55 protein-coding genes (1 of these 55 running past the window's edge) are annotated in these 57,671 nt (G+C 45.6%); 28 read left to right on the forward strand and 27 right to left on the reverse strand.

The window, feature by feature from the left end; all coding sequences use genetic code 11:
- Nucleotides 1-297: 297 nt before the first annotated feature.
- On the forward strand, nt 298-2,043 hold the full coding sequence (locus JGK39_RS02145) for a tetratricopeptide repeat protein (RefSeq protein WP_293295600.1): 1,746 nt from the start codon (nt 298-300) through the stop codon (nt 2,041-2,043).
- Nucleotides 2,044-2,063: 20 nt separating this feature from the next.
- On the opposite strand, the gene JGK39_RS02150 is transcribed toward JGK39_RS02145, so the two are convergent.
- From JGK39_RS02150 to JGK39_RS02165, 4 genes are all read right to left on the reverse strand, one after another.
- Entirely contained in the window at nt 2,064-2,204 is a 141-nt protein-coding gene (locus JGK39_RS02150; protein ID WP_293295602.1) for a hypothetical protein, read from the reverse strand.
- Nucleotides 2,182-2,454: a HEPN domain-containing protein gene (locus tag JGK39_RS02155; protein WP_293295604.1), complete on the reverse strand. Its 273-nt coding sequence runs from the start codon at nt 2,452-2,454 to the stop codon at nt 2,182-2,184. The genes JGK39_RS02150 and JGK39_RS02155 overlap by 23 nt, the downstream gene beginning before the upstream one ends.
- A complete protein-coding gene (locus tag JGK39_RS02160) occupies nt 2,451-2,777 on the reverse strand; it encodes a nucleotidyltransferase domain-containing protein (RefSeq protein WP_293295606.1) in 327 nt (108 codons plus the stop codon). Before JGK39_RS02160 ends, JGK39_RS02155 begins: the two co-directional genes overlap by 4 nt.
- A 257-nt stretch (nt 2,778-3,034) precedes the next feature.
- The gene (locus tag JGK39_RS02165; protein ID WP_293295608.1) at nt 3,035-4,249 is read right to left on the reverse strand and encodes an acetate kinase; all 1,215 of its coding nucleotides are present in this window, start codon (nt 4,247-4,249) and stop codon (nt 3,035-3,037) included.
- Between the two features lie 225 nt (nt 4,250-4,474).
- Here JGK39_RS02165 and psaK point away from each other — a divergent pair, with 225 nt between their 5' ends.
- A complete protein-coding gene (gene psaK / locus JGK39_RS02170) occupies nt 4,475-4,735 on the forward strand; it encodes a photosystem I reaction center subunit PsaK (protein ID WP_293245743.1) in 261 nt (86 codons plus the stop codon).
- A gap of 27 nt (nt 4,736-4,762) precedes the next feature.
- On the opposite strand, the gene JGK39_RS02175 is transcribed toward psaK, so the two are convergent.
- From JGK39_RS02175 to JGK39_RS02190, 4 genes are all read right to left on the reverse strand, one after another.
- The gene (locus tag JGK39_RS02175) at nt 4,763-5,401 is read right to left on the reverse strand and encodes a histidine phosphatase family protein (protein WP_293245741.1); all 639 of its coding nucleotides are present in this window, start codon (nt 5,399-5,401) and stop codon (nt 4,763-4,765) included.
- Between the two features lie 105 nt (nt 5,402-5,506).
- On the reverse strand, nt 5,507-6,196 hold the full coding sequence (locus tag JGK39_RS02180) for a DUF3226 domain-containing protein (protein ID WP_293245739.1): 690 nt from the start codon (nt 6,194-6,196) through the stop codon (nt 5,507-5,509).
- Entirely contained in the window at nt 6,189-7,310 is a 1,122-nt protein-coding gene (locus JGK39_RS02185) for an ATP-binding protein (protein ID WP_293245737.1), read from the reverse strand. Before JGK39_RS02185 ends, JGK39_RS02180 begins: the two co-directional genes overlap by 8 nt.
- A 514-nt stretch (nt 7,311-7,824) precedes the next feature.
- Complete coding sequence (locus JGK39_RS02190; RefSeq protein WP_293245735.1) at nt 7,825-10,296, reverse strand: phosphoketolase; 2,472 nt, start codon at nt 10,294-10,296, stop codon at nt 7,825-7,827.
- A 454-nt stretch (nt 10,297-10,750) separates the two neighbouring features.
- Here JGK39_RS02190 and JGK39_RS02195 point away from each other — a divergent pair, with 454 nt between their 5' ends.
- Together JGK39_RS02195 and JGK39_RS02200 are read left to right on the forward strand one after the other, a co-directional pair.
- Nucleotides 10,751-11,095 (forward strand): DUF433 domain-containing protein, encoded by a 345-nt coding sequence (locus JGK39_RS02195; protein ID WP_293245733.1) that lies wholly within the window; start codon nt 10,751-10,753, stop codon nt 11,093-11,095.
- Nucleotides 11,096-11,153: 58 nt separating this feature from the next.
- Nucleotides 11,154-11,525 (forward strand): hypothetical protein, encoded by a 372-nt coding sequence (locus JGK39_RS02200; protein WP_293245731.1) that lies wholly within the window; start codon nt 11,154-11,156, stop codon nt 11,523-11,525.
- Nucleotides 11,526-11,591: 66 nt separating this feature from the next.
- Here the strand turns inward: JGK39_RS02200 and JGK39_RS02205 are convergent, their stop codons facing one another.
- Both JGK39_RS02205 and JGK39_RS02210 read right to left on the reverse strand, forming a co-directional pair.
- A complete protein-coding gene (locus JGK39_RS02205; protein WP_293245729.1) occupies nt 11,592-11,840 on the reverse strand; it encodes a DUF4926 domain-containing protein in 249 nt (82 codons plus the stop codon).
- 1 nt (nt 11,841) lies between these two features.
- Entirely contained in the window at nt 11,842-12,171 is a 330-nt protein-coding gene (locus tag JGK39_RS02210) for a DUF6883 domain-containing protein (protein WP_293245727.1), read from the reverse strand.
- Nucleotides 12,172-12,442: 271 nt separating this feature from the next.
- Here JGK39_RS02210 and JGK39_RS02215 point away from each other — a divergent pair, with 271 nt between their 5' ends.
- Together JGK39_RS02215 and JGK39_RS02220 are read left to right on the forward strand one after the other, a co-directional pair.
- A complete protein-coding gene (locus JGK39_RS02215; RefSeq protein WP_293245725.1) occupies nt 12,443-13,270 on the forward strand; it encodes a site-specific DNA-methyltransferase in 828 nt (275 codons plus the stop codon).
- An 8-nt stretch (nt 13,271-13,278) separates the two neighbouring features.
- Nucleotides 13,279-13,917: an MvaI/BcnI family restriction endonuclease gene (locus JGK39_RS02220; protein WP_293245723.1), complete on the forward strand. Its 639-nt coding sequence runs from the start codon at nt 13,279-13,281 to the stop codon at nt 13,915-13,917.
- Between the two features lie 129 nt (nt 13,918-14,046).
- Here the strand turns inward: JGK39_RS02220 and topA are convergent, their stop codons facing one another.
- On the reverse strand, nt 14,047-16,785 hold the full coding sequence (topA, locus tag JGK39_RS02225; RefSeq protein ID WP_293245721.1) for a type I DNA topoisomerase: 2,739 nt from the start codon (nt 16,783-16,785) through the stop codon (nt 14,047-14,049).
- A gap of 373 nt (nt 16,786-17,158) precedes the next feature.
- Here topA and JGK39_RS02230 point away from each other — a divergent pair, with 373 nt between their 5' ends.
- The 3 genes from JGK39_RS02230 (at nt 17,159) to JGK39_RS02240 (ending at nt 18,541) form a co-directional block, all read left to right on the forward strand.
- On the forward strand, nt 17,159-17,293 hold the full coding sequence (locus tag JGK39_RS02230) for a hypothetical protein (protein WP_293245719.1): 135 nt from the start codon (nt 17,159-17,161) through the stop codon (nt 17,291-17,293).
- A gap of 165 nt (nt 17,294-17,458) precedes the next feature.
- The gene (locus tag JGK39_RS02235) at nt 17,459-17,836 is read left to right on the forward strand and encodes a transcriptional regulator (protein ID WP_293245717.1); all 378 of its coding nucleotides are present in this window, start codon (nt 17,459-17,461) and stop codon (nt 17,834-17,836) included.
- A gap of 33 nt (nt 17,837-17,869) precedes the next feature.
- Nucleotides 17,870-18,541 (forward strand): hypothetical protein, encoded by a 672-nt coding sequence (locus JGK39_RS02240; RefSeq protein WP_293245715.1) that lies wholly within the window; start codon nt 17,870-17,872, stop codon nt 18,539-18,541.
- Nucleotides 18,542-18,586: 45 nt separating this feature from the next.
- Here JGK39_RS02240 and JGK39_RS02245 read toward each other — a convergent pair whose 3' ends face one another.
- Both JGK39_RS02245 and JGK39_RS33530 read right to left on the reverse strand, forming a co-directional pair.
- On the reverse strand, nt 18,587-18,784 hold the full coding sequence (locus tag JGK39_RS02245; RefSeq protein ID WP_293245713.1) for a hypothetical protein: 198 nt from the start codon (nt 18,782-18,784) through the stop codon (nt 18,587-18,589).
- A gap of 43 nt (nt 18,785-18,827) precedes the next feature.
- The gene (locus tag JGK39_RS33530; RefSeq protein ID WP_366048521.1) at nt 18,828-18,941 is read right to left on the reverse strand and encodes a hypothetical protein; all 114 of its coding nucleotides are present in this window, start codon (nt 18,939-18,941) and stop codon (nt 18,828-18,830) included.
- A gap of 267 nt (nt 18,942-19,208) precedes the next feature.
- On the opposite strand from JGK39_RS33530, the gene JGK39_RS02250 reads away from it, so the two are divergent.
- The 7 genes from JGK39_RS02250 (at nt 19,209) to JGK39_RS02280 (ending at nt 24,091) form a co-directional block, all read left to right on the forward strand.
- Complete coding sequence (locus JGK39_RS02250; protein ID WP_293245711.1) at nt 19,209-19,697, forward strand: GNAT family N-acetyltransferase; 489 nt, start codon at nt 19,209-19,211, stop codon at nt 19,695-19,697.
- Nucleotides 19,698-19,856: 159 nt separating this feature from the next.
- Nucleotides 19,857-20,483 (forward strand): GNAT family N-acetyltransferase, encoded by a 627-nt coding sequence (locus JGK39_RS02255; protein ID WP_293245817.1) that lies wholly within the window; start codon nt 19,857-19,859, stop codon nt 20,481-20,483.
- Between the two features lie 42 nt (nt 20,484-20,525).
- Nucleotides 20,526-21,056: a dihydrofolate reductase family protein gene (locus tag JGK39_RS02260; RefSeq protein ID WP_293245709.1), complete on the forward strand. Its 531-nt coding sequence runs from the start codon at nt 20,526-20,528 to the stop codon at nt 21,054-21,056.
- On the forward strand, nt 21,056-21,460 hold the full coding sequence (locus tag JGK39_RS02265) for a GFA family protein (protein WP_293245707.1): 405 nt from the start codon (nt 21,056-21,058) through the stop codon (nt 21,458-21,460). The genes JGK39_RS02260 and JGK39_RS02265 overlap by 1 nt, the downstream gene beginning before the upstream one ends.
- Before the next feature lie 44 nt (nt 21,461-21,504).
- The gene (locus tag JGK39_RS02270; protein ID WP_293245705.1) at nt 21,505-21,942 is read left to right on the forward strand and encodes a hypothetical protein; all 438 of its coding nucleotides are present in this window, start codon (nt 21,505-21,507) and stop codon (nt 21,940-21,942) included.
- A gap of 399 nt (nt 21,943-22,341) precedes the next feature.
- Nucleotides 22,342-23,199, forward strand: a complete 858-nt coding sequence (locus JGK39_RS02275; RefSeq protein ID WP_293245703.1) for a hypothetical protein — start codon at nt 22,342-22,344, stop codon at nt 23,197-23,199.
- A 376-nt stretch (nt 23,200-23,575) separates the two neighbouring features.
- The gene (locus tag JGK39_RS02280) at nt 23,576-24,091 is read left to right on the forward strand and encodes a GNAT family N-acetyltransferase (protein ID WP_293245701.1); all 516 of its coding nucleotides are present in this window, start codon (nt 23,576-23,578) and stop codon (nt 24,089-24,091) included.
- A gap of 235 nt (nt 24,092-24,326) precedes the next feature.
- Here the strand turns inward: JGK39_RS02280 and JGK39_RS02285 are convergent, their stop codons facing one another.
- Both JGK39_RS02285 and JGK39_RS02290 read right to left on the reverse strand, forming a co-directional pair.
- Nucleotides 24,327-25,058, reverse strand: a complete 732-nt coding sequence (locus JGK39_RS02285; protein WP_293245699.1) for a WecB/TagA/CpsF family glycosyltransferase — start codon at nt 25,056-25,058, stop codon at nt 24,327-24,329.
- 171 nt (nt 25,059-25,229) lie between these two features.
- The gene (locus tag JGK39_RS02290; RefSeq protein WP_293245697.1) at nt 25,230-25,367 is read right to left on the reverse strand and encodes a hypothetical protein; all 138 of its coding nucleotides are present in this window, start codon (nt 25,365-25,367) and stop codon (nt 25,230-25,232) included.
- A gap of 112 nt (nt 25,368-25,479) precedes the next feature.
- Between JGK39_RS02290 and JGK39_RS02295 the strand changes: the two genes are divergently transcribed.
- The 4 genes from JGK39_RS02295 to JGK39_RS02310 all read left to right on the forward strand — a co-directional run bounded on the left by JGK39_RS02295 (nt 25,480) and on the right by JGK39_RS02310 (nt 31,893).
- Nucleotides 25,480-28,689 (forward strand): glycoside hydrolase family 15 protein, encoded by a 3,210-nt coding sequence (locus JGK39_RS02295; protein ID WP_293245695.1) that lies wholly within the window; start codon nt 25,480-25,482, stop codon nt 28,687-28,689.
- Between the two features lie 154 nt (nt 28,690-28,843).
- The gene (locus JGK39_RS02300) at nt 28,844-29,683 is read left to right on the forward strand and encodes a TdeIII family type II restriction endonuclease (RefSeq protein WP_293245693.1); all 840 of its coding nucleotides are present in this window, start codon (nt 28,844-28,846) and stop codon (nt 29,681-29,683) included.
- A 34-nt stretch (nt 29,684-29,717) separates the two neighbouring features.
- Nucleotides 29,718-30,908: a DNA cytosine methyltransferase gene (locus tag JGK39_RS02305; RefSeq protein ID WP_293245691.1), complete on the forward strand. Its 1,191-nt coding sequence runs from the start codon at nt 29,718-29,720 to the stop codon at nt 30,906-30,908.
- Between the two features lie 34 nt (nt 30,909-30,942).
- Complete coding sequence (locus JGK39_RS02310; protein WP_293245689.1) at nt 30,943-31,893, forward strand: PmeII family type II restriction endonuclease; 951 nt, start codon at nt 30,943-30,945, stop codon at nt 31,891-31,893.
- A 46-nt stretch (nt 31,894-31,939) separates the two neighbouring features.
- Here JGK39_RS02310 and hisB read toward each other — a convergent pair whose 3' ends face one another.
- Nucleotides 31,940-32,602 (reverse strand): imidazoleglycerol-phosphate dehydratase HisB, encoded by a 663-nt coding sequence (gene hisB / locus JGK39_RS02315; RefSeq protein WP_366048508.1) that lies wholly within the window; start codon nt 32,600-32,602, stop codon nt 31,940-31,942.
- 142 nt (nt 32,603-32,744) lie between these two features.
- Nucleotides 32,745-33,521: an enoyl-ACP reductase FabI gene (gene fabI / locus JGK39_RS02320; RefSeq protein ID WP_293245687.1), complete on the reverse strand. Its 777-nt coding sequence runs from the start codon at nt 33,519-33,521 to the stop codon at nt 32,745-32,747.
- Nucleotides 33,522-33,646: 125 nt separating this feature from the next.
- Between fabI and JGK39_RS02325 the strand changes: the two genes are divergently transcribed.
- The 4 genes from JGK39_RS02325 to JGK39_RS02340 all read left to right on the forward strand — a co-directional run bounded on the left by JGK39_RS02325 (nt 33,647) and on the right by JGK39_RS02340 (nt 38,713).
- Nucleotides 33,647-34,819: an RNA-guided endonuclease TnpB family protein gene (locus JGK39_RS02325; RefSeq protein WP_293245685.1), complete on the forward strand. Its 1,173-nt coding sequence runs from the start codon at nt 33,647-33,649 to the stop codon at nt 34,817-34,819.
- A 173-nt stretch (nt 34,820-34,992) separates the two neighbouring features.
- Nucleotides 34,993-35,658: a global nitrogen regulator NtcA gene (gene ntcA, locus JGK39_RS02330; protein ID WP_293245683.1), complete on the forward strand. Its 666-nt coding sequence runs from the start codon at nt 34,993-34,995 to the stop codon at nt 35,656-35,658.
- Between the two features lie 77 nt (nt 35,659-35,735).
- Nucleotides 35,736-37,424, forward strand: coding sequence for a DUF3084 domain-containing protein (locus JGK39_RS02335; protein ID WP_293245681.1), 1,689 nt, complete (start codon nt 35,736-35,738; stop codon nt 37,422-37,424).
- Between the two features lie 893 nt (nt 37,425-38,317).
- Complete coding sequence (locus JGK39_RS02340) at nt 38,318-38,713, forward strand: pre-16S rRNA-processing nuclease YqgF (protein ID WP_293245679.1); 396 nt, start codon at nt 38,318-38,320, stop codon at nt 38,711-38,713.
- Between the two features lie 12 nt (nt 38,714-38,725).
- Here JGK39_RS02340 and JGK39_RS02345 read toward each other — a convergent pair whose 3' ends face one another.
- The 3 genes from JGK39_RS02345 to JGK39_RS02355 all read right to left on the reverse strand — a co-directional run bounded on the left by JGK39_RS02345 (nt 38,726) and on the right by JGK39_RS02355 (nt 42,066).
- Nucleotides 38,726-39,325: a hypothetical protein gene (locus tag JGK39_RS02345; RefSeq protein ID WP_293245677.1), complete on the reverse strand. Its 600-nt coding sequence runs from the start codon at nt 39,323-39,325 to the stop codon at nt 38,726-38,728.
- Nucleotides 39,326-39,393: 68 nt separating this feature from the next.
- On the reverse strand, nt 39,394-40,383 hold the full coding sequence (locus tag JGK39_RS02350) for an Rpn family recombination-promoting nuclease/putative transposase (RefSeq protein ID WP_293245675.1): 990 nt from the start codon (nt 40,381-40,383) through the stop codon (nt 39,394-39,396).
- A gap of 102 nt (nt 40,384-40,485) precedes the next feature.
- Nucleotides 40,486-42,066, reverse strand: a complete 1,581-nt coding sequence (locus JGK39_RS02355; protein WP_293245673.1) for a photosystem II high light acclimation radical SAM protein — start codon at nt 42,064-42,066, stop codon at nt 40,486-40,488.
- A 374-nt stretch (nt 42,067-42,440) separates the two neighbouring features.
- Here JGK39_RS02355 and JGK39_RS02360 point away from each other — a divergent pair, with 374 nt between their 5' ends.
- Both JGK39_RS02360 and JGK39_RS02365 read left to right on the forward strand, forming a co-directional pair.
- Entirely contained in the window at nt 42,441-42,830 is a 390-nt protein-coding gene (locus JGK39_RS02360; RefSeq protein ID WP_293245671.1) for a DUF1830 domain-containing protein, read from the forward strand.
- Between the two features lie 278 nt (nt 42,831-43,108).
- Nucleotides 43,109-43,693, forward strand: a complete 585-nt coding sequence (locus tag JGK39_RS02365; RefSeq protein ID WP_293245669.1) for a hypothetical protein — start codon at nt 43,109-43,111, stop codon at nt 43,691-43,693.
- 172 nt (nt 43,694-43,865) lie between these two features.
- Here JGK39_RS02365 and JGK39_RS02370 read toward each other — a convergent pair whose 3' ends face one another.
- The gene (locus JGK39_RS02370) at nt 43,866-44,513 is read right to left on the reverse strand and encodes a calcium-binding protein (protein WP_293245667.1); all 648 of its coding nucleotides are present in this window, start codon (nt 44,511-44,513) and stop codon (nt 43,866-43,868) included.
- Nucleotides 44,514-45,144: 631 nt separating this feature from the next.
- On the opposite strand from JGK39_RS02370, the gene JGK39_RS02375 reads away from it, so the two are divergent.
- A complete protein-coding gene (locus tag JGK39_RS02375; protein ID WP_293245665.1) occupies nt 45,145-46,071 on the forward strand; it encodes a BTAD domain-containing putative transcriptional regulator in 927 nt (308 codons plus the stop codon).
- Between the two features lie 91 nt (nt 46,072-46,162).
- On the opposite strand, the gene JGK39_RS02380 is transcribed toward JGK39_RS02375, so the two are convergent.
- From JGK39_RS02380 to JGK39_RS02390, 3 genes are all read right to left on the reverse strand, one after another.
- The gene (locus JGK39_RS02380) at nt 46,163-46,915 is read right to left on the reverse strand and encodes a hypothetical protein (RefSeq protein ID WP_293245663.1); all 753 of its coding nucleotides are present in this window, start codon (nt 46,913-46,915) and stop codon (nt 46,163-46,165) included.
- Between the two features lie 494 nt (nt 46,916-47,409).
- Nucleotides 47,410-51,039, reverse strand: coding sequence for an NB-ARC domain-containing protein (locus tag JGK39_RS02385; RefSeq protein WP_293245661.1), 3,630 nt, complete (start codon nt 51,037-51,039; stop codon nt 47,410-47,412).
- 310 nt (nt 51,040-51,349) lie between these two features.
- On the reverse strand, nt 51,350-52,450 hold the full coding sequence (locus tag JGK39_RS02390; RefSeq protein ID WP_293245659.1) for a transposase: 1,101 nt from the start codon (nt 52,448-52,450) through the stop codon (nt 51,350-51,352).
- A gap of 34 nt (nt 52,451-52,484) precedes the next feature.
- Here JGK39_RS02390 and JGK39_RS02395 point away from each other — a divergent pair, with 34 nt between their 5' ends.
- Complete coding sequence (locus JGK39_RS02395) at nt 52,485-52,670, forward strand: hypothetical protein (RefSeq protein WP_293245657.1); 186 nt, start codon at nt 52,485-52,487, stop codon at nt 52,668-52,670.
- Nucleotides 52,671-52,762: 92 nt separating this feature from the next.
- Here the strand turns inward: JGK39_RS02395 and JGK39_RS02400 are convergent, their stop codons facing one another.
- The 3 genes from JGK39_RS02400 to purL all read right to left on the reverse strand — a co-directional run.
- Nucleotides 52,763-53,839, reverse strand: a complete 1,077-nt coding sequence (locus JGK39_RS02400; RefSeq protein ID WP_293245655.1) for a DUF3474 domain-containing protein — start codon at nt 53,837-53,839, stop codon at nt 52,763-52,765.
- A gap of 881 nt (nt 53,840-54,720) precedes the next feature.
- Nucleotides 54,721-56,187 (reverse strand): amidophosphoribosyltransferase, encoded by a 1,467-nt coding sequence (gene purF / locus JGK39_RS02405; RefSeq protein WP_293245653.1) that lies wholly within the window; start codon nt 56,185-56,187, stop codon nt 54,721-54,723.
- A gap of 139 nt (nt 56,188-56,326) precedes the next feature.
- Nucleotides 56,327-57,671 carry the 3' portion of a phosphoribosylformylglycinamidine synthase subunit PurL gene (purL, locus tag JGK39_RS02410; protein ID WP_293245651.1) on the reverse strand. It continues 1,148 nt past the right edge of the window, so only the last 1,345 of its 2,493 coding nucleotides appear in the window; the start codon falls outside the window, past its right edge; the stop codon is at nt 56,327-56,329.

Below are 57,671 nucleotides of genomic sequence, written 5' to 3' on the forward strand. Positions count from 1 at the left end.
CAAGCCTATGGATTTGTTAATTTCGACAATTTTCGAGATCGACTATTAGCTTGCTTTTCTAATTAGCTTTTCTTATCACCGCAAACCCAGAAGACCCGGTATTTTGCTGATGACTGCTCTGAATATAAGTGGTTATTCAAGCAGCTAGTGGAGACGGAACATCAGAGTAAAGTAATTTTTACCAGTCGAGAAAGTTTGGCAGATTTGTCAAATATCGCACTCCGCGAACTGCCTCTTAAAGGACTAGAAAGAGAAGCTGCTGTCAACTTGCTAGAATCTTATCAGCGATGTTTAAACTTGACGGCTTCCTCAGAAGAATTAGCACAATTGGCGGAACGCTATCAAGGACATCCTAAAGCGTTGGAAATAGTGGCAACTTTGATTAAGGATGATAGAAAATTTAACGGAAATGTCTGTAAATTCTTAGGCGATCGCCAGTGGCTATTGATTAATACCCTCGATCGGCTTATTGATGAAGTTTTTATTCGTGTCAGTGCCTTAGAAAGAACTTGCCTGACTCGGATTTCTGTATATCAAACATCGGAATATCCACTCAATACAGCAGGAATTGCAGCGCAGATGCCAGAAGTAAGCGACTATGAGTTAGAAGAGAGCATTATTCAGGGACTCAGACGCAGGCAATTGTTAGATTATGACGATAATATGGAATCTTATCAGATGCACCCGTTAATTCAAGAAAAGGCTTATCGCCTCCTACGCCCTCACCCAAAAAATGTGACTCCAGAATCTAGACTCGCAAATCGGCAAGCCTATGGCTATTTCCTTAGCATTCCCCTAAAACCTCACACTGAATGGCAAGAAACTGAGGATATTAAGCCACTTTTTAGAGCGCATTATCACGCCTGTTGTGCAGAAGATTGGGATGAAGGAGCAGGGGCAATTTTCGGATGCTATAACTTTTTGCGTTTAGGATTTTATTTTCAATTTTTGAAAGCTTTGTATATCAAATTGATACCGACTGACTGGAAAAATGGGAAGCAATTAGTCACCTCTTCAGAAATTCATGCAGATATTCTCCTATGTTTGGGAGTAGCCTGCATTTATCTAGGTGAGTATCAAATTGCTAATGAATATTTATCTCATAGTTTGTCTGTTTCTCGTCAGATTGGATATTGCAAAGGTGAAGCATCATCACTATGCTCTCTTGGCGACCTTTACCTAGAAACAACTAACTGTCAAGTATCTCTGGAATATCTTAAACAAAGCTTACTGGTTGCCCGAAAGATTGAAAATAGATTCATAGAATGTCAAGTAATGATCTATGAAGGAGCTAACCAATATTATTTAGGAAACATTTATCTAGCGATCGAGATTTATCAAAAAGCATTACAAATAGCACGTCAAATCAACTGCCGAGAAAAGCAAGTAAGTTGCCTCAAAGACTTAGGGCTTTTTTATAACGATTTAGGTGATTATACATCAGCATTTAACTATATAAATGAATATTTGTCTATTCCTGATTGCTACAAAGGAACTCGCAGTCAAGAGGAATTACAAATATATTTAGCCAATATATATTTCAATAAAGGTGAGGAATCGACAGCTAAAACAATTGCTAAAAAAGCTCTAGAAATCGAGGCAAAATTGGGAAAAAAATCTGGTACTGATGCTTTTATATCTTTGGGAATTAACTACAATTTTTTTGAAACATATCAAGAAAGTATTAAATACTTTCATAAAAGATTAGAAAGAAGTCAGAAAATTGGCACTAGATTTGATGAGGCATGGGCTTTATATCAATTAGGAATAATTCATCAAAAATTAGGAAATCCCAATTCATCTTTAGAGTATTTTTACAAAAGCTTTAGTATATTTCAGGAAATTGGTACCCGTGCTTATGAAGCTAAGGCATTATTAGCCTTAGCACAAATTAGCCATATTATCAATACTATACCTCAAGAAACTATTCAAGATTACTGCGATCGCGCAGAGCAAATTTGTATCGAGCTCAACCTTCCCTTACTAGCAGAAGTACAGAAATTTAAAACCAATCCTGCATCAATCGACAATGAACATAGTTAAGTTTATTGATACCATCTTATTTAAGGTGGCGGTACAGGGTCAATCAGATTTTGAGCTAATTCGACAAATTGTTCGGCACAGTTAATTTGTTCCGCAGCTTGTTCGACAGTAACAGTATCAATTCCCCCGTAATCTCCACTATGAGAGCAAATCTTGAGCATCAATCAAAAATCTGTGAAACTCAGCAGGGACTCTTCCTGTGCGGGCAAATTCTCTACCGAAAGCTCCAATTACTGCGGAGTGCTTAGAAAAAGATATTCCTTCACCATCCAAGAATGCTTCAGCAATATAAAACATAGCATAATAAGCGCGAGCAGCGGCATAGCCGGGAAAGCCATTATCTAGCAATAATTTTGCCGCACAGATGCTTTCGCGAGATTTCGGGATTAATTCTAATTGTTCGGGTTTCATAAAGCTATTCCCTCTTTACGAATGTTCCTCAATAAAGGCCCGTTGTAGTTCGCAAACCGATGCTCGTCCATAAACAAACAACTAAGCACTTCATCATTTTGGAGAGACAAGTCAGCCCGAATATAGCTGGTTCTTTTGATTTCTTCGCCGGAATTGACTTGTCCTTTGAGCACTACCAAAATATCAATATCAGAGTCGGGTTCTGCGTCGCCCCGCGCTTGGGAAACGTAGAGTACCATTTGGGTTAGCCGATCGCCATACAGGAGCTCAAATTGATCTCGCAACTGAGTTAAAATAGTCTGGAGCTTATTATTGACGTTCATATTGGTTGTCGTGGATGCTGGAATGGCGATGGGGCTTGTCAATCTACGTACATAGTATCGTTTAAATGCACAAAGATGGATCCCCCCTAACCCCCCTTAAGAAGGGGGGGACAGGAGCGTTATCAAAGTCCTGCTGTTTAAGGATGGATAGGAGCGTTATCAAAGTCCTGCTATTTAAGGAGAGAAAGGAGTGTTCTCAAAGTCCCCCTTCTTAAGGGGGATTTAGGGGGATCTAGACTGAACTTTAAGCGATATTTCTAGCGGTGAGAAACATCCCAACATTCCCGCGCAATCTCCCAATCTTCCTGAGTATGAATCACCAAAACCCGCACTGTAGAATCAACCGCCGCAATATCAGCATCAACCGGCCAATTCAAATTCTTCTCCCCATCCAACCTTAACCCAATAAATCCAAAAGCTTCGCAAGCAGCAGCCCTGACAACAGCCGAATTTTCCCCAACACCCGCCGTAAAAATCAAAGCATCCAACCCGCCCAAACTCGCCAACATCGCCCCGATACCGGCCCGCAAACGGTGCACGTAAATATCGAAAGCAAGTTGAGCCCGAGAATTGCCATTTACGATCGCCTCCGCAACCAGCCGCATATCGCTAGAAACCCCAGAAATCCCCTTCAAACCAGAATTCCGATTCAGAATATTATCGAGTTCCTCAGCAGTAAAGTGCGCTCGCCTTAACAGATGAATTATGATACCAGGATCGATCGCACCCGATCGACTCCCCATCATCAAACCATCCAAAGGAGTAAAACCCATAGTAGTGTCAACACTCCGGCCACCGCGAACCGCCGCCAGAGAGCATCCGTTGCCCAAATGACAGCTAATCAGGCGCAAATCTGCCAAATCGCGGTTCAGAATTTGAGCCGCCCTGCGAGCGCAATATTGATGGCTAATGCCGTGGAAACCGTAGCGGCGAATCCCCTCTTGCACCCATTCGTAGGGGCCCGGATAGACAAACGCAGCGGGCGGCAAATTCGAGTGAAAAGCTGTATCAAAAACTGCGACTTGCGGCACATTTCCCAGTATTTTTTCAATGGCTTCGATACCTTCCAAGTTAACCGGATTGTGGACGGGAGCAAACTCAGATAAACGGGCAATTTCCTGTTTGACTTCCGGCGAAATCAGCGTGCTTTGCTGATAGTTTTCCCCGCCGTGAACCACGCGATGACCGACAATATCAATCTCGTTTAAACTGTTAATAACTTGAGTTTCACCCTGCCACAGAGTCTCTAGCATTCGAGCGATCGCCCCAGCGCGATAATCCGAGGCAATTTCTTGCTCAAACCTATGACCAGCAGCAGTTGTGACTTGCAACTCCCCCGCACCTTCGCGGTGAGTCCAGTCTATTTTTGCTTCCCAGAGAGGTTCTGGCGGGCGATCGGGAAGCGTGTCATTTAGTTCGTAAAAGCAGCTTTTTTGACTGCTAGAACCTGCATTTAAAACTAAGATTTTCATGATAATCGGTAATAGATAAAAATGTAGGGTGTGCACTGCACACATTCCTAATCGGTTGTGCTGATAGACGCTTCGGGTGCGCAGTGCACACCTTACCCGAAATCTAAGATTAAGAAACTTATCAAAATGTTAAGTATTAATGCAATATGTAGCCAAGCGTTGCAGTAGTTTGATATACCTTCATCATCAGATTTTCATTCATTAAAGTTTAAGGAGCCGATCGCCATGTTGACAACTATTTTATTAACCGTTGCGCCCAGAACCGTAGAATGGAGCCCCACCATTGGGCTGATTATGGTTGTGTGCAATATTCTAGCCATTGCTTTCGGCAAATTAACAATCCAGCATCAGAGCACAGGTGGGGCAATGCCTTCAGCGAATATGTTCGGCGGTTTTGGTTTGGGTGCAGTCTTGGGAACCACCTGCTTTGGTCATATTTTGGGCGCAGGTACGATTTTAGGATTGTCTTACATTGGCGCGATTTAGAATCTAGGTGGGGACTGCACACCTTTTCTAAGTACCGGGTAAATTGCGGAGGTTTTCATCCAAGTGCGATCGATCGCCCAAAACCTCCAGCATAGGCCCGCGCACATCAAACTTGACAATACTAATAGAAGCTGCTAAAGCGGCAATGCGATTGCGATAACTTCCCAAATCAATCCCCAACAAACTGCACAGAATAATCCGAATAGTCGCCTTGTGGGAAACCACCAAAACATTACCATTCTTGTACTTTTCCTGAATTTCTGCGATCACTAAGGACGATCGGCTAGCAATTTGCACAGAAGTTTCCCCCTCAGTCGGTGCATTCCAAGCCGGTTCCGTCAACCAATTAATGTAATCTTGGGCATATTTTTCGCGAACAGATTCAACCGTTTCGCCTTCCCACTTGCCGTACTTAATTTCTTTCAATCCGTCGCGGAGTTGCATTTCAATTCCCACAACATCGCACAAAGGTGTTGCAGTTGCGATCGTGCGCTTCATCGGACTGACATAAACAGCATCCCAAGGCAATTTTGCGTAATTTGTGGCAAACTGTTCGGCCATCATAGAACCTTCGGCTGTCAATTCTGGGTCGAGGTCGCCGCAGAAACCGCCACTTTTGCTGTAAACTGTTTCACCGTGGCGTAGAAAGTAGATTTTTAAGCTCATAAATTCCTAGGTTTGTTCTTCAGTCCGCGCAGGCGGACTTCGTTCGTGTAGTAGCGGTTTCAACCGCCGATTATTTCAACCGCCGATTTCATTTGTTTTCTCATTTTAACAAAAAAGCCTAAAAAAATCTTTCAAATCATCGAGGGCAGAATTATCCCAATCCCAAATATCTTTTTTGTGTTCCATAACATAATCAAACTCAGACATACTGCATTTACTTCCAGCTCGTTTTTGTTCCTGCTTTGAGCAAGTATCAAATCTAATATAGTTGCTAATCCAGAATTTATCAAACTCTTTCTGGTTGATTTTCTTTCCCTGACTTTCAAGGCAAGTTTTCCAGCTATTCAAACAATCAGCATAGGTCGAATCTTTAGCCTTGATTGCCTTTAAAAGCGTTTCCAGTTCACCTTTACCTCCAACATTTGTAAAGTAACAAGCCAATTTTGCATTTGTTCCATGATCTGTTGTACAAATATCGATAAATTGTTTAGTGCTTGACAAGCTTTCAGCTTCAAACACTTGTTGTATACATCTATCTACAAATTTTAGCCGTTCTTGCTCTGAATCGTTATCAATATCGATAATAATTCCTATTTTTTCTATATCTTTTTTTTGCAGATCGGCTTCTAAATCTTTTAAAGTATTGATTAACTTTTTTTCGCTCAAGCCTTCCAAACTTTCATAATCATCTATATAAATAGGTGGTTCTACCTGGATATCGCAGTTGATAAAATCAACCACTGCTTTCATAAAAATTGCATCATTTTTACTTTCTACTATGACAATATTACTCACCTCTCACTCCTTTTTGATGCTCTAGTGCGTAATTCAATGTTTCCAAATCGCGTCGGATACCGATTATTTGATTTGTTTTGGGTTTCTTTGCTAGTTCAAAATATGCGCTGCTACATTCCTGATTTGGTTCCAAACCAACATCAGCAAATGCTTGCAGCATCTCTAAACTGTGAGTTGTCGCAAAAATCTGGGTATCCAGTTCAACCGCTAACCGAAATAACACTCTCCAAAACTCCCGCTGATTTGTATAGTGAATGCCGTTTTCTATTTCATCGATCAGCAAGATTTTATGCTCACTGTTTACTAATTTCAAGATAATGTCTGCAACTCTGTTCATTGCATCTCCAAACAATGATAGAGGCAAACGCTTTTCGCCTTTTCTTCTCAAGTAAAGTGTGGGTTCTCCTATTGAAAAACTCTCTACCGATTCGATCGCCGGATCGATAACTTGAAAAGCTTTCAAAACTTGGTTGTCTTTTTCAGCCAAACGCGCGCGATCGAATTCTTGCATAAGATATGTTCCCGAAGACCTCATACAGGATGGAATAAAAGGCGGTTCGGTAGCACGATGACGACCTTGACCTATGAATTTTTTTGAACTAGCTATTACAGCGGAATCAATAGTTTCTCGATCCTCTCGAATAAACTTAATATTTAGAACCAATAAATCATCTTGATACTTTAAAAATGACTCTCTTAATCTTTCTACATTTCGAGCTGAAAAAATATTGTTCACATCTCCAGATTCATCTATCCAAATTTCTATTTTATGTACGACGTTAGTCTTATCTTTTCCATGAATTACTATAACAGCCTCTTTGTTGAGAGAATAAAAGAAGTTGGCCCATCCCCTCTTGTATTTTGATTCTATTGATTCTGTGGATTCTATTGGTTCTAACCATTCTGATGATTCTGACGATTCTGATGATTCCATTCTCAGGGTTTTTAACGCGAATATACTGCTACCGTCGGGATCGTTAAAAAGCAAAAGTGCTTCTAGCAAGGCTGTCTTGCCAGCATTGTTTTTTCCGCCGATTAAATTGACTCTTTCAAACCCAGAAATTTTGATGTGTTCAAAGCACCGAAAATTTTGGATTTCTATTTCTTTGAGCATTACCGCCTCTTGTGAATGGACAAATCCTAGATCATGGTTGATTTATGCTAAGATCACCTACATATTATGTTGTTTTAATTATATACTAGAGGATCGCGCGCTAGCCTCATTAACGCAGATGGCACAAGCATGAAGATATCGATAGACCCGCAAGTCCGCCGGGGGTTGAAAACCCCCGTCTCATAGCGAAAGTCCTCTGCAAGAGGACTGAAAAGCCAATTAAATAAACCACTTAATCCTCAATTGTAAACCTCCAACCTCTAATTTTAAATCAATCATTCCCAATCTCAAATCTCAAATCTCAAATTGCCAGTCGGTTTCAACCGACTTTCGCTATGAGACAGGGGTTTTCAACCCCTGGCGGACTCGGGAACAAACGACAAATAAACGAGTACCTAAAAAAGAGGACAGGTTTGTAGTGAGGACTTTAGTCCGCATCAATCAGGTTTGTAGTGAGGACTTTAGTCCGCATCAATCTAGCTTAAGAAGGACTAAAGTCCTGACTGCGAACCTATTATCCAGGTGCGCCCGATCGCACTCCCTGTTCACCAACCTCCGGATTTTTCGTTTCCTGCGGCGCATCCGACGCAACCGCGCCCGCGTGAGGCCACTTCCAATCGCGGATTTCCGGCATATCATCGCCGTGTTTGGTAATGTAATGCTTGTGATCGATCAGCTTGTCCCGCATAGCTTGTTTACCGTAAGCTGCTACAGAGCTCAGTTTCGGGACGCGATCGAGTACATCGCCAACTAAATGGAAGCGATCGAGATCGTTCATCACCACCATATCAAACGGCGTCGTAGTCGTCCCCTCTTCCTTATAACCCCGAACGTGAATGTTCGAGTGATTAGTCCGGCGGTAAGTCAAGCGGTGAATCAGCCAAGGATAGCCGTGAAAAGCAAAAATCACAGGCTTATCTTTCGTAAACAAAGCATCAAAATCCTTGTCAGACAAACCGTGAGGATGTTCCGTCGAAGGCTGAAGCGTCATCAAATCCACCACATTCACCACCCGCACTTTTAACTCAGGATAATCTCGGCGCAGAATGTCAACAGCAGCCAAAGTTTCCAGAGTCGGAACATCACCCGCGCAAGCCATCACCACATCCGGTTCGCCGCCTCGATCGTTGCTAGCCCACTCCCAAATGCCGAGGCCAGCAGTACAGTGTTTGATCGCAGCATCCATATCCAAATACTGCAAAGCCGGCTGCTTCCCTGCAATAATCACATTCACGTAGTGGCGGCTGCGGAGACAGTGATCCGTTACTGACAGCAAAGTGTTCGCATCCGGTGGCAGATAAATCCGTACCACCTCCGATTTCTTGTTAATTACGTGGTCGATAAAACCCGGATCTTGGTGAGAAAAACCGTTATGATCTTGCCGCCAAACGTGAGATGTTAGTAAATAGTTGAGAGATGCGATCGGTCTGCGCCAAGGAATATCGCGAGTAGTTTTCAACCATTTAGCGTGTTGGTTGAACATCGAATCGATGATGTGAATAAACGCCTCGTAGCAAGAGAAAAATCCGTGCCTTCCTGTTAGCAAATAACCTTCCAACCATCCCTGACAAAGGTGTTCGCTGAGGACTTCCATCACGCGGCCGTCAGGGGAGATATAGTCATCTTCCGGTAAAGTTTCGGCCGCCCACACCCGGTTCGTCACTTCAAACACCGGATCGAGGCGGTTGGAAGCCGTCTCGTCGGGCCCGATAACTCGGAAATTGGCATTTTCCTGATTGAGTTTCATCACATCCCGCAGGAATCGCCCAGCCACGCGAGTTGCTTCGCCCATGACAGTGCCGGGTTTTTGCACATCTACGGCGTAGTCGGCAAATTCCGGCATTTTCAAGTCGCGCAGCAGTAGACCGCCGTTAGCGTGCGGATTTGCCCCCATCCGCCGATCGCCCTTCGGTGCAAGTTCCGCCAATTCTGCAATCAATTTACCCTTGTCGTCGAAAAGTTCTTCCGGCTTGTAGCTTTTCATCCAATCTTCTAGGAGTTGGACGTGTCCAGGCTTAGAAGCCATTTCTGCTAGCGGGACTTGGTGCGATCGCCACGAACCCTCAGTTTGCTTACCGTCAACCTCCTTCGGCCCAGTCCAGCCTTTCGGAGTTTTCATCACAATCATCGGCCACTGCGGGCGATCGGCATAACCATCAGTCCGGGCTTTTTCCTGAATCGCCTTAATTTCGCCAATAACAGTATCGAGAGTAGCAGCCATCAACTGGTGCATCGTTTCCGGGTCTGAACCCTCCACCCAATAAGGCTTGTAGCCGTAACCCACCATCAAACTTTCCAATTCCTCGCGCGGGATGCGCGCCAACAGCGTTGGATTCGCAATTTTGTAGCCGTTCAGGTGCAAAATCGGCAACACGGCCCCGTCCCGAACCGGGTTGAGAAACTTGTTAGAATGCCAGCTAGCAGCCAGCGGGCCGGTTTCCGCTTCCCCGTCGCCGACAACAGCCGCCACAATCAAATCGGGATTGTCGAAGGCCGCGCCGTAAGCGTGGACGAGGGCATAGCCGAGTTCGCCGCCTTCGTGAATCGAACCGGGAGTTTCCGGGGCGACGTGGCTGGGGATACCGCCAGGAAACGAGAACTGTTTGAACAGCCGTTGTATCCCTTCTTCATCTTGGGAAATGTTCGAGTAATATTCGGTATAAGTGCCTTCGAGATAGGTGTTGGCCACCAAGCCCGGCCCGCCGTGTCCGGGGCCTGCGATGTAGATGGCGTTTAAGTCTTGGGATTTGATGACTCGGTTGAGGTGAACGTAGATGAAGTTGAGGCCTGGAGTGGTGCCCCAATGTCCGAGGAGTCTGGGTTTGACGTGTTCGAGTTTGAGGGGTTCTTTGAGTAGCGGGTTGTCGAGGAGGTAGATTTGTCCGACGGATAGGTAGTTTGCCGCCCGCCAGTAGGCGTTCATGAGGTGCATTTCTGAGTCGGAAAGCGGCTTTAATTGTGGGATCTCGGTGGTTCCTAGCATCATCAGCTATTGACTCCTGAGTTGTGGTTGTTTGGTTAAAGTTTGTTGGAAAGTGCGATCGGGATTAATTTGTTATTTCTGACATTTGGTATTTAAACTCCCTGTCTTTCACATAAACAATTGAATTTTAGCTCGTTTTTGTCTAAATCAAAGTTTAAATTAAGGTTAATTTCTGCCCGAACATCACTCAATTTTGACGCTATAAAAGCGACAAATTGCCAGGGTTCAAGGAATTCGGCAATAGAAAAGAGGAATTCTAACTTTAGGGTGCGTACTGCGCGTCTTCTTTGCACGTGCTGCGCCTCGTTGGATGTGTTCTGCAAGTCCCGAAAAAGATACTTCTAAAGGTAGATGTCATAATGATTTAGAATAGATATTGACAATAAATGTAAAAATTTATTGAGGGCGATCGGACAGGCTCAATTCATCTTCCACATTCATAAATCAACTAAGCTCTATGACAATCGCAGAATTAGAAGCGCAACTTCTAGCTTTAACGCCAGCAGAGAAAGCTCAAATTATCCAATTATTAACCCAAAACTTAGCTAACACCTGGCAAGGAATTAGCAAAACTCCCGGTGTCTGCGGCGGTGATGCTTGTATCAGAAATACTCGAATTCCTGTTTGGGTACTGGTAAGTTTTCGCCGCTTGGGTATGAACGAATCCCAACTCTTAGATAACTATCCCACACTAACTGCTACTGATTTAGCAAATGCCTGGGCTTATGCGGCTGCTTTTCTCGATGAAATCGAAATAGCTATCCGCGAGAATGGCGAGGCAGACGAAATTTTAGAGACCTGAAAATATCAATTAGTAAAATATGGCATAATATAAGTATTCGTTTCATAGCCTGCCACCTATGACCGCCCAAATCACCCTGAATTTGCCAGATGAAGTCTATCACCAAGCAGAATTACTAGCGCAGCAATGCCACCGCAGCGTCAGTGAAATTCTAGTAGAAACTATAGAGATTTTTCTATTGCCAACCGCTAAATCATTATCAGCATTATCTGATTCAGAAGTAATCGCTCAGACTCAACTCCGGCTGCAACCAGTCCAAGAACAACGATTGAATGAATTGCTATACCGCCAACAATCCGGTACAATTATTCTAGTAGAACGCGAGGAATTGCAGGGATTAATCCACCTTTATGAAACTCGACTATTGCGGCAAGCTCAAGCGTTAAATGAAGCTGTGCAACGTGGTTTGCTAGAACCATTAAAAGGATAACCACAATGGCAATTTCCGAACAAGTTCGAGCCAGAGTTCGCGCACAAGCTCAAAGTTGAATGAATATTAACCTGCTTTTGCGAAAGAACGAACGGTTAAGATTTCATCAGGACCCAGAACTTCTACAGTAGAGATTGGGACGGCTATGACTGCAAGAGACTCACCAACAGCATTAAATACTTCTAACAAACAGCCCTCTTCACCACCACTAGGATGAGAAACAAAATCAACCAATGTTGCAATATCTCCTGCTTTGAGTTGATATTCTGGTAAGTCACGGGTTAAAGAAACTTCCTGATATAGCTCTAGGGTCATGTTAATTCTCCTTAAGAGGTTTGAGGGTCACGAACTGAAATTTTCCATCAATCCGTCGTTGTAGCCAAATTGTAACAACAAATAGGTTTGTGCCATTTGTACCAACGAGTTCTCCTACAACTTGATAAAAGACTCCATACTCGTTGTTCCTGTCTTCAACAGCCTCACCTACTCCCACAACAGACTGGATGGCTGCTCTGAGTGCTTCTGGGTTTGCTGAGGTAAATCCAGCCCGTGCCAAGAATTTTGACTTATCATTTCTGGCTTTGGGCACAAGTAGGTAGCCGGTTATCTTGTCGTCTGGGATGAGCGCATCTTCTGGAATCTTCACCCTGAAACCTCTCCATCCTTTTTATCTTGATTGTGCCATACAGAAGCCCAAGAGTTTCTATAGTTCTGGATTGCCGCAGTTTTTTCGTGAAAGCCGATCGCGCATATCGTCTTTTTGGCGGCCCAGGAGATTTTAGACCAGCGCGAGGTCAGGGATAGGGTGGGTTTGTGCGATCGATCTAACGGCGACTGAAATTTGTGATAAACTTTCAAATCCAATCTAAAATCTAGATTGTGCTTTTCGACTATCAACCGAGCAGTAAACAAGCCTTATGACTTCACAAGTACAACTTGAACAGCTAAAGCCGGAGCTCGTTTGGCGATCGCATGATGGACTGTCTCACCTTTATCACGGCGATACTTTGGAACTCATGGCTTTGCTGCCTGCTGAAAGCGTAGACTGCATCTGGACCGATCCGCCCTACAACCTATCCAATGATGGTATTACCTGCGTGGCTGGTCGTATGGTCAAGGTAAACAAGGGGGAATGGGATCGCAGTCAAGGCGTTGAACTAGACCATGAATTTAATAAAGCATGGTTGGCTGCTTGTTATCGACTTCTTAAACCAACTGGTACCATCTGGGTAACAGGTACTCTCCATGTGTATCCATCAGTCGGATTTGCTATGCAGCAGCTTGGCTTTCGTATTCTCAATGACATTATTTGGGAAAAACCTGCTCCACCTCCAAATCTGGGGTGCCGCTGTTTCACTCATTCAACAGAACTAATCCTGTGGGCAACGAAAGCACGTAAAGGAAAAGAACGTTACACATTCAATTATGAGGAAATGAAGGCTGAGAATGACGACAAACAGATGAAGAATGTCTGGCGAATGTCTACTCCTGGCAAAGATGAAAAACTTTATGGTAAGCATCCGACACAAAAACCTGTTGACCTTGTTGCGCGTTGCCTTAGAGCAACCACAAACCCAGACGATCTAGTTTTTGATCCTTTTTCGGGTTCCTCCACAACTGGAGTTGCAGCTTTATCATTAGGGCGGAAATTTATTGGTTGTGAAGCAGATGCAGGTCATGTTGAACTCTCGATTAAACGTTTAAGTAATCTTGCTCAAGTGGAGTTACCACTAGCATTGAAGTAAGGTCATCTATGGAAAGATTAGAGGCAATTACAAGACTCACTACATTGGTAGGTCAAGATCTTCGACAACTAGCAGATCATCACCGTATAACGGTTTGGAGTAAAGAAGGTAATAAAAACAAGGGTTGGGCTGGGCATACAATTGAACGCTACTTGGGATTAGCCCTTAACTCATCTCGATCGCCTAATTTTGGCAGTTGGGAGCTAAAGCTGGTTCCACTAATACCTAAACGAACAGGAGAACTCAAAGTCAAAGAAACGATGGCAATCACGATGATAGATCCAGTAGAGGTCGAAAGCAAAGAATTTGAGGAAAGCCATCTCTTCAACAAACTACAGAAAATGGTTGTTGTTGCACGGGTATTTGAGAGCCAAGAAGATAATCGTTCTCTTGTGCATTCAGTTGCTTCCTTCGATCTTGATAATCCTCAAATCTACGAGCAAGTGAAAGCAGACTACAACCTTGTTCGAGAAACGATTATAACTCAAGGATTTTCAAGCCTTACTGGAAAAATGGGCAAACTTGTGCAGCCAAGAACTAAAGGGCCAGGGCATGGCAGCACTTCTCGGGCTTTCTACGCTCGAACTAAGTTTGTCGCACATATTTTAGGAGAGGGGTATTCTATTCCGCTGCCTGTCAAGCCTTGACATATTTCTGATTTGCACTGCTAATTAATTAAATTTGTGCAGTATTTTACCAACAAAAAAACCGGGCCGGCACGGGGGCACTGCCCCTACACCGTCCGGGTTTCTCGATGAGTGAAAACTACACTAAACTCAAGTTGTCTTCTTCTTAGTCGCCGTCGCAGTCGCCGCCTTCTTAGCAGTAGTTTTCTTCGCCACAGTCGTCTTCTTAGCAGTCGTTTTCTTCGCCGCAGTCTTCTCAGTTGCAGTTTCCGACTTCGCCGCCGCAGTCTTAGTTGACTTCTTCGACTTGCTAGATTTACCGCCTCCCGCCGCTTCCTTCGCTGCTAACAAATCCAGCGCTTTTTGCAAGGTGAAATTCTCCACAGATTCATCCTTAGCCAAAGAAGCATTGATATCGCCGTGTTTCACGTAGGGGCCATAGCGGCCGTCGTAAACATTGAGCATTTCTCCCGATTCTGGATGCGCGCCCAATTCCTTTAAAGGTGTCGCTGATTTGCTTCCCCGGACGGCTTTTGGCTGCGATAATAACTCTAAAGCCCGATCGAGCGTAATCGTCAAAACATCATCCGGCGGCTTGATCGATCGATAATCCTTACCAACCTTACCCTGGTCGTGCACCACATAAGGGCCGTACATCCCCAAATTAGCCTGCACCTTAGCCCCCGTCTCCGGGTGAGTGCCCAACAACCGAGGTAAAGTCAACAAACTCACCGCCATATCCAGCGTCACGCTATCCTTATCCGTCCCCTTCGGTAAAGAAGAACGCTTCGGTTTCTTGTTCGTTTCCGAAACATCCCCCAACTGAACGTAGGGGCCGTAATTGCCAATCAGCACATAAATCGGTTCCCCAGTCTCCGGGTGCAAACCCAATTTTTCCGGGCCTTCCGTCTTTTGCTTTAACAGAAACTCGACTTTTTCCGGGTCTAAATCTGCCGGAGTCAAATCCTGGGGAATCGACGCTTTCACCTGGCCTTCTTCGCTTTCAGATTCGAGGTAAGCGCCGTATTTACCGATGCAAACTTTTGCCGTGATATTCTCCAATACCACAGTTCGAGCAACTTTCGCGTCGATTTGATTTTCCTGTTCCTTAACTTGAGTTGCGAGTCCCGTTTCCCCGATATAAAACTTTTGCAAATACGGCAACCATTTCGCCTCGCCCGTGGCAATTTCATCCAGGGTTTGTTCCATGCGGGAAGTAAAACCCGTGTCTACTAAGTCGGGGAAATGTGTTTCCAATAAAGTGGTGACAGCAAAAGCGGTGAAGGTCGGAATTAGCGCGTTAGCTATTAATTTCGCGTATCCCCGATCGACAATTGTACCGATAATACTCGCATAGGTACTCGGACGGCCCACGCCTTCGCTTTCCAGCATCTTCACCAGAGAAGCCTCCGTGTAGCGGGCTGGAGGTTGAGTTTCGTGCCCCACAGCCTCCAAATCCTTCCAATTAGGCTTATCCCCCACCTTCAGCGCCGGCAAAATCACCTCTTGGTCTTCCAGCGCCGCATTCGGGTCGTCGGAACCTTCCACATAAGCGCGCAAAAAGCCCGGAAAATCAATGCGTTTCCCGCTGGAACGGAAACCGGCATCTTCCACCTGAGTTATTACCGTGACGTGAGTTTGTCGCGAATCCGCCATTTGAGAAGCCACAGTCCGCTTCCAAATCAAATCGTAAAGGCGGAAATCAATCCCATCCAATCCCGTTTGCTGCGGCGTCCGAAAAGTGCTGCCGGCCGGGCGGATAGCTTCGTGGGCTTCCTGGGCGCCTTTGCTTTTCGTCGTGTATTTGCGCGGTTGGGGGCTGAGGTATTCGCTACCGTAAAGTTCTTGCACGCAACTGCGGGCCGCCGTAATCGCCTGTTCGGATAAATGCACCGAATCCGTCCGCATATAGGTGATAAAACCGCGTTCGTACAAACTTTGGGCAATTCGCATGGTTTCCCGCGCACCCAGTCTCAGCTTGCGGTTAGCCTCCTGCTGTAAAGTCGAGGTCGTAAACGGCGGCGAGGGTTTGCGGGTAACTGGCCGTTCTTCGATATTACCAACAGTCCAGGGTTTGTTTTGAATGCGATCGAGTAAAGCCCGCGCCTGTTCTTCATTCAGCAAAAGTACGCGGCGGCCTGCGGTAATTTGTCCGGTATTTTCATCGAAATCGCTACCGTTGGCAACTTTTACATTCCCGACTGTCACCAGTTTTGCCTCAAATGCACCCGCCTGTCCTTTGGCGGGAGGTTTGGGGGGGGTCAAAGTTGCTTTCAAATCCCAGTAGCTACCTTGGCGAAAAGCGCGGCGTTCCCGTTCCCGGCGTACCAACAGGCGTACTGCGACTGACTGGACTCGCCCTGCGGACAAACCCCAGGCGATTTTCTTCCACAGTAGCGGAGAGAGTGTGTATCCGACGAGCCGATCGAGAATTCGGCGAGTTTCCTGGGCTTGTACTACTCGATTGTCGATATCGCGGCAGTGAGTCAAAGCGTCGCGGATAGCTTCGCGGGTGATTTCGTGAAACACCATCCGCTTGATGGGAACTTTCGGTTTGAGGATTTGCAGCAAATGCCAGGAAATGCTTTCGCCTTCGCGGTCTTCGTCAGTTGCTAGAATCAGTTCTGTAGCTTCTTTTAGCGCGTCTTTGAGTTCTTTAACAATTTTCTTTTTATCTTTGGGGACAACATAGAGGGGTTCAAAGTCTGCCTCCACGTTGACGCCGAGTTGCGCCCATTTTTCTCCTTTAACCGCTTCTGGTATTTCTTCGGCGGAGGATGGAAGGTCTCGGACGTGGCCCATAGATGCCTCTACCCGGTACGTAGAGGGCAGGAAGTTACGAATGGTACGGGCTTTGGTGGGAGATTCGACGATAACTAAAGTTGACATGGCATCTTTTTATATATGGATGGCGGCGCAGTTAGAGTGTCTAATTTACAGAGTGTAGGTCGGATGTCAAGGCTTATGGGAATTTTCGGCGATTATTTCAAACTACCTTAATTTTTAAGTTACTGCCGATCGGGTTGCAGGTCACAAGCTGATGGGATTTTACTGCTTTTGGGGCAAAGACCAGGAACCCTTGTCTCTGCAAGATGCACGGAATGTCTCTCACCTGACTCTAGCAGAATTGGCGGTAACTGGATGCTGAGACTGCTGGATGCGGGCGGATGGTTCCTCAATTTTAGATTTTAGATTTTAGATTTTAGATTTTAGGTTTGAGATTGGGAAAGATTTGATGGTTTCCCCGCAAAAAAGACTTGAAATGCGATCGACCATTTGTCAAATAGTCGATCGCGCTCACCGGCTAACATCAGATATTGTGGGACTAATTTTTGATACCATTTTGGGAGCGCGTTATTATAAACACGAGGCTGGAATTGCGTCAATCTTCGATTAATAGTATTGGTAGGGTGCGTCGCCACCGACTATCCTCAAACAAAGAGCGACCATCCAGCGACGCACCAAGCGACAATATTTGACGACACAAACCCAACATTTGTATCTTGTCCCGCAGCACCTATAAAATAATAGATGCGGAAACTATCTAAACAGAGGTTGATGTATGGAATTGCACCCGATTATAACTGAAACAGATTATCACGAAGCCCTGGGAGCAATTGAATCACTGTTTGATGCAGCGCCCAATACCCAGGAATGCGATCGATTAGATATCCTCAGTACCTTAGTGGAAGCCTATGAGAAGGCAAACTTCCCCATTGAAATACCCGATCCGATCGCAGCAATTCAATATTATATGGATACCCGCGGATGGTCTCGTCATGATTTGGATGTATGTCTTGGCAGTCAAGCTAGAGTGTCTGAATTGCTATCTCGCAAACGTTCCCTAACCTTGGAGATGATTCGGAAGCTGCATCAAGAACTCGGGGTTCCGGCTGAAATTTTGATCCAGCCATATCAATCGGTACAAACGTCTGCTTAATTATGCCCCCGCACACCAAATAGCTTTAAAAATATGACATTTGAATTCGACCATATCTTCATCTTAACTGATATTGGTGCCCCGGAAGCCGATCGCCTTTCATCCCTCGGTTTAGCCGAGGGTCGCTCTAGAATTCATCACGGACAAGGTACCACCAATCGCTGTTTCTTTTTCCATAACGCGATGTTGGAACTGTTGTGGGTGCGCGATTCAGAAGAGGCGCAATCTGAGCCAATTTATCGGACTCGTCTGTGGGAGCGATCGACAAATCGGAACAATGACGCCTGTCCCTTTGGCATCTGTTTGCGTCCAGCCAGAGGTTCTGAGCACACAGTAGCATTTTCTACTTGGGCCTATCATCCACCTTATTTACCTGAAACGATGAGTATTGCGGTGGCCACAAATAGTGATGTCTTAACTGAACCGATGCTGTTCCAAACTCTCTTTGGTAAGCGTCCAGATCGAGACCCTGCTGAGAGGTTACAGCCTTTGAATCATCACATTGGCTTCCGCGAAATCACTCGTGTAGAATTAATCAGTCCTGCTGCGAATAATCCATCACCAGAACTTCAATCAGTAATTGATACAAATCAGGTCAATTTACGACTCGGAACCGAGTATTTTGTGGAGCTTGGTTTTGATGGAGAAGTCCAGGGAAAACAGGTAGATTTCCGACCTGGATTGCCACTAATAATAAGTTGGTAAAGCGAACAATCAACCTATTATTATACTTTAAATCCTTCGCTCAATTTAGGACTTAGCCACGGGTTGCCAGAAACCGGGTTTTTCCGAAAAATATTCGCTGTAGTCCACAGATGAGGCAAAAAACCCGGTTTCTTTGTCGGGAGTGCATAACTTCTGAAATAAATCCATTTTTCCTAGAAAAATGTTGCAGCGATCGCCCTTTTGACATCCCAATTCATGAGCCCTGTAAGCTGTCGGTATCATGCCCGTCAACTGCCGAAACTGTCTGCTCAGATGGCTGTGGCTGTTAAACCCGCATCAATACGCCAATTTTCGCGATCGATCGCTCTTTTTGCTTTAACAACTGCTTCGCCCGTTCGATCCGTTGTTGCAGCAGATACTGATAGGGATCTGTGCCGATCGCTTGTTTGAACCTAGGGCTAAAATGAAACTATAGCCCCTCTCAAAAAGATGAGGTATGTAGTTGGGAAGAGAGCCCTATACGTTTAGGTAGTGCCTTTTCGTAAAGGATGAAGAATAATCGACCTTTCGTGGAGTCTCACCCAGTCTGACTTCCAAAATAGAGTATTTTACTCTGTCCTTTACGAAATACCACTACCAAAAATTTGTGGGATGGGCGTCCCGCCCGTCCTAGCTATTTTTGCAAGAAATCTAATATTTGAGATTGATGATGGAAATGCGGATTGAACCTTACCACGCCGATCGACTGGATGCCGTGATTCGTCTTTCGCTACGGGCATGGGCTCCGGTCTTTGATTCGATTCAGAAGGTGATGGATCTTGACGTATATCGGGAATTCTATCCCGACGATTGGCGTGTGAACCAACAAAAGGCTGTCGAGGATGTCTGCGCTGCCGAAGATACAAATGTCTGGGTTGCTATTGATGCAGGTTCCACTGTGGGCTTTGTCGCCGTGAAACTAGATTCGGAAAGCAGCATAGGTGAAATATACATGATCGCTGTCGATCCAGACTTTCAAGGTTGCGGCATTGGTAGCGCTCTGACAGAATTCGCTGTAAATTGGATGAAAGATGCAGGGATGTCTGTGGCGATGGTCGAAACCGGAGGCGATCCGGGTCATGCCGCAGCCCGTCGCACCTATGAAAAGGCGGGCTTCGGGCTGTTACCCATCGCCAGATACTTCAAAAAGCTGTAGATTTGTAGGCTTTTGTTGAACGAATGAGAAACCCAACATCTTGAGGACAAGATATTAACGGTGTCGTGATTCAACTCATCGAGCAATATGTCATCTCTCTGTTTAACCTCAACCCAAGCAGTTGAAAACAAACGTTCAAAATCAAAGTAAGCAGTCACGATCAATCTACGTCCTGCCACCTCCAGCGATTTGGATCTGCTGCGACGCTGGGATGAGAAACCTCCTGTGGTCAATGCCAAAAATATGCCGAAAATAAAGGTCGATGAAATGATGATAAACCTCCGCTCTGCCACATCTGCTGATTTGGCTCTACTGGAACATTGGGATGAGCAACCTCATGTCATTAATGCCGATCCTAACGATGATTGGGGTTGGGAGATAGAACTCGATCGCACTCCCGACTGGAGAGAGCAATTAATTGCAGAAATCGATGGCCGGGCGATCGGATTTATCCAGATTATCGATCCGGCACTTGAGGATAGTCACTACTGGGGCGATTACGAACCGAATCTACGTGCGATCGACATTTGGATTGGAGAAGAGACAGATTTGGGCAAAGGCTACGGCACAAAAATGATGCAGCTTGCACTGACTCGATGCTTCGCCGACTCTGCTGTGACGGCTGTACTCATCGATCCACTTGCTAACAATACCCGTGCCCACCGCTTCTACGAACGTCTTGGCTTTCAATTTGTTGAACCGCGACGTTTCGGCGAGGATGACTGTTTTGTTTATCGCCTGAACCGGGCAGATTGGCATCCCAGTAATGAGAAGAATGCTGAATGACTTATTCTTGGACAAGCATCGCCCTGGAAAGGAGGTTAATGAATGACACAAATCGTACTTTACATTGCAACCAGTCTGGACGGTTATATTGCTCGTAAAGACGGTAGTATTGATTGGCTTACAGCTTTTGAGACGCACGAAACCGACCACGGGTATGGTGAGTTTTATCAGGCGATCGATGGATTGGCGATGGGGCGCAAAACCTACGAACAGGTGTTGAGCTTTGGCGAGTGGCCGCATCCCGGCAAGCCATCCTACGTTTTTACTCAACAAAGGCGATCGCCCGATCGCGATGATGTATCATTTACCTCCGCAACCCCGGATAAATTTCTGCACGAAATGGAGTTGCAAGGACTCCAACAAATTTGGCTGGTTGGAGGCGCAGAATTAATCGCCTCATTCCTCCAATGTCAACTAATTGATGAATACATTCTGTCGATCGCACCCATCGTGTTAGGCGAAGGAATTCCCTTATTCTTGCCATCTCCCATGGAGCTGAAATTAAAGTTAATAGAAGTAGAGAAGTATCCGACAGAGTTAGTTCAAATCAAATATGCTAAGGAGAAAAGTTAATGATTGAAACATACAAAGGAAGCTGTCACTGTGGCAAAGTTCGCTTTGAAGCCAATCTCGATCTCAGCACAGGTTCTATGAAGTGTAACTGCTCAATCTGCACCAAAACAAGATTTTGGGAAACACACATTAAACCAGAGGATTTTCGTTTACTCGCCGGCGAAAACGATCTGTCTGATTATCAATTTGGTTCCAATAGCGTACATCATTTATTCTGCAAGCATTGTGGCGTCCGTCCCTTTGTCAGTGGACATATAGAAGAGATTGGCGGTGATTTCTACGCGGTCAACCTTGCTTGTTTGGATGAGGTAGATCCGAGCAAGCTTGTCGAAGGCCCGATTCATTATGCAGACGGACGTAATAATAATTGGCAATGTTCTCCTCCCGCAACACGACACCTTTAGCTAGTGGCAAACAGTCCCATAGCCCACGATTAAGGAGTAGCACAATGATTTCCACAGCGATGCAAAGTCAAGCAATCACAGATTATGGAATCAAGCTCATTGCAACAGTGAATGGAATTGCAGCCCTACTGCACTTTGGTTTCTGGATATTTGCTCTCCTGCGGCTGCCGCGTCCATCGGTTGTCGAAGCAGAAGCAGAACGTATTGACCTAATCGTGACTTACGGATTGGGTATTGCGGATCTTTTATGGTCTGTGCCTCTGCTGATTGTAGGTTGTTTTTGGCTTAACAATGGCAGCGATATTGGTTGGCTAGCGGCACAAATGGCAAACGTGCTTTATTGGTACTCTTTTACTTTTATTCTGGTGCGCGAACTGAATGCCAAGTCTATTCGTTTTGGCACTCTGCTATTTTCGCCGTTTGCGCTGTTCTCGCTGTGGGCTGCCTGGTATCTATGGCAGGTTCGCGCCATGTTTTATTAACCGGGCGATAGGTTATGCAGGAAAAGTTCTAGTTGGATGCCTGTGAAGGAAAACAACTGTTTGGAAAAGTCTTATTTGATGAGGCTGTTCACAAGATGAAAACGCCGCGATTTATAAGGGCGATCGAGCAAATGGCTCGATAAGATGTACGCTTTAGTCATGACATTCAGGAAAATGGCCTGCGTTTATAGCAATCCTAAATCATTTTCAATAACTGGTTCCTAGGCTCTGCCTCTTAACCGATGTAAGCGAGGCTCTGCCTCGTGCGAAAATGGAGGCTCTTCCTCCGGATCTGCCGAACCCGGCTCTTCCTGGTAACGAGTATAATCATTTAGGATTGCTATAGTAGGCTAGGCTGGATAGTTAGATCTAACATTCCACCTTTTTGCCGATCGTTGAATGAAACATACCGCAATTGATATGCCGCGCATTCCCACCGCGCCGAGTTCAATTCAGAAGGGAGTTGCTATGAAGCATCTGCTTGGCTCAGAAGCAGTTGATTGTTTGGCACACAATATCTTGCTCGCGTACCCGCAATTTGATGAAAAATCGTTTCGTCAGGTTGCGTTGGATGGATTGGATTCGCTTGAACTGATGGAACGAGGCAGACATCTCGCATCAGCACTCCGTCAATGTTTGCCTGACAAATACGCGACAGCTATTGAGATACTTGTGGCTTCTTTGACACCGCCACTAACTCAAACAGATGGACTCAAACTGGCAGTATTTTTTTATCTTCCTCATATTTGTTTTATTGCTAAGTATGGTATGGAACTAAAATATAATGATGGACAAGATCCGTTTGAAATATCCATGCTTGCCCAGTACGAACTTACCAGACGGTTTAGTGCGGAGTTTTCCATACGACCGTTTCTAATTCAACAACAAGATCGGACTCTTTCCCGACTGGTTGATTGGATATCCGATCCAGATCATCATGTCCGGCGTCTTTGTTCGGAAGGTACGCGACCCAGACTTCCTTGGGGAACACGAATTCCCGCTTTTATCGCCAACCCAGCCCCCATTTTCCCAATCCTTGATGCCCTGAAGGACGATCGCAGCCTTTACGTCCGTCGCAGTGTCGCCAACAATCTGGGCGATATTGCAAAAGACCACCCCGAACAGGTATTTGCAATTTGCGATCGTTGGCTAAACGGTGCCTCAAATGAAGTCAAATGGCTCATCCGCCATGCTCTTCGGTACCCAGCAAAAAAGGGAAATAAAACCGCTCTCCAACTTAGAGTCGCAGCTAAATAACGAAAATCACTTTAATAAACCTCTCCTAAAAAGATTCTGGAGGCCTTGCTATATGACGATTTTCAAATAAAACTGTTTTTGTTGCGTAATACCATTTTTCTATGAAGCTGCATGGAATAGATACTTTACCGGAAAGGATTTTAGGCGAACAAGGTCGTGCAGCTTCATAGTGAATTGGTATCAGTACTTTCCATTCCTAAGCCGTAAGGTGCGCATTGCGCACCCTACTGATACCATTTTTTTATGAAGCTGCATGGAATAGATACTTTACCGGAAAGGATTTTAGGCGAACAATGTCGTGCAGCTTCATAGTGAATTGGTATAAGTCATATTTGAATTAAATTTCCAATGACATATCGATCGAGAAGGCAGAACCATGATTAAGACGACTAATCTGCAACTACTCCCCGTCGAACGGATTCACATCAAGGCTTTTTTGAGCAGTAAAAGCGAGCTAGCAAAACTTTTGCAAGTCACCGTACCTAATAACTGGCCGCACTTTCCTCACGCATTTTCCCTCCCTGACGATGAATCTTTACCGCTTCCTAATGGTTGGAATGGATATTTTTTTATTCAGCCAAAAGAGTCAGTGCTTGTGGGTAATGGAGGTTTCAAAGGTCAGCCGAATGAGTCAGGTATTGTAGAAATTGGGTATGAAATTGCTGCCGAATATTGGAATCGCGGATTGGCAACTGAGGCGGTGCAGGGGCTAATTGACTATGCTTTCGATCGCGAGGAAGTGCGAGCAGTCAACGCTCATACTCTGGGTGAAACTAATGCTTCTAATCGGGTATTACAGAAGGTGGGGATGCGGTTTGTGTCGGATGTTGCTCATTCTCAATTAGGTACAATCTGGCTGTGGCAGATCGATCGAGATTCTGCCAATCGTTGATGGAATGGATGAGGATTTTTGTAGCAGGGGTCAACGCTGGGCAAAGACTTTAGAGCTGGAGCTTAATACTAAGTACATTTTCTTGCCGATCTACTTACTAGATTAAGTTTACCAACTTTATGTAGAATATGCTGGCTCTGTCAAATAAATTAACCACAATTATTGTAGAGACGGGTTCGCGGGCGATCGGCAATATCAGCAATAACACCCGCAAACCGGATTTGATTGGGAAATTTTAAGCTCGCAAATCGCCTAAAGCTTTCAAGGCAAATTGTGGCAAAGCCAACATCCTGCGCCAGCGCCAAGGTTCTTGATAAAGCCGGTACAACCATTCTAAATGATTGTCGCAAAACCAAGCCGGTGCGCGGTCTTTTGTTCCCGCCCAAATATCGAAACTGCCGCCAACTCCCACCCAAATAGACTGCGGACAAAGGTGTCGGTTTTTGGCAATCCAAAACTCTTGACGAGGCACTCCCAAGCCAACAAAAATAATTTTTGGCTGCATTTGTTTGAGGCTTTCACAGAATTCTGTTTCCTCATCAGCAGAAAGATAGCCGTGTTGAGAAGAAATCGACAAGCCGTTAACTTTTTGCTGCCAACTTTCCGCCGCCTTCGCCGTCACTCCGGGCGCACCTCCAAAGAAAAATATCGGTTCCGAATTCGGCAAAGTTCCCCCCTGTTGCAGCAGCGATTCTGCTAGTTCAATCCCCGGAAACCGCTGTGCCGATTTGCCGCGCATTCGCAAATACAGCACCACTCCCGAACCGTCGGGTATTACGAGTTCCGCAGAGCGAATTACATCGGCTAAAGCCGGATTTTGCTCGGCTTGCATTGCCATTTCTGCATTCAGCGTCACAACGTGACTTCCTAAGCCTTGATGCAGGCGCTCTATCAGCCAACCTGCATAATCGTCTAATATGTGAACTGGTAGTCCCAGCACTGAAAATTGCGGGCGCGATCGATCCATATTTCTTTCTTTGAGATTCCTACACACCTAGTTGTTTAAATTAGCTTAGTTTGGCGATCGCCCTCAGACAAGTCTCGGACGCAAAAAACCCGATTTTTGGCACCAAAAGTCTGTTAAGTCATCATTCTGTGGCCGATAAACCGGGTTTTTGGTCGAAATCGCGATCGCCCGTTAGCGTTCAATTTTCTTGACAGAGCCGTCAGCGTACCATTCCATAGGTACCAGCTCAATTTTACCATTAATTTTCACTGTAGAGTAGACAATTTTCACCAAAGGAACGCTGTTGTTATTGTTGTTGCGGCTAGACATGGCAATCACCTTGCGAGAGTTTGCAGAACTTGAGAAATGATAGAATCTCTGATATATTTAAAAGTCTATTCACCGCAATTGATCTCGCATCAGGAAAACTAAGGAAAACGAAATGGCGATCGCAACAACCCAGCGGCAAACCCGGTTAGATTATTACTACCAGCAAATCAAAAACGTCATCCTCAAACGCCAGAACCCAATCACCGGTTTGCTGCCGGCGAGTACCGCCGTTAACGCCCACGGCGACTACACCGATGCCTGGGTGCGCGATAACGTGTACAGCATTTTGGCAGTTTGGGGTTTGGGTTTAGCTTACCGCAAAATAGACGGCGATCGCGGTAGAACATTTGAACTCGAACACAGCACAGTCAAACTAATGCGCGGCTTGATGTTTGCCATGATGCAGCAAGCAAACAAAGTCGAACGTTTTAAAAATACTCAGTTGCCCCTAGATGCCCTTCACGCTAAATACAATACTCAAACCGGAAATATTGTTGTCGGCGACGACGAGTGGGGACACTTACAGTTAGACGCTACCTCTATATTTTTGTTAATTCTTGCTCAAATGACGGCTTCTGGATTGCATATAGTTTTTACAATCGATGAAGTCAATTTTGTCCAAAATTTAGTTTACTACATCGGTAGAGCTTACCGCACGCCCGATTACGGAATTTGGGAAAGAGGTCATAAAATCAATCGCGGTAATGCCGAATTAAATGCCAGTTCCGTTGGTATGGCAAAAGCAGCGCTGGAAGCAATCAATGGATTGGATTTGTTCGGAGTTAACGGTTCTCAAGCATCGGTAATTCACGTTTTGCCGGATGAAATTGCCAGAAGCCGCATTACTTTGGAATCGCTTTTGCCTCGCGAATCTAGTTCAAAAGAAGTAGATGCTGCTTTATTGAGCGTGATTAGTTTTCCCGCTTTTGCTGTGGAAGATAAAGAATTAGTAGCACGGACTCGCAATAAAATTATTGACAAATTACAGGGAAATTACGGCTGCAAGCGGTTTCTGCGGGACGGACACCAAACAGTTTTAGAAGATGCCGATCGCCTGCATTACGAACCGACAGAATTAAAGCAGTTCGAGCATATAGAATGCGAGTGGCCGCTATTTTTCACTTATCTGCTCTTGGACGGTATATTTGAGGAAAATCAAGCCCAAGTCGAAGAGTACCAGCAGCGTTTGGCATCTCTGGCAGTCGATCGCGCTGGTTTACCTTTACTACCAGAATTGTACTACGTCCCCGCCGTAAATATAGAAGCCGAAAAATTAAATCCCCGCAGCCAGCAGCGCTTGCCCAACGAAAATGTTCCCCTAGTTTGGGCGCAAAGTTTGTATTTTCTCGGTCAATTGCTGAACGAGAAATTAATTGCAGTGGGCGATATCGACCCCTTGGGAAGGCATCTGTCAGTCGGGAGACAGGGACAAGCAAGCGTGCAAATTGCTTTGTTAGCTGAAGACGAAGATTTGCAAGCAGAATTAGCTGCTAACGGGATTGCAGCCCAAACTCCGAAGCAAGTAGCACCTATTCAAGTCCGCCAGACTAAGGAATTATCCGCTATTTACGCGGAGATTGGACGCAACGACCCGCTAGGCTTGACCGGGCGCCCGGTGCGCCGTTTGCGGAGTTTGACGACTTCTCGGGTGTTCAAAATTCGCGGAGAGGCGATCGTATTTCTCCCCTCATTTTTGGACAGAGAAGAATTTTACCTAACTCTAGACTACCATTTTCTAGTATCTAAAATCCAAAGTGAAATCGCTCACATTCACCGCCACTGGTATCAGTTGGGACGCCCCACAGTAACGCTGATGTTAACTCATGCGATGCTGGAAACCGGCCGGGAAGCCCTGCTGGAATTGATGAAGGAACTCCGCGACGGACACTCGGAAAATACGCCTGTCAAACTAGGAAATCTCAACCAGTTAATGCTGACGGCTAGCACCGAGAGAATAGATTTCATGCACGATTTTGAATTCACCGAATCTCCGGTAACAGGTGCAATAGAAACCCGCAGCTATCTAGGTTACAATCCCGAAAAAACTTGGCCTTTGGGTCACACGCAAGAATTTAAACTAGAATGCGAAACTAATACTAAATTGCTGCTAGCCAGCCTGCGCGGTTCAGAAAACTTGTACGAACAAATTGAGCTGCTGCACACGTTGATTCGACTAAAAGGACTAAATTTTGATACGGGATTTGGGGGCGCGGAAGCAACAGTAAAAGTTGTGGATTTGCTCAACGAAGTTTATACAAAAGCTGGAGAAAGTTCGCAATCAAAAATTCAATGGGCCGTCATCCGCTATGCCGCAGGTTTGCTCGACAAAGTTGATATCAGCTTGTCGGATGCGGTGACAGATATTTTGGTCAGACAAAAACAAATTGCTGTGGGAAAAGCCTACAGCGAAGATTCGGTGATTTCGCGGCCTGGTTCTTACATGGAAGTGATGGACAAAATTCGGGAATTCTGCGGAGAAGATGTTCGCGATCGAGTTCTCACCCAAGAAGTTATTATCTATCTCAGCGTCCTAATTAAAGCCGAACCGCAGTTATTTAAAGGTCTGCTGACACTGAGAGTTAGCTACTTTATTCTGCTGTTAACCAGCGAATTAGCGCGCGAATTGGGAGTCACGCAAAATGAAGCTTACGAACATTTAATGCAGCTAAGTCCGTTTGAAATTAAAAATCGCCTGCGCCAAGTGTTGACAGAATATGAGGAAATGAATCAAATCCTCAAAGAACAAGAATCCCTGCGCGTCAAGCAGCCGGAAAAAGATATTGAATGGGTAGTCGCGCCAGTTTCGGAAGAACCGCAAATGCCTGCGGGAGGATGGCGCCGGAAGCGGCAAATGGAAGGTGCAGTCAATCGCGTACCGAAGGATTTTTATCCGAGCGTTTGGGGACTGCTGCGGCACTGCAAAGGCTTGATTATTGGCGACAAATTAGAGCGCAGAAATCGCTTGGACAGCGATGTTATTTTATCGGAAATGACGCCTGGTGAAAAGAATTTCGCGCTGCAAATCGAGCATTTGCTGAACAAAATTGTGGCGCCGGAGTACCGACAAGTGAATATTGAGGCGCTGATGGAGTTGGCGGCGATCGCCCAGCGCAACCCTGAATTGAAAGTAGAAGAATACATTGTTTTAGATGTATTAGTCGGTCACGCCGTGCGGCTGAACTGGCAGGGAAAACACCCGGAAAGAGCGGACAGGTACGATGAAGATAAGGCGGCGGCGTGGCAAGGTTTTTACAATACTTCGCCTTACGTTTGTGCGAGTCACGTGCTCGATGCTTTCCGATTCTTGACGACGTTTGGATAGATAGAGTTTGTAGTAAGGACTTTAGTCCTTTCTTTGCCCACTCATTGGTAAGGACTAAAGTCCTCACTACAAACCTGCAAGGACTAAAGTCCTCACTACAAACCTATTACACTTTTTTAACAAGTCTAGTCAACAGAATATTTGCAGTAAAATAATGTCAGCTATTAGCTCAACTACCCGTGTCATAATCAAAGCCTACTTAGAAGTTTTTATCGAAAATCTTGTCAATGAATACAGAGGACGGCTAATACCGAAACTTGAGACTCCAGCAAAAGATTTATCTTCGCCATCCTCTACAGAACAATCGAAACTATTACAAACTGCGATCGTCCCGTCAGAGTTGCTGCGAATTAACGAGTTTGAAAGAGGTTTCAGCAGTAGCTTGGGTACAACCTATGAAGAATGTGCAAAACTCATTGCTTTGGAACATCACAGAGAAGCACACAGAAGCTATGAAATTACTGGTGAAGTTAGCATCGAGGCTATTAATGAAATCGAGCGTCAGATAGCGCTATTTGAGCAGTCAGCAGATAAGAATGCAAATAAACCTAGTTTTGAGGAAATGATTCAAGCTGTTCTTGATGCTCAAAAAAACAATCATTTAGTTAGGCGATCGGTCAAAGCAGATTTGTACGTGCTTGCCCGTGACGGGAGCAAATTTTTCTTTGAAATTAAAGGGTCAAAACCCAACAAAGGACAATGCTTGGAGGTAATTCAACGGCTGTTGAGATTTCATTTACTGTGCGGAGAGTCTCGCCCCGCTGCTCAATGTTATTATGCTATGGCTTACAATCCTTACGGGCCAAATCGTTCAGATTATAAATGGTCAGTGGCAAGGAAGTACACGCCTTTTGATCGAGCTGTAATTATGGGACATGAGTTTTGGAATATCATAGGAGGAGAGACTGCCTATGAAGAACTTTTGGCTATATATCAAGAAGTCGGACGGGAGAAGAGCAAGCAGATGCTTGACGAGCTTGCTTTTGGATTTTAGTAGGGTACAATTTTCATCCCAGCAATACCTAGTTTTGAGGCTAAAACCTTTGATTGACAACAAACCGATAACTATTAGCCTCTTTGCGGGAGCCTACGGTTTAGATTTAGGACTCGAAAAAGCCGGCTTTCAAACAGTAAGTTTAGTAGAAATCGAACCTGATGCTACCAAAACTATCTCTCTAAATCGTCCCCACTTATCGCCATGTGCTGTACCGAGAGATATTGGCCAAGTTAATGCCGAAACCCTATTGCAAGAAGCTGGGAAAATCTTAGGTTTAGATAGACCTCTGCGCTCTAACGAAGTAGATTTAGTAACTGGCGGCCCCCCGTGTCAACCCTTCAGTACAGCCGGAAAACGCGGCTCTGTTGGCGATCCGCGCGGTAGCTTATTTATGGACTTCATACGCATTGTTGATGAAATTAAACCCCGGTTTTTTATCATGGAAAATGTTAAGGGGTTGCTGTCAGCTCCTATTCGACATCGACCTCACGATCGCAGAGGTTTAGGTTGCCCGCAATTAGAACCTGATGAGATGTCTGGTGCAGCTTTACAAGTGATTTTGGCAGAAATGAAACGAATTGGTTATGAAGTTGTATATGATTTGCTCAATACTGCTGACTATGGCGTTCCTCAATGTAGAGAAAGAGTTATTTTTATTGGTTATAAAAGTAACGATCCAGTTACTTTGCCCCTGCCAACTCACAGTCAAAAAGGTACTGGTAAAAAACCAAAATGGCTGACACTTAGAGAAGGATTAAAGGATTTAGTAGATTCTCCGCCAGAATTTGTCCCTTACTCAGAAAATCGTCTCAAGTATTTGCGTTTGTTAACCGCTGGTCAAAACTGGAAGGATTTACCCAGCGAATTAAAAGCAGCAGCAATGGGAGGGGCATATAAATCTGAAGGTGGTAAAGTGGGTTTCTATCGACGCTTAGCGTGGGAGAAACCGTCACCTACTGTCACAACAAGCCCCCATCAAAAGGCTACAGATATGTGCCACCCCGATGAATTACGTCCTTTGAGTGTCAGAGAGTGCGCGCGAATTCAGACATTTCCCGATGACTGGGTTTTTCATGGCTCAACAACTTCTAAATACCGACAGATTGGGAATGCGGTTCCTGTATTATTAGGAAAGGCGATCGGTGAATATCTTTACCAGATCGTGAAAGGCGATCGAGTACAAGGGCGAGAAATAATTAAACAACTTTCTCTCTTTAATTAACTGATATTTAAAACCGAGTTGAGGAGAAATAAAAGTGTCAGAGCAACTTCATGAATTATTAGCATTTGTTTTAGAAAAAGAAGTAGGACTGCCTGCCAGTAAGTCTCGCTCTTTCGCCAGTCATTTTGCGGAGTTAGAAGAATTTTTTCAATTACAAGCAGAAACACTCAGAAACGGCATCAGCAGCATTTCTGGCAAAAGAGCGCTCAGATTTACTCCCGATGAGATTGAACGCATTTTAGCATTTATATCTTCAGGCAAGCTTTCGCTGCAACTTACTATCGCTGAAAATTTTTTAGCCAGTATTTGTCGGGATTTTACTGGGCGACAGCTAGTTATGGTTGAAAATCTGACTTTAGGGAAAATTCATCCCAACCCATTTTTAATCAGGGCGTTAAATCTGGACACTCCAGAAGAAGTTGTCAGGCTTAATGTTTATATGACTGCTACTAGGTCTATTGTCACTTCAATGGGATTTTTTATTCAAAAACTATTGATATCTTGCTCTGAAAGTGCAGAAAGTCCACCGGGAAAGTCAGGATGGGACGCAATTAAAACTACCAGTGATGGCCAGAAATGCTGGATACAGGTCAAAAGCGGCCCGAATGATATGGATAAAGACCAGATAGTCTATTGGGCTGACAAAATTCAGGAAAAAATCAATGCTGGCGATCGCGCTTATATTGGTATAGCTTACGGGAAAAGAACTAATAAAACTGTAACACTTGGTTTACTGAAGCAAATTTTGCCAAATTCGGAAATGATCACTTTAATAGGTCGAGAACTGTGGGATTTTGTCAGTGAAGATACTCGCTATACTGTGAATCTGTTTGAAGTTTTGCGTCAGTCGGCTAGTCAAGTTTTAGCACAAAGTTCTATTGATGAAGCTATAGAAAGGTGTAGCGATCGACTGATCGATGAATTTATCGGCAAGTACGGCGAGGGAAGTCAAGGTGTTTTTAACTACATCGCAGATATATTTTGATTTACAGGTTCGTAGTAGCGCCCAAACGCTACTACCAACCCCTAAACTACAAAACTCCTTTAGAGCTCGGAATCCGACTGGCGCGCCGGGGATCGATCGCCACCGCCATCCGCAGAGCCCGCGCAAATGCCTTAAACGCGGCTTCGACAATGTGATGAGAATTCCCGCCCTGCAACTGTCTGACGTGCAGTGTCATTTGAGTGTGGTTCACCACCGCAGCAAAAAACTCTCTCACTAACTCGGTGTCGTAACTACCGATGCGCTGGGTGGGAATTTCCAAGTTGTAACTTAAATGAGGCCTTCCCGAAAAATCTAGCACTACTTCAATTAATGCTTCATCCAGCGGGGCGATGAAGTGTCCGAAGCGAGAAATTCCCGATCGATCTCCGACAGCTTTTGCTAGGGTTTGACCTAAGGTAATGCCCACATCTTCGTTGGTGTGGTGATCGTCAATCGCCAAATCGCCGATCGCCTGTACGTCCAAATCGATCAATCCGTGAGAAGAAATCTGTTGCAACATATGGTCTAAAAACGGAATCCCCGTTGAAGCCTTGCAAGTTCCCGAACCGTCTAGATTGAGGCTGACAGTAACATCCGTTTCCAGTGTCGTGCGCTTCACCAAGGCTGCCCTGGCGATCGTGTTACTGGAACTTGGAGGAGGTACAGGCGGGCGATCGATTATTTCCATAATTCGCAATTGGTCATTCATTAGTTATTGATAATTGATAATTGAAGATTACAGCTCGATCGGTGTAGAGTCTCAAGTATTTACTTTAATCCTGGACACACAGACTCTACTTGTAGGGTGCGCACTGCGCACCTTACCCTAAGCTCAAAATGCTCGACAACTGTTACATTCCCATGATTTCGTAACCAGCATCGACATACAAAACTTGACCCGTAATCCCGCTAGATAGATTGCTGCACAGAAAAGCCGCAGCATTTCCCACTTCCTGCTGAGTTACAGTCCGCCGCAGCGGGGCCACTTCCTCAACGTGGTGGATCATGTCCAGAATGCCGCCAACTGCTGACGAAGCCAAAGTCCGAATCGGGCCCGAAGAAATGGCATTTACCCGAATATTTAACGGGCCGAGTTCCGCCGCCAGATAGCGAACATTCATTTCTAAAGCAGCCTTAGCAATTCCCATGACATTATAATTAGGAACTACCCGCACGCCTCCCAAATAAGTTAGGGTGATAATACTGCCGCCTTCGGCCATCAGCGGTTTAGCAGCAGCACAAAGCCGCACCAGGGAGTAAGCGCTAATATCCAAAGCATTGGAGAAACCTTGGCGCGAGGTGTTGCTGAAATCTCCGGAAAGTTCGTCCTTGCCGGCAAAAGCCAGACAGTGAACTAGGACATCTAACTTGCCCCATTTGTCGGCGATTGTTTGAAAAGTAGACTCGATTTCGCTCTCGTCTTGGACATTGCAGGGCAGATACAGACTGGGATTGAGCGGTTCTACCAGTTCGGCGACTTTGCGCTCGTGCTTGCCTTTCTCGTCCTTCAAATAAGTTATGCCGAGGTTAGCCCCAGCTTTGTGGAGCTGCTGGGCGATGCCCCAGGCGATCGAGCGATTGTTGGCAATGCCCGTAACAAGAGCATTTTTTCCGGTCAAATCTATCATCAAAAAAAGTGGGTGGAAACCCCGTCACTTCGGCTACGCTCAGCGCATCGCCTTCGCTTGACGGCTTTACAAAAATATACAAAACACAGCCAACCATATCACAGAAGACGTGTTAGAGTGTGAAGATGGAAAAAGCCTATCGCTACCGATTCTACCCTAATACCGAGCAAGAAAATCTCTTGCGACGGACAATGGGTTGCGCCCGGTTAGTGTACAACAGGGCTTTGGCTTACCGCACAGAATCTTGGTACGATCGCCAGGAAAGAATTGGCTATGGCGAAACTTCGTCTATGCTAACGAATTGGAAGAAACAGGAAGAACTTGATTTCTTAAATGAAGTTAGCTGCGTACCTCTTCAGCAAGGACTGCGCCACCTTCAGACAGCATTCACCAACTTCTTTGCAGGACGAGCTAAGTATCCTAATTTCAAGAAAAAGCATAACGGCGGCAGTGCTGAATTTACCAAATCTGCCTTCCGCTGGAAAAACAGACAGGTATTCTTAGCTAAATGTAGCGAGCCATTACCCATCCGCTGGAGCAAACAAATTCCCCAAGGGTGTATCCCGTCAACTATTACGGTAAAATTAACGCCCGCTGGACGTTGGTTTGTCTCCATACTTGTAGATGATTATACAATCCAATCGCTTCCCAAAATAGATAAGACTATCGGATTGGACGTGGGGATTACAAGTTTGATTGCTACTAGCGACGGCGATAAAATTGCCAATCCCAAGCCCCCTAAGAAGCTTCGGAAGAAGTTGAAAAGAAAGCAAAAAGCGTTAGCTCGCAAGCGTCCGGGAAGCAACAATCGGGAAAAAGCCCGGAGACAAGTCGCAAAAGTTCACGCACAGATAGTCGATGTGCGTAAAGATTTTCTTCATAAGCTAACGACTAAACTCGTTCGTGAAAACCAAACGATTGTAGTTGAGGACTTGGCTATCAAGAATATGGTGAAAAACCATAAGCTAGCTCTTGCCATTAGTGATGCTAGTTGGGGTGAATTGATTCGCCAGCTAAGCTACAAGTGCGATTGGTATGGTCGGGATTTAATCAAAATAGACCGCTGGTTTCCTAGTTCTAAGCGCTGTGGAAACTGCGGTCACATTGTTCAAAAATTGTCTTTGAATATTCGCGAATGGGAATGTCCTAAGTGTCGAACGAACCACGATCGCGATATCAATGCGGCAAAAAATATTTTGGCGGCTGGGCTAGCCGTTTCAGTCTGTGGAGCAACCGTAAGACCTGAAGAGAGCAAATCTCGGAAGGCCGGTGCTATGAAGCAGAAACCTAATCGGTGATGATTGGGAATCCCCGTACCTTGTTTGTCGGGGTGGATGTCAAACAGCGTGTGCTTACCTTAATATTAGATGACAGTAACAGAATCCCTAGACATTGGAGGTAGGGCAGTATATTTACTCAATAAGGTTAATCGACAAGTTAAAAACTATTGATTAGTACAAAGGATCTCGTCGTGACACATGATAGACCGCTAGCAGCCGTGTTCCGCCAAATCAGCGGCGGGGCTTTTCCACCCATTGTCGAAAACTTTGAACGGGGCAAGACAATTTTTTTCCCTGGAGACCCGGCTGAGCGTGTCTACGTTCTCATTAGAGGTGCTGTGAAGCTCTCCAGGGTGTACGAAGCAGGGGAAGAAATTACAGTCGCCCTGCTGCGCGAAAACAGCGTATTTGGGGTGCTGTCTCTGATTACGGGACACCGATCGGACAGGTTTTACCACGCGGTAGCCTTTACGCCGGTAGAGTTGATCTCGCTGCCTATCGAACAAGTCGAGAAAGCGCTCAAGGAAGACCCGGAATTGTCGATGGTGATGCTCCGGGGGCTGTCGTCTCGGATTTTGCAAACCGAGATGATGATCGAAACGCTGGCACACCGAGATATGGGATCGAGACTCGTCAGCTTTTTGCTGATTCTGTGCCGGGATTTTGGCGTGCCGAGTACGGAGGGGATTACGATTGATTTGAAGCTGTCCCACCAGGCGATCGCGGAGGCGATCGGCTCGACGCGGGTAACTGTGACTCGTTTGCTGGGGGATCTCAGACAAGAAACCATGATCTCGATCCACAAGAAAAAGATCACAGTTCACAATCCGGTGGCCTTAAGCCAGCAATTCACTTGATGCCGAGAAACTATGGGATTTTGGATTTTGGATTCTAGATTCAATCCAAAATCCACAATCTACAATAAAAAATCGGAATGACTGCTGGATACATCCTAGTATTTGTAATTTTAGTTTTGGGGGGTGTGATCGCTACTGTCAGCGATCGCCTTGGGACGAAAGTCGGCAAGGCCAGATTGAGTTTGTTTAAACTGCGCCCCCGCGATACCGCTGTTGTAGTGACAGTGATGGCCGGCAGCATCCTGTCAGCAATTACTTTGGGCATTTTGTTTGCTAGTAGCAAGCCGCTGCGAACCGGAGTTTTTAGCATAGACGAGATTCAAAAAAGACTCAACAACGCCCGCAGAGAAATCAACCAAGCCACTCAAGAAAAAAATAGAGTTGAAACTGAATTAGCTCGATCCAGAGCCGCTCAAGCGCAAGCTAGAGCCAATTTAGAGCAAATTAATCGATCGCTCCAAGCAGCCAATGCCGAGCAAGCCAAGACGCAAACAAAATTAAATTCGCTGCGGGCCCAGCTCAACAGCGTGGAAGCAGCCAAGTCTAAAACTGAACAGCAGTTAAGTCAGGTAGAAGCAGCAAAATCTCAGACAGAAGAACAGCTTGCTACTGTGGAAGCGGCGAAATCCCGCACCGAAGAACAATTGAAATTGGTGGAAACGGCGCGATCGACTACCAGAGCTCAGCTCGATCGCACCGAGAACCAATTAAAAACAGTTTCAGGCCAAAAAACGACTTTGAGCTCGGAAATCGCCCAACTGCAAGAGGAACGCCAACAGTTGATCGAGCAGCGAGAGCAGGTAAAAACTCAAATTGCTCAGCGCGATCGAGAAATTGCCCAGCGAGAGGCAGAAATTACTAAACGAAATGCGGCAATTGTCGATCGCAACAAGCTAATTGCCGAGCGAGATAAGGAAATTGCCCAGCGCGCGGAAAATCTCGCCTCGCGCGATCGCACAATAGTCGAGAGGGATAAAGTAATTGCCGAGAGGGAAGCACTTTTAGAAACTCTGGGACAGCAACAAGCTCAACTCGAACAGCAACAAACAGTCTTGCAGCAGCAAGTGCAAGTTTTGGAAAGGGACTTTCAAGCCATCCGCGAGGGAACAGTTGCGATCAGGCGCGGTCAAATTTTAGCTGCTGGCGTTGTTAGCATCCAGGAAGCGGGTACGGAGAGTCGCGCGATCGATCGACTGTTGCAAGAAGCAAATAAAACCACCGTCGGACTGATGCAGCCGGAAAATACTAAGGTTAGAGAACAGGTTATTCAAATTACTAAAGCGGAAATCGATCAATTAATCAGTCAGATTAAAGACGGTAAAGACTACGTGGTGCGGATTGTCGCCGGTGCTAATTACCTGCGACAAGAAAAGGTAATTAAGGTATTTGCAGAAGCCGAAATCAATCGAGTGGTGTTCCGCGCTGGAGATGTGATTGCAGCGGTGGCTGTCGATCCGGTAGCTTTACCTGACGAACAGGTGCGGCAGCAGTTGCAGGAATTGATCGAAGCTTGTCAATTTCGCGCTCGGTTAATTGGTGTTGTCGGCGGTAGAGTCCAAGTTGCGGACAATCGGATTGAAACTTTGGCTGGTTTTGTCGATCGACTGCAACAGTACGAGAAACAACTAGAGGTTCGGGCGATCGCCGCAGAAGTCACATACATCGCCGGGCCGCTGAAAATCGATTTAGTTGCCCTCTCAAACGGAGTCGTTGTTTTCCGCACCGGACAACAGGAGCCAAGTAGGGGAGATTTAAAACTTAGATAAGAAGTGCGATCGATCTATCGAATTTCAGCAAAAATTTTGGGCAATTGTTCAAAATTTTGCTTGACATTTTCGCGCCATTGACATATCATTAAATCATGGGAATCCGTGCCGCCATATATATAGCAATCCTAGGGTGCGTCGCCACCAAAAATATCGAAACAATTAATTAAAACGGGGAAGCAAATATTGTGGTAAAAACCCGGTTTCTGATTGCTGCGGGGGGTGAAAGAAACCGGGTTTTTTCGATAAATTAAAACTCCCAAGCACAGATTGTGGCAAAAACCCGGTTTCTGATCTTGAGATAGTAGGGTGCGTCGCCATCGGCAATTTGCCAATCTAATCGACAATCTCACAGCGACGCACCGCCAGAATCAGATACGCCTTCTGATATCATGTCTGGTCGATTATCATAACAAAAAACGGTTTGTAGTGCGGACTTCAGTCCGCTCTTCGGTTGCGGACAAAAAACGGTTTGTAGTGCGGACTTCAGTCCGCTCTTCGGTTGCGGAAAAAAAACGGTTTGTAGTGCGGACTTCAGTCCGCTCTTCGGTTGCAAAAAACGGTTTGTAGTGCGGACTTCAGTCCGCTCTTCGGTTGCGGACAAAAAACGGTTTGTAGTGCGGACTTCAGTCCGCAATATTGAGCGGACTGAAGTCCGCACTACGAACGAATCTTGCTGCGGGGGGTCAAAGAAACCGGGTTTTTTCGATAAATTAAAACTGGCAAACAAAGATTGTGGCAAAAACCCGGTTTCTGATTTTAGGCTTTATATGGCCGCACGGATTTCCATGATGATATAATATGTCAATCTAGCAAAAAAGTCAAGTAAAATAAGATTGAGTTAGTCGGCGCTCAAGCCCAACTACAAACTTATTAAATGAGGACTCATAAATATGATTTTAGGTTTCGATCCGGGGAAAGACAAGTGCGGCATCGCCGTGATGGGTAGAGATAAGAACGTCTGCTACCATCAAGTAGTGCTGTCCGACGAAGCAATATCTACTATTCAATCTCTGTGCAAACAGTTTCCCATTGAGTTATTAGTCATGGGAGACCAAACAACTTCTAAAAGTTGGAAACAAAAACTCAGTCAGAGTTTGTCCCCGGAGATCGAAATTGTTCGGGTTGACGAGAGGTACAGCAGTTTGGAAGCGAAGGATCGTTACTGGGAAATGTACCCTCCGACGGGCCTTTCTCGCTTGATTCCGCAGGGAATGCGGACTCCGCCGCGGCCTGTAGATGATATAGTGGCGATCGTCCTAATTGAAAGATATTTGAACAAAAGTTAGCGATCGAACCTGCTAAGTCTGTTGAACCATCCACACCAAAAATCCTAAAATGGTTTCCACGGGAAGCAGGGGATAATCGGTAAGGTCGATCGCCACTGTGGTTCCCGAAAGCTTGAGAAAACGCCATTGAGTGCCACTGCTGATACAACCGTAGATAGTTGCGATCGGGCGTTCTGCTGCTTCGTTAAAGCGCTGTGCTGCTACCATTTCAGCAATACATTGACCGATCCCTTCGTTCAAATCGGCTTTTTTTGCTTCCACAACTACGATCGCGGGCGCTTCTACTGTAAGCTGTTCGGGCGATCGGCTAATTAAAAAATCGACGTATCCGGTGAGCTCGCAACTGGGGTCAACATTGAATTCCCGTCCCGAAAATAAACTGATTTGGCGGTTCATCAAGCGCCGGACTTCTTGCAAAACTGGGTAGACAATGGCTTCAGATCTGGCTTTTTCTGAACCAACTGCGATCGTCCAAGGCAAATCTTCTAATTCGCTAGTCAATCTCGGACTGGGATTAATTGATTCCACCTCAGGAAAAAACCTAGTTCCCTCCACGATAGTTAACTGAAAGTCTTTTTTAGCTTTAGTAATTGTGAATTGACTGTAAGGCATAATGTGCGATCGCTCTTTATGAAATTTAAAATGCTATGGACAATATCCGGAAGGCGCACTCTGATTTTTTACGATCGATCGCCCATTTCCTGCAACCAACTCACCAAATCGTCCGCGCTATTAAAATCAAGCACAGCTTCTGTCAAACTATCAAATCGAGCGCTAGATAACTGTGCAATTCTAGATTTGATTGACTCATCCAACGTTCCCAGCTTTCGTTCCAGCAAACGAATCACAGTATTAATTTGACGCTGCAAACCCTGCTGCAAACCCTGCTGCAAACCCTGCTGCAAACCCTGCTGCAAACCCTGCTGCAAACCCTGCTGCAAACCCCTTTCTAATCCTGTTTCTAACATTTCTTCTCTCGACCTTTGCTGATCTTGCAGATAAAACACCTGTGCTTCCAATTGATCTAATTCTTTGCGGCTGAGGTTTACGGTATTAGCAATACCAAAAGCTTGCTGAATCGATGCAGTTGTTTCCAGCGATTCTGGAACCATTTCCAAATTCGGTGCTTCTCTGATAAAATAAATCCACTTGTCAGCTAGAGATTCTAACTCATCAACAGATTTATTAAATTTTGGTAATTCCACAAAAATTAGCGTCATTGTCGGACAGATATAATCAAAATGTTCCTCCTCTTCTCTAAAAGAAAAACGGGAAATAATTTTATTGGTGTTTTCAAACAAAATAAAATCCGTAATTGTGATGGCAATTACCGGGTCTAAATTTAAGTAGCCCTTGCCCCGCGTGAGTTGATTTCCGTAAGCTTTCGCTGCATTGTAGGCAATCCGTTTTTCAAAGGCTTTAACATTCAAAACTTGCATTTCGATAATGACGATCGTTCCGTTATCTAGGGTTGCTTTGACATCTAAATAGGAGTCTTTCAATCCCAAAACCTCTCCGGATTGATACGGATCGAGAATTTGCAAATCTTCAATGGTGGGATTTCCTTGATAAATCAGGGCATTTAAAAAACTGATGAGAATCGGCTTGCTTGATTCGGAAGCAAAGATTTTTTTAAAGGCAAAATCTGTCCTGGGGTCGATAAATGTCATGGCTTTTAACTCCGATTTATAATTCTTGAAAAGTTTGTAGTAAGGACTTTAGTTTTTTTATTCTTAATTTTTAAGGACTAAAGTCCTTACTACGAACCGGGTTTAATTAACTGCTGCTAACTGTTTGTCTTTGGTTTCTACGGGTGCAGTCAAAGCTTCTTCCAAATCGGCACACCCGAGTTTTTCCTCCAAGATTGCCATCACTTCGCGGCCGAAATCATTGGAATTTCTCTGCCAAGCTTCTAAACAAATTTGTCCGAAAAATGAGCCCAAAGGTTCGGGATTCCAGAGCAATTTGCGCGCTGTCCAAGGCATCAAACTCATCGGATCGTAATCGGGTTGCAGAATATCTTTTTTGAAGGCGTATTCTTCTAAGATGGTGTGCGGCTGCAACCCGATAAAGAAAATTGCTGGTTCTACTTTATCGACTCCGAAAATTCGCTCTAATTCTCGGTGATAGGCAATAGTTTGTCGGATGGTTTCAAAGGTTTCGTCAATGACGTTGAATGAGTAATTTACCGAAACCACATCGTTGTAACCGGCGGCTTTTAAATCGCGGCAATTTTCCAAAACTACTCGCAGGTTGTAGCCCATCCGCATTTTGCGAACCAGTTCCTGGGAACCGCTGGTGATGCCGATTTCAAAGTAATTCATCCCGGTTTTTACCATCAAATCGCACAATTCGGGTGTGAGATTGTCCGCACGGATGTAAGCCGCCCAGTGGATGTCACTCATGCCGTCGGCGATGATTTTTTGCAATAATTCGATCGCATCGTCGATGAATTTGCGGGCGGGGATAAATTGCGCGTCGGTAAACCAGAAGTTGCGGATACCTCGATCGTACAATTGGCGCATCTCCGCCACCACCTCATCCCCCGGATTGATCCGCACTTGCTTCCCTTCAATCACCGTATAGATGCAGTAACAGCAATTGTGAGGACAGCCGCGCTTGGTTTGGACTCCGAGGTAGAAGTCCATATCCTGTAGATAATAGGAAAATTCTGGCCAAATAATCTCGATGTAGTTATAGTTGCAGGCAGTTTTCTCGATGCTTGCTGGCTTTTCGTGAATTAGCCGATCGCGCGGTACAGTTTCTCCTACCACATAACACCTTTCCTGAGCCAAATCTTCGCCTTTAATTAACTTCTCCAGCAACGCCTCGCCTTCGCCCACCGAAACCACAGTCCCCTGCGGCAAACTGCGGCCCAACTGCTCGTAAAACACGCTCACAGCACCGCCACCGACCACTGCACGGGCTTCCGGATGGTATTTCCGGGCCCGCTTCAATCCGCGCTTAATCAGTCCCAGATTGCGCCAGAGCTCGGTGTAGTAAGACGTGGCTAAACGCAGTCCTCCGAGTGCTCCCCGGAACTTGGTTAGGGGATTTTTGGCGTAGTAAAACTCGAAGGCATTTTGCAGCGGATTTCCGCCTCTACCGCCCACGGGCGCGTAAATTTGAATATCCCGCCAAGAGAAAACCAACAGCGTTGGCCCAAACTCATCTACGATCGCATCCAAACCTTTAGCGTAATCCAGCGGCGGTACTGCGCCTAAGTCGAAAATCCGCTGTTGGACATCGGGAAACAGCTTGTGTACGTGATCCGAAAGGTACACAACTCCGATCGGGAAAATCGGATTGCAAGGGAGGCGAACGTACAAAACTCGGTTTTCTCGGCTTTCCATGATTGCCATATCCTAATGTGGAACTTTTTTAACTATGTTTATATTCTTTTAATATAACTTTACATTCTCTCTAATTTTCGCAATTTTATATTAAATATTTTTAAATTTTGCTAAGAGGCTTCAGGCTGAGCGTGTGGGCGCAGGTCGGCGACCGCAGCAGAAAAAATGTGTTTTTTGAGTAAATACAGCATATATTGACCGAAAATCGCAGCAGGGAGCCAAAAATCCGATATTTATTTGGAAAAATAGAAAAGTGGGTGCGATCGGTCTCTAATGTGTTATTCAGTTGGTAGTCGGGTTTACAGTAGGTGGGGATCGCAAGATGTTAGCCTGAGAAGATAACTAAAACTTTTAGGCAAAGCCCCTCAGCATTTATGGCTCAAATTCTTGACCCAGTACCCTCAGACGCCCACAGCAAAATTCTCTGCTGCTACGTCAACGCCACGAGTCAAATTCAGATTGCTCGCATCTGCAACATTCCTAACTGGTACTTTGAACGAGTGGTGTTTCCCGGACAGCGTTTAGTCTTTGAAGCGATGCGGGCCGCAGCATTGGAAATTCACACCGGGATGATGGCCAGTGCAATTTTGTCGGATAAAATTCCTTGCGATCGCTTGCAGATTAACGAAGGCCCGTATTCTGCAATCAATCCTAGCAGATCCCGAGGACAAGCTCAGGGCGATCGCCCACCAATTTCTGGCCGCCCCAAATCCCGAGAAACCTCAGAACCTTTGACAGTACCCGCGCTAACAGCCGTCGATTAACGGAAGTTGTGAGTTTTGAGTTATAAATTGTCAGTAAATTGATAACTCGGCACTCAAAATTCCAACTCCTGCAAAGCGGTAAAAACTCAACAGTTAAGAATCAAAGTTTCTGAATAGAATTTTAGATCGAAACTCAAAATCGCCAAAATTATATTCAATCCGGTTGCTAGCGATGCAACCGGATTGATATTAGTCTGTTTTTGATATTTCCCTGAGTTTGGTTCACAGGTCAAAAAGCTGTGCAAAAATAGGATTAAACAGCTTTTCTAATTTCAGCCATGTCAGCAGAACCGATCGCACTTTCGCCATCTTCCCCTCCAGTATTTGAGCCGGCTGTATTCCGGCTTTCTCCCCTGATTAGAATCACGCTGTTGAGTTTGTACTTCGCCCTGAGTATTCCCTTACCGTTTTTGTCGGAAGTAACGAAAGCACCGATTCCGCCCGCTGCACTGTGGGCGGCAATTGCGATCGGCGCAGCGGGCCTCTACGGCGTGCTCAGCGAACGGGTAATCCTCAGCGAGGAGGGGATTGAAGTTACCTATCCGAAGTGGTTTCCGCGGGTGTTTCGCAGGGGCTGGACTCTTCCTTGGAGTGAGGTGAAAGCTCTTAAACCTCGATCGACCGGTCAAGGAGGTTTAGTGTACTATTTCCTGAGTCATGCCGGTGAAGGTTATCTGTTACCGATGCGGGTGGCTGGATTTGCTAAATTAGTGCGTTTGGTGCAAGCGAAAACGGGTATTGATACTAGAGATGTTCGCCCTTTGTCTCAGCCTTGGATGTATTTAATTTTGCTCTTCTGCACGCTGTTGCTGCTGTTGGTGGATGCGTGGACGATCGCAACTGCTATTAGCTTGAGAAGTTAAGAAATTCAAGTAATAATTGGCAATTGGTAATCTGTCAGGAATGACGCAACTATCAAAGAAATAGGGGCAACCACGAGTGGATTGCCCCTAAAAAACGCTATATGTTGGTGTGTTATATGGCGTCATGCACCCTGCATGACTCGATTATGGATGCTTTATTTCGAGCAGATTCCTAAACGCTAAAGAACGAGGAATTAGGCACATTGATCGTGTCTTGAATAACAGCAATCCGGTTTCCGTTTAACAGAATCTCCGTGTCAAATGCGCTGCCCCCCAGTTGAAGATCGCGATCCTTCCTTAGCGTGTACTGAGACAGACTGCCCTTAATCTGAATCTTGTCGCCCTCGCCCGCTACAAAACCTCGGATCAGCGCGAATTGGCTGGATGCAGTGTAGAAGGCAGTGGAGAAATTGCCAAGCACATAGGTATCTGCACCACCTCCACCTAAAAGATCGTCAACTTGAGCACCAGATTGATTGCCGAAGCCATTCAAGGTGTCATTGCCCAATCCCCCCGTGAGGAAATCTGAGCCCGCCTCACCATTCAAGACATCGTTGCCTTGGCCACCACTCAACTGATCGTTGCCAGTACCACCGAAAAGTACGTCATTGCCACCATTACCCTGGACGTTATCATTTCCGTTTCCAGCAAAGATTGTGTCGTTACCATCGCTAGGCAGAGCCGCACCACCGTTATCACCAAAGATGCGATCGTCTCCGTCAAGACCTTGAATGAAATCGTTTCCTCCAAATCCCCTGATTGTATCAGCTTGTAAAGTGCCGATTAGATTGTTGTTGCCGCTGTTACCTATAATTTCCATGTTGGGTTTCCTGTTTGTTCTTAATCCAGTGATGTGTAGACCCTAACAAGGCATCGTCTACGCATCGTCCACAGCAGCGTGAATCGATCGTGAATTGGTAAAATTTTCTGGCTTTACTGTTTTGGCTACTATGGAAAAGCTCAGCAATTTCATAACCGTAATTTTTTTGCTGAGGAATGAGAATTAAATAACTTACAAGCTTTATTATTCTTGTGGGATGGGCGTCCCGCCCGTTCTTTATGGACGGGCGGGACGCCCATCCCACTTTCATTGTGTAAATTATTTAATTTGCGATCCTGAGTACCCCTGTGGGTACTTTCTCTGCTCCTGAATCAATACATACGACTTTTTATGACTTTTTCTAGCTGGCATTGTCAGTGCATTGGTTTAACTTGGGTTTATCAGGTCAAACAAACCCGCTGATACTAATACTATTTCCCAAATTCATGCAACAGTAAAAACCTTAGATTGATTTGCTGAAATAAAGCCAAGGATGCAGATTGTAGCCAGAGTTTTTTGAAGTGGTATTTCAAGCGAAGATAACTGACTCAAAAGCACAATTTGATTTCTGGGAATTGACCAAAATCACACACTACTCACTCAATTAAGTTTTTGTAGGAGACACAATGTTATGACTCGATTAGCGTTAGCATTGCTCGGGCCGATGCAGGTAATGGTGAACGGACAGCCAATCCTCACTTTCCCCTATGAAAAAGTGCGGGCGCTGTTTGCCTATTTAGCGATCGAATCAAGCTATCCGCACCACCGCGATTGTCTGGCTGCGCTGTTGTGGTCAGATCAGTGCGAGTCAAATGCTCGCAGCAATCTTCGCAAAGCCTTATCCACGCTGCGTCATCTGCTAGGAGATTCGGCGGTTGACTCACCGCTATTTCTCACCACGCGCAACACGATTCAATTTAATCCGGCGGGCGATCGCACGCTTGATGTGGCTATATTGACTCAGTTGCTCGTGAAGCGGAGCTATCCCGAAGGGAATCGTCACAGTCAATATTCCCATTCGGATGCTGAACTCGATCCAGAATGCGTGTCTGATTTAGAACAAGCAGTGGCTTTGTATCGGGGAGCGTTTCTCGATCGAATTCAACTTCCAGATAGCGAAGCCTTTGAAGCGTGGGTGATGCTAAATCGTCAACGCTTCCACGAATTTGTTGTCAACGCCTGTATGGCACTTGTCACACACTACGAACACCAGCATAACTATCAAAAAGCACAACATTACGTGCAACGGCAGCTTCAACTAGAACCCTGGAATGAATCAGCCCATCAATGTTTGATGCGGATTTTAGCACTGTGCGGGCGGCGCACGGCTGCTTTGAAGCAGTACGATCGCTGCTGTCAGATTCTAGAACAAGAATTAGCCACCGAACCAGAACCCGCAACGATCGCCTTATGGGAAGCAATTCGATCGGGCACATGGAGTGACCGGGCGAGTGCAGATCGAGCTACAAAAAACACCAGAAAAAACTCGCTCGTTTTCAGTACCTTAACCACTTTAGGCTCGTTGTTGCCCCCTGAAGCAATGTTATCCAGAGATTAGGCAATCGCCCTTCAGAAATTTTGTTGGAAGGGGCGATCGCCACTCCCTCAGTAAATTTCATGGCAGGGCGATCGCAGTTGTCACAGACTCCTTATGGCACGATCGAGAAACCTGAATCCCTGATACTAGGATTAGCAACGAGTAACGAATGTCCTTTTGCATAGCAAAGAAGTTCGTGTGCCCAGGATTCAAATAATGCGAAAATTTCATCAACGAGAGAAAGGCAACGCGCTTGGGTTGACTCATCCAATTGAATTTTAGCAATCTCAACGCGATCGCTGCCCACCGAATGTCCAGACTCTCGACCGAAGTGAAATTCTCCACAGTAACGAAGTTCGATCCCGCGTCGAATTTCAATTGCCTTCGCTAAATTAAGCATGGTACTAAAGAGCACATTTCCGGTCTCCTCAATTGCCTCAATAATGGCAATACGTTCTACTGCACTTGCCCCTGAAATGAGAGCAGCAAGTCGGTAGGTCAGGATGCGATTTTGGCGTGTTTCATCGCTCCAGAGAAAACGCATCCACGATGTTGGGCTACACAGATGATCGAAACCGAGCTTAGTGAAATCTTCAAGATACCAAGGCCAATGATGATCGTCCTCATAGGTATGGATATTTACTTGCTCTTGGTATATATTGGTTGTGGGTTCCTCTCGCAGCATATACTTATTGATGTCGCCAAAGCTCAGAATGAAGTGCGCCATGCAAGGGTAAAAACCAAGCCTCTCTTCTTCAGTCAAACTCGAGTCGCGCATATGTTGGAATAAGGGCAAATTGGAGTAGGTTTGCTTATTTTTTAAGATTTTTTTCAGGACATATTTCATGATGATTTTTTCCGTCATTGTTTCTTGTTAATTCAGTGATGTGTATACCCTAACAAGGCATCGTCTAGGCATCGTCCACATTAGCGTGAATCGAGCATGAATTGGTAAACTTTTGTTGCTTCACTGTACGCGGCTGCTTTGAAGCAGTACGATCGCTGCTGTCAGATTCTAGAATAAGAATTAGCCACCGAACCAGAACCGGCAACGATCGCCTTATACCAATTTAATGTAAAGCTCCATAAAATTCCGATCCCCCTCGCATCCCCCTTAAAAAGGGGGACTTTGATTGGACTCTTGTCCCCCCCTTATTAAGGGGGGTTAGGGGGGATCGGAATATGTGCAGCTTCATAAAAAATTGGTATTATGGGAAGAAATTCGATCGGGCACGTGGAGTGACCGGGCGATTGGAGAGTCCGATCGGGTGAAGCTACCATCGATCTCTGCGGTTTCTAAGCGATCGGTTCCAAAATCCTTAGCGCTAGTGGGACAGTGATTAGCCGGACTCGATCTGACTAATTATTGTGCCCAATCTCCACTGCTCCAAGTGCTTTTAGGGTTGATATTTGAGCATCGGTTAGACCCGTGACACCTGCAATATTCATGCCTTCGTAAAGCCGAGGCGATCGCATTTTTTTCACACACTCACCCGTCTCCATTTCCCACAGATTAATAGCTCCATCGGCGCTGCCGCTGGCTATGGTTTTACCATCGGGGGAAATTGCGATCGCCCAAACTTCAGATGTATAGTTCTGGATGTTTTTAACGCATTCCCCGGAGCAAACATCCCACAACTTAATTGTTTTATCGTGACTGCCGCTGACCAAAATTTGCCCATCTAAACTAAACCGCACTGACCAAACTGAAGCCGCGTGACCGGGCAAGGTTTTCAGACATTCTCCAGACTCAACATCCCAAAGTTTTACCAGTTTGTCGTCACCGCTACTTGCCAAAATCTTGCCATCCGGGCTAAAGGCAACCGAAAACAACAAACTGGTATGACCTGAAAGAGTTTTGAAACATTCCCCAGAGTCAATATCCCACAATCTCAATAATTTATCATCGCCGCCACTGGCTAAAATTGTGCCATCTGGACTGAAAGCAATTGACCAAGCACGGCAACAATCTGACAGAATTTGACAGCATTCACCAGTCTGAACATTCCATAATCGGATGGTATGGGTATTCTCACTACTTGCCAATGTGCGACCGTCTGGACTGAAGTTTATAGCAAATACGATATTCGCAATGCTTGTACCCCCCTGCATTACCCGCAGCAATTGACCTGTAGCGACATCCCACAACCGGATAATGCCACTATTACTGCTGCTTGCTAGCATTTGACCATCTGGACTGAAGGCAACGCACCAAACCCAATTTGTGTGTCCTTGCAGTGTTTTGCTACACTCACCAGATTGGATATCCCATAATTTGAGCGTTGTGTCATCGCTACCGCTGGCTAATAACTGTCCATCTGGACTAAAGGCAAGGGATTTAATCCCGGCGCTGTAGCCATGCAATGTCCTGAATGATTCTCCTGTGTGCGTGTTCCAGAGGGTGACTGTGCGATCGAGACTGCCACTTGCCAGAATATGACCTTGAGGGTGAAATGCGATCGACCAAATCCAACCAGAGTGTTTCTGCATAATTTTGCAGCGGAAAGTTGCAACATCCCAGAGTCGAACTGTGCAATCATAACTGGCACTAGCGATCGTACAACCATCTGGACTAAATGCAACTGCTGCGACAGGATCGGTATGTCCCCGCAAAATCTTTAAACATTGCCCTGTAGAAATCTCCCACAAGCGCACAGTACAATCCCAACTGGCGCTGACCAAAGTTTGACCGTCTGGACTAAAAGCAATCGAGCGAATCGCGTTTGTATGCCCTTCCAATGTGTTAATAATTTCCCCTGTTTCAACCAGCCACAATTTTACCGTTTGGTCGTAACTACAACTCGCCAAAAGTTGACCGTCGGGACTAAAAATCACCGCCATCACAAAAGTGGTATGTCCGCGCAGCGTCTTTAAACATTCACCCGTTGCTACATCCCACAACTTAATTGTGCAATCCCAACTCCCACTCGCTAAAATTCCCCCATGTCCCCCTTGGTAAGGGGCGAGCGGGCTAAATGCGACCGAATTTACCCATCCGGTATGCTCTGTTAATGTTTGAATACACCTACCCGCAGCCAAATCCCATAACTTAACGGTATGGTCAAAAGAGGCACTTGCTAAAATTTGATTGTTGGGACTAAAAGCGACACCAACAATCCAACTGGAGTGTCCTTCACAGGTGAGAAAATCTCGATAATCTTGCGATCGGCAGACTCGAATTTTGCCATCCACATTGCCCACTGCCAAAAACTTACCATCTGCGCTAAAGGCAACAGATATAGCCCCATTTGAATTACTGGTAAAGACGGATTTAGACAGATCGGAATTGGCAAAGTTAACTCGATGCAAGTTGGCATTTATCAGATAAGCTTGCCAGATACTCAAGTATGAAAAATCATATCCGCTTAACTTTATTTTTAGTTGAAGTAACAGGTTAATCAAATTGCCACCCGCATATCCCACTGAGTTGGGAAATTGCGTTCGCATCCGAAACAAAACCTCATTTAGTTGATATTCAACTTCTTTATTAGACCGGAATTCGCCCAGAATTCGTTCAGCCAGCGGTGTTAATATTAAGCGAATTTGGCTTTCTCTGATGTAATCTTTCGCCTCTGCTTTAATCAGGGCGTGGCTGACGAATAAATCTAGATTTTGCGACTGAATTTCCCGCTCAAATCGATCGATTAACTGTTCGGTAACATACTCCATCACCACAGGTTGTAGGGTGAATTTTCCGGCATTATTTTCAATCAGCGATCGCCCTCTCAGGGATAACAAAGCATCCAGGAGTTTAGATTGTGAAGGAATCGCCACAAAATTCGCCCGCAACTCGGCAAGGGTTATCCATTCTCGATCGATCGCCAGCCAATACATAATCTGCTTTTCCAAGTTTGACAAACGATTAAATTGTCCGTCGAGCAGAATATTTATATCTCCGAAAGCGAGCGCTCCCTGCTCCAAAAAGTTGCTAATATTGCCATCAAATAAATCTCGCACGGTTGTCGAGACAATTTTGAGCGCCAGGGGATTACCGCAATAATGTTGAGTTAAATTTATCCAATCGGTTTCTGTTTCGGAAAAACAGCCATTGGCTTGAAAAATTTCTTGCACTTCCAGGGAACCTAACCCTCTTAAGGGTAAGCTTCGCACAGGTGAGGTTTCGCCTTCGAGCGGGATCAAAGTTGTGGGTTTTTCCCGACTTGTTAATAGCAGACAACTAAAATGGTATTCGCTGCCAATTCGTCTGAGAAGCTCGCCATATCCCTCGTAACCTTCTCGATATTGTTCTATTCTACCTGGGAATGTTGCGTTATCGTTACTGCCTATAATTGTCTCAATATTATCGAGGATCAAAAGACAGTGGGAGGAACGTAAATATCCCATCAGTTGAGTGATTTGATCTGCCAATGATGTCGGAATTTCTGTTTCTTGTTGCTCGGAAATAATTTGAATCAAATTTAACAATACATCCTCAATTGGTGGCGCGTTGCGTAAGGATTGCCAAATCAGAAATTCAAAGTTGTTTTGAAGTGCGATCGCGAGTTTTGCAGCCAGTGATGTTTTGCCAATTCCCCCCATTCCGACTAAGGCAACCAAACGGCAGGAGTCGCTAACAATCCATTGTTGCAGTTGCGCTAATTCCTGATTTCTACCGTAAAATGTGGAGACATCAACGATTTCTCCCCAGTGGCGGTGCGCTGCAATTTCTTGTTGTTGAATTTGCTGTTGCAGCGATGGTATTTTTTCGATTTCGGTGCTGGGTAATTCTACGAAAACCCGACGCAACCGCCGCCCTATTACTGCCTGAAGATTGCTTTTAGTAACCTTTTCTCCAAGTGCAGTAGTGAGTAGTTTCCATAACTTGTAACCCACATCTTTGATATAACTAGCATCATAGCCAGCGCTCTCGGCAATATCTAAATAAGATAGCCCTTCCCAAGATTTGCGAAATACGATCTCTTGGATGTTGCTGAGGGAAGTTGGCGCGATCGCTGTATCTAAAATTTTCAGTGCTTCTTCCACAGTCATCGCTTTACAAAACCTCTAAACTCGTCTTCTGAGATCTTGCATTTATTCTAGCTGAAACGGGATCTTGGGCCCATCCCACCAGGCGAGGTGACAACCCCGCCGGAAACCAAGACAGGGCTGATGGAGGTTAAAAGCTGTGACAACAAGAGTCAAAAGCCCCACCCGTGGCGGATTTACCAAACTCGCAGCTCAAAAAAGATGGAGTCGAAATTGTTGGTGAATATCCGTTCATAATTTACTAACGTTTGCTAACAAACTGAAATTTACTTGCTTCAACCGTAGGTGTCGGCACTTCTACGTCCACAAGCCTTCAGGAACTGAGACTCAGCCCCATACGTTCTATATTCAGAGCCGCATTCAAATCACGATCCATTGAATGACCGCATTCGGTGCAGTCAAAAACACGGTCAGAGATCGTCAATTCAGAATTCTTCCGCCCGCAATTGAAGCAGGTCTTACTGCTGGGCTCCCATCTTCCAATGATGAATAACTGCGAGCCATGCAGCTTGCACTTGTATTCAAGTTGCCGACGAAATTCATAAAATCCCAGCATTGCAACTGCACCCGCCAGTTTGCCAAATTTCAGCATTCCAGATACATTTAAATCTTCAATGCAGACCGCTTGAAAGCTGTGAGCCAAATAGGTTGTAAGCTTATTGAGGAAGTCTTTACGAATGCAGGTTAAGCGATAATGCAACTGTGCAATACGCTCAAGAAAGTCTTTGTAGCCTTGCGATCCACGCTGTTTGTTGCGGTTCAAGTATTGCAGGATCGCAATTTTCGCCTTTAACCGTTTGTATTCTGGGGGAGCGTCAAACACTTGCCCGTTGGATAGAGCGGCAAATTGCTTCACTCCGAGATCAACACCTACAGACCGATTGGTTTTCTCGGTCTGCACTGGCTCAATTTCGATTTTGAAGCTAATAAACCACTTGTCAGATTGACGGGAAATGGTTACGTTTTTAGGCTTTACTTGCGGCAAAGTTTCAAACGTCTTCAACACCCCGATCGCGGGAACTTGGATGTGATTAGACCCAAGGACTTTGATCGTTCCATCCAACATGAATGAGTCATGCTGCCCCTTTTTCTTGAATCTTGGCGGACTTTTCTTTTTCTTGAAGCAGTTATCCCAAGCGTCACGCAATGCTTTCAAGGCATATTGAGGGGCGCATTTGGAAACCTCGTAGTACCAAAGATGCTCAGGTTTAACCATCGCAACTAACAGCTTATGCAAGTCGATGCTGCTGGGAAATTTTAGCTTTGATTCAGGATTAGCTTTGTTGTAATCGAGAATATTCTGAGTTAGCCAAACTCCCCAGTTGTAGGCATGACGAGCAGTTCCAGCGTGTTTTGCCAAAACTGTGCGCTGTTTATTGTTGAGGTTGAGTTCTGTCTTGAATCCTAGTAGCATGAGTCTATTGTACATCGGATAAGCGTACATATGTATGTCTACAAGAGAAAACTTTCGACTTTCGGATAAAGAGTCAGCAATCCTTTCACTGTATTGCCAGCAAGAGGATCGCACCAAGACGGATGTGGTTCGCGAATTGGTTAGAGCCTTGGAAGATAGGCTCACTCCTGAAAATAAGCAATTGTTAGCAAATAGCAGTAAATCAATCACTGTTGATTAACCTTCTTGCAATCTGCTGTAAATACAAGAAACCCGGCTTTTCAAGAAAACCGGGTTTTTGAGTTGAAAGAGTTTTAAGTTAACTTGCGCGCCTCAATTCGATTTCCGAGTGTTAGGCGATTCGTAGTAAACTCCAGAACCTGTATCGGAAACAAAGTGACAATCCCAGTAAGAGCGAATAAAGCTCTTCCAAATTGGATCGGTTGATTTGCGATAATAATCTCCCAACAATGGCTTGATGGCTTCTGTTGCTTCCTTCAAGTGATAGTGCGGCATTGTCGAGAAAATGTGGTGGGCGACGTGGGTGCCGATGTCGTGATGGATGGAATTGATGATTCCGTAATCGCGATCGATCGTAGATAGCGCGCCTTTCAAGAAATACCAGTCATCTCCGCGATACCAGGGAATATCGGCTTCTGTGTGGTGCAGGAATGTTACCAAATCCAGCCACATTACAAAGATTACGTAGGGAACTAGGTAGAATTTGAGTAAAAACAGCCAACCAAATTGATAGGTTAATGCGCCTAAAAAGGCTACCATCAATACTAAGGATGCGGAACTCGTTAACACGTCCGCTTTTTCGGAAGGACGGAAAATCGGGCTACCGGGCATGAAGTGAGAACCGACTCGATCGGGCGATCGCCGAAACAGATAAATTGGATAGGCAAATAACATCAAATAAAAGCGTCCTAGCTTTTCGTACCAGGGCATTTGATTGTATTTGCTCTCCGACACGGGATACCAGCTTTCATCGTTGTCCAAGCTGCCTGTATTCGCGTGGTGGGTTCTGTGGCTGATCCGCCAACCGTGGAAGGGTACGAGAATGGGTGCGTGGGAGAGGTGTCCGATCAGGTTGTTGAGCCATTTGCTCTTAGAAAATGAACCGTGCCCGCAGTCGTGGCCGACTACAAACAATGCCCAAAACATGGTTCCCTGCATGAACCAGAAGATTGGATAAAATAACCAGGAATCGAGGCTGTAGGCGATCGCGTATAAACCTGCGATAATTCCAAGATCCAAAAAGAAATAAGCTAGAGATCTCCAAGCCGAGGGTTCAAAACAATGGGCTGGAATGGCTGCTTTGACATCACTAAGAGTAAAAGGTAACTCTTTTGTACGAGAGGATGAGCCTGGATTGCTCGGCTGATTGAGAACAGTATTTGATTGCACGAAGTTTCCGATTTAAGCTGACTTGAGAAACCGCATTCCGCCTTTTAACATTCACTTTCAGCCCGCAAGGAGCCATATTTTTTACTCTGCAAGGGTTTCTAAAGTTCTTTAGTTCCGCATGAATCGCCCGCCCGCGATTCTCAAGCAAGTTTGCTTGTAGAATAGTTGTGTGGGGAGATTTAGCGCGATCGACCCTGTTATCTGAAAAAATCCTATGTGTCCGTTGTTGGTACGAAATGCGACTTCAATTTGAGATCGCACTTTCTGGAGGAATTACCTCCAGTTCGCAGGTAGCATACAACATTTCCAGCAGGTATTGTCAACGAGAGTGTAGGTTGAGCCGATCGATTTTAGATTGGCGATTTTAGATTCAAGGACAAATCTCAAATCCGAAATCTCAAATCGGAGTCTTGGGTTTCACATCAAGCCCTACCTCAATACGCTTGGGCTAACACTGTTTATTGCCCGGAGATCCCCCTCGCATCCCCCTGATTGTCGGGGGACTTTGAGAAGATTCTTGTCCCCCCCTTTTTAAGGGGGGTTAGGGGGGATCTGTCTTAAACCAAGCCTATTAAGTTCTACCCAACCGATCGCTCCCTACAGTTCACACATTCTGCCAGAGTTGCTAGAGCTAAGTTAATTTAACATTTCTACACACACTCTGGCAATGACTTACCAGAAAATTTTTTTCCATCCACAAATCCCGGAAAGCGAGCTACCCAAAAACGGATAGAAGCGCTAAACAATCGTTGCGGATACAGTAAAAGTTTAGACTAAAGTTTTAGGTATCAGATTCACTGTGCGAGCCGTGTGAATCTCAAATCTCAAATCTCAAATCTCAAATCTACTGACTGGCGATCGCTTTCTCGGTGTTTGGTTTTCTAGGTTGCAGCCTTTTCTAATATGAGCTTCGCCCGTTTTACCATTTCTGGAATCTCGATCGGATAATCGCCGGTGAAACACGCCGAACAAAAACTTTTCGTGTCTTCGTTAGTCGCACTCAGCATTCCTTCCCGGCTCAAGAAAGCCAAGGAATCCACCCCAATTTGAGCGCCGATTTCGGCGACGGACTTGGTAGCAGCAATCAACTGATCTTGATTGTCGGTGTCGATACCGTAGAAACAAGGATGAGTCACCGGCGGCGAGGAAATTCTCATGTGAACTTCGGTTGCGCCCGCATCCCGCAAGGCTTTGACGATTTTGCGGCTGGTAGTGCCGCGGACGATCGAATCGTCGATAATAATTACCCGCTTTCCTTCCAACACATCTTTGAGAGGGTTGAGTTTCATGCGGATTCCTGACTCGCGCATTGTCTGAGTCGGTTGAATAAAAGTGCGTCCGACGTAGCGATTTTTAATCAATCCTTCGGCGTAAGGAATGCCGGAAGTTTGAGAAAAGCCGATCGCCGCTGGGATGCCAGAATCGGGAACACCGATAACTATATCAGCATCAATCGGAGATTCGACGGCCAACCTCCGCCCGATCCGCAGTCGGTAGGTGTACAAATTTTCACCTTCCATAATGCTATCGGGTCGAGCAAAATAGATCATTTCAAAAATGCAAAGTTTGCGTTTTTGCTGCTGGCTCCAGTGGAAAGAAGCCATACCTTGCTCTGTAATCCAAACTAATTCCCCCGGTTCTACATCCCGCAAAAATTCTGCACCGATAATATCCAAGCCGCAGGTTTCCGATGCTAAAACGTACCGTTGCGGAGTTGTGGGGAGGGTGCCAATTACCAGCGGGCGGACGCCGTGGGGGTCGCGGACTCCCATGACGCCTTGGGGGGTGGCGATCGTCAAACTAAAGGCTCCTTGGCACATAGCAAAGGCACTGATCGCAGCTTCCAGCCAGTCTTTGCCCTGGTCTACCTCCCAACCGATCGCCACTGCGATCGCCTCCGAATCCGTCGTGCTCAGAAACTCGCAGTTGCGAGCCATCAACTCTTCCCGCAATTCTTTAGTATTGACAAGATTCCCGTTATGTGCTAGAGCCAGACTTCCCAAACGGGTTTCGACAACCACAGGTTGAGCGTTGACAACCCGCGACGAACCAGTAGTAGAGTAGCGAGTGTGACCTACGGCCAAGTTACCGGGCAAGTGACCTAAACTGGATTCGTTGAAGACTTGGGAAACCAGTCCCATATCCTTGTGCAGGTGGACTGTTTCACCCTCAAAAGTAGCAATTCCGGCGGATTCCTGACCTCGGTGCTGCAAAGCATACAAGCCGAAGTAGGTCAACTTGGCGACATCTTCACCCGGTGCGTAGATACCGAAAACGCCGCAAGCTTCCTCGGGCTTGTCGGGTTTGCTAGAATGCTCGTCAGCCTCGAAGGAATGGTTGGGAATCATAGATGGGTTGGCTCGTAATGGGGACGGTATGTGAGCGGGACAATTTCCCCGGTGCGTTCTGTTCGGGAAGATGTCGCATAACTTAATACTTTCTTAATCTTGCCACGGATGTGTCATTAATTCCAAGCGGTGTAGCATTTCAGACAGAAGCTATGCGGCGTTCAATGGCATTGTAGTATCGATCGCCCAGATCTGAGATATTAACCTCAATTAACGGCTGCTTATCGGTAGTAAAAACCCGCAAAGATGCTTCGGTAGTCCCAACCAAGCCGATTTTCTGCCACTTGCGGGCCAAATGTTCCTGCAAGTAAGATGTCCAAGCAGCCTCGAAAGCTGGACTCACCGACACTAAAATGCAGTTACCCATTTCGCCAAACAACAATTCATCCCAACGCTGAGACTGCTGCGAGTTGGGGTACAGGTGGATTGTGGCACCCAGTTTAGCAGAAATGCAGCATTCCGCCAGGGCGATCGCAATTCCTCCCTCCGCACAATCGTGAGCAGAGCATACCCAACCGCTGCGAATGCCGTCGCGACAAGCTTTTTGCACTTGTCTTTCCAACTCAAAATCGATAACTGGAGGCTTACCCGCGATCGTACCGTGAACCGCAGCCAAATATTCCGAACCGCCCAGAGTCGGAGAAGTTTGGACATCAGAATTTTGGGATGATGCACCAATTCCCAACAGATAAATTAAATCTCCCTCTTTTTGCCAAGCTTGGCCGCAAATCTTGGTCAAATCCGGAATCAAACCCACCATTCCGATTACCGGAGTCGGATAAATCGGTTGAGGATTCCCCTCAGCATCAACCGTTTCATTGTAAAGAGAAACATTGCCGCCAGTAACAGGAGTTCCCAACTCGCGACAAGCATCAGCAATCCCGCGACAAGCCGACGCTAACTGCCAATATCCCACAGGCTTTTCAGGACTGCCAAAATTGAGATTATCAGTCACAGCCAAAGGTTCAGCACCCACACAACTCAAATTTCTCGCCGCTTCCGCAACTACCGCCTTTGCACCTTCGTAGGGGTCGAGATAAACATAGCGAGAATTGCAGTCAACCGTTGCAGCAACTGCCGGAATTACCTTTACGTGTCCTTCCGAATCCAGAGGGGCGGGAACTTCAGCAATCTCTCTACCTTGTCCCTTTGAAAATAGGGGAATAGCGGCATCTGCTTCTACGATTTCTTGAGCTTCGGAGACAGCATCCACCGTTGATGATTTATCCTTAACAATGGAAGTTTCTGGCGATCGCAATCTGACAACAGCAGCATCCGCACCTCCCGGCAAAACAACAGTATTATTTTGAACCTGATGGTCGTATTGGCGATAAACCCAGCGTTTAGAAGCGATAGTGGGAGTATCCAAAAGAGTCAGCAAAATCTGATTCCAAGTTTGGAAATCACCTTGAACATCGATACCGGCTGCCGTGCATTCCGGCAACTTGTCCGCCGTCCATTCCCATGCTTTCATAGCATATTCT

The sequence above is a fragment of the Microcoleus sp. PH2017_12_PCY_D_A genome (assembly GCF_020738565.1).
Classification (GTDB): Bacteria; Cyanobacteriota; Cyanobacteriia; order Cyanobacteriales; family Microcoleaceae; genus Microcoleus.

Coding starts and splice junctions, on each gene's coding strand:
- hisB (WP_366048508.1), bottom strand. CDS start 32,602: ATGAATGACCAATTGCGAATTATGGAAATAATCGATCGCCCGCCTGTA.
- JGK39_RS02290 (WP_293245697.1), bottom strand. CDS start 25,367: ATGTCTAGCCGCAACAACAATAACAACAGCGTTCCTTTGGTGAAAATT.
- JGK39_RS02230 (WP_293245719.1), top strand. CDS start 17,159: ATGCGATCGACCATTTGTCAAATAGTCGATCGCGCTCACCGGCTAACA.
- JGK39_RS02245 (WP_293245713.1), bottom strand. CDS start 18,784: ATGATACCGACAGCTTACAGGGCTCATGAATTGGGATGTCAAAAGGGC.
- JGK39_RS02365 (WP_293245669.1), top strand. CDS start 43,109: ATGTCAGCAGAACCGATCGCACTTTCGCCATCTTCCCCTCCAGTATTT.
- purF (WP_293245653.1), bottom strand. CDS start 56,187: ATGATTCCCAACCATTCCTTCGAGGCTGACGAGCATTCTAGCAAACCC.
- JGK39_RS02165 (WP_293295608.1), bottom strand. CDS start 4,249: ATGAAAATCTTAGTTTTAAATGCAGGTTCTAGCAGTCAAAAAAGCTGC.
- JGK39_RS02355 (WP_293245673.1), bottom strand. CDS start 42,066: ATGGAAAGCCGAGAAAACCGAGTTTTGTACGTTCGCCTCCCTTGCAAT.
- JGK39_RS02280 (WP_293245701.1), top strand. CDS start 23,576: ATGATTAAGACGACTAATCTGCAACTACTCCCCGTCGAACGGATTCAC.
- JGK39_RS02260 (WP_293245709.1), top strand. CDS start 20,526: ATGACACAAATCGTACTTTACATTGCAACCAGTCTGGACGGTTATATT.
- JGK39_RS02385 (WP_293245661.1), bottom strand. CDS start 51,039: ATGACTGTGGAAGAAGCACTGAAAATTTTAGATACAGCGATCGCGCCA.
- JGK39_RS02375 (WP_293245665.1), top strand. CDS start 45,145: ATGACTCGATTAGCGTTAGCATTGCTCGGGCCGATGCAGGTAATGGTG.
- JGK39_RS02185 (WP_293245737.1), bottom strand. CDS start 7,310: ATGCTCAAAGAAATAGAAATCCAAAATTTTCGGTGCTTTGAACACATC.
- JGK39_RS02205 (WP_293245729.1), bottom strand. CDS start 11,840: ATGACCCTAGAGCTATATCAGGAAGTTTCTTTAACCCGTGACTTACCA.
- JGK39_RS02370 (WP_293245667.1), bottom strand. CDS start 44,513: ATGGAAATTATAGGTAACAGCGGCAACAACAATCTAATCGGCACTTTA.
- JGK39_RS02195 (WP_293245733.1), top strand. CDS start 10,751: ATGACAATCGCAGAATTAGAAGCGCAACTTCTAGCTTTAACGCCAGCA.
- JGK39_RS02150 (WP_293295602.1), bottom strand. CDS start 2,204: ATGCTCAAGATTTGCTCTCATAGTGGAGATTACGGGGGAATTGATACT.
- fabI (WP_293245687.1), bottom strand. CDS start 33,521: ATGATAGATTTGACCGGAAAAAATGCTCTTGTTACGGGCATTGCCAAC.
- JGK39_RS02350 (WP_293245675.1), bottom strand. CDS start 40,383: ATGACATTTATCGACCCCAGGACAGATTTTGCCTTTAAAAAAATCTTT.
- JGK39_RS02265 (WP_293245707.1), top strand. CDS start 21,056: ATGATTGAAACATACAAAGGAAGCTGTCACTGTGGCAAAGTTCGCTTT.
- JGK39_RS02235 (WP_293245717.1), top strand. CDS start 17,459: ATGGAATTGCACCCGATTATAACTGAAACAGATTATCACGAAGCCCTG.
- topA (WP_293245721.1), bottom strand. CDS start 16,785: ATGTCAACTTTAGTTATCGTCGAATCTCCCACCAAAGCCCGTACCATT.
- JGK39_RS02340 (WP_293245679.1), top strand. CDS start 38,318: ATGATTTTAGGTTTCGATCCGGGGAAAGACAAGTGCGGCATCGCCGTG.
- JGK39_RS02335 (WP_293245681.1), top strand. CDS start 35,736: ATGACTGCTGGATACATCCTAGTATTTGTAATTTTAGTTTTGGGGGGT.
- JGK39_RS02300 (WP_293245693.1), top strand. CDS start 28,844: ATGTCAGCTATTAGCTCAACTACCCGTGTCATAATCAAAGCCTACTTA.
- JGK39_RS02200 (WP_293245731.1), top strand. CDS start 11,154: ATGACCGCCCAAATCACCCTGAATTTGCCAGATGAAGTCTATCACCAA.
- JGK39_RS02155 (WP_293295604.1), bottom strand. CDS start 2,454: ATGAAACCCGAACAATTAGAATTAATCCCGAAATCTCGCGAAAGCATC.
- JGK39_RS02215 (WP_293245725.1), top strand. CDS start 12,443: ATGACTTCACAAGTACAACTTGAACAGCTAAAGCCGGAGCTCGTTTGG.
- JGK39_RS02360 (WP_293245671.1), top strand. CDS start 42,441: ATGGCTCAAATTCTTGACCCAGTACCCTCAGACGCCCACAGCAAAATT.
- JGK39_RS02160 (WP_293295606.1), bottom strand. CDS start 2,777: ATGAACGTCAATAATAAGCTCCAGACTATTTTAACTCAGTTGCGAGAT.
- JGK39_RS02270 (WP_293245705.1), top strand. CDS start 21,505: ATGATTTCCACAGCGATGCAAAGTCAAGCAATCACAGATTATGGAATC.
- JGK39_RS02250 (WP_293245711.1), top strand. CDS start 19,209: ATGATGGAAATGCGGATTGAACCTTACCACGCCGATCGACTGGATGCC.
- JGK39_RS02395 (WP_293245657.1), top strand. CDS start 52,485: ATGTCTACAAGAGAAAACTTTCGACTTTCGGATAAAGAGTCAGCAATC.
- JGK39_RS02325 (WP_293245685.1), top strand. CDS start 33,647: ATGGAAAAAGCCTATCGCTACCGATTCTACCCTAATACCGAGCAAGAA.
- JGK39_RS02190 (WP_293245735.1), bottom strand. CDS start 10,296: ATGATGCTAGGAACCACCGAGATCCCACAATTAAAGCCGCTTTCCGAC.
- JGK39_RS02345 (WP_293245677.1), bottom strand. CDS start 39,325: ATGCCTTACAGTCAATTCACAATTACTAAAGCTAAAAAAGACTTTCAG.
- JGK39_RS02220 (WP_293245723.1), top strand. CDS start 13,279: ATGGAAAGATTAGAGGCAATTACAAGACTCACTACATTGGTAGGTCAA.
- JGK39_RS02240 (WP_293245715.1), top strand. CDS start 17,870: ATGACATTTGAATTCGACCATATCTTCATCTTAACTGATATTGGTGCC.
- JGK39_RS02295 (WP_293245695.1), top strand. CDS start 25,480: ATGGCGATCGCAACAACCCAGCGGCAAACCCGGTTAGATTATTACTAC.
- JGK39_RS02275 (WP_293245703.1), top strand. CDS start 22,342: ATGAAACATACCGCAATTGATATGCCGCGCATTCCCACCGCGCCGAGT.
- JGK39_RS02390 (WP_293245659.1), bottom strand. CDS start 52,450: ATGCTACTAGGATTCAAGACAGAACTCAACCTCAACAATAAACAGCGC.
- JGK39_RS02380 (WP_293245663.1), bottom strand. CDS start 46,915: ATGACGGAAAAAATCATCATGAAATATGTCCTGAAAAAAATCTTAAAA.
- JGK39_RS02175 (WP_293245741.1), bottom strand. CDS start 5,401: ATGAGCTTAAAAATCTACTTTCTACGCCACGGTGAAACAGTTTACAGC.
- psaK (WP_293245743.1), top strand. CDS start 4,475: ATGTTGACAACTATTTTATTAACCGTTGCGCCCAGAACCGTAGAATGG.
- JGK39_RS02285 (WP_293245699.1), bottom strand. CDS start 25,058: ATGGATCGATCGCGCCCGCAATTTTCAGTGCTGGGACTACCAGTTCAC.